Raw genomic sequence first — 57671 nt, 5'->3', positions numbered from 1 at the left:
GTCCGCGTCAAGCACGCCGACGCGTGCGCCAAGCTGCTGCAGCGCTACGGCCAGGTTGACCGCCGTGGTCGATTTGCCGACGCCGCCCTTGCCCGAGCCGACCGCGATCACGTTGCGGATGCGGGCATGCGGCGTCAGTCCCTTCTGGACCTGGCTGGCATGGGGACGGCGGGGAGAACTGTTCACAACGGGCACCGGCGGAGCTGGGGGAAGAACCCAACATCATACAAGCTGGACGTAACCTGACTGAAATTCAGGATTGCTACAGATTCGTGCACAGATTGTTAAGTTCATGTTACGTTCCCAAGGCACTGTTTTGGGCTGCGGGGCTGGTCTCCAGCACGCACGATGGCGCATGCGCAGTGCCGATTTTGTTTTTGCTCTCTATTGGAACTACATGAAATACGTAAGCAACCCCGCACGTCGCAACACGCTCGCCGTCGCCCTGATTTCCGCTCTGATGGCCGCCGCCCCGGCAATGGCCCAGGACAAGGCGACCAACCTGGACAAGATCACCGTCACCGGTTCGCTGATCCCGCAGACCCAGGTTGAAACCCAGACCCCGGTGATGTCCATCACCGCCGAAGACATCCAGACCCGCGGCTTCAGCAGCGTTGCTGAAGTGCTGCAGCAGTCGTCGCTGACCACCGGCGGCCTGCAGGGCGGCCAGACCTCGGGTTCGTTCACCCAGGGCGCCGAAGCCGCCGGCATGTTCGGCCTGAACCCGGGCTACACCAAGTACCTGATCAACGGCCGCCCGATGCTCTCGTATCCGGCGCTGTACAACGGTAGCGACACCTTCAACAACATCAGCGGCATTCCGATCGACATCGTCGAGCGCATCGAAGTGCTGCCGGGTGGCCAGTCCTCGCTGTACGGCTCGGACGCGATCGCCGGTGTGGTCAACATCATCCTGAAGGAGCGCATGGACGGCGGCACGATGACCGTCCGCGGCGGCACCTACACCGAAGGCGGCGGCAGCAACATCCGCTTCAGCGCAGCCAAGGGCTTCAACGCGTTCGACGACCGCTTCCACGCGCTGGTCAACGTGCAGATCGAAAATGGCAGCCCGATCTGGGGCTACCAGCGTGACATCACCAAGCAGAACAACCCGGCCGGCTACACCGCACAGGTGCCGTCGAACGACTTCGCCGTCATCACCAACGCAGACAACAAGCTGCTGATGATGGACCCGAGCCGCTGCGCCAACGTGGCAGGCCTGTACGACGGCACCACCGTCGTCGGCAAGCGCGCGTCGGGCGAGTCCTGCGGTTCGGTGTACAGCGCCGGCTACAAGACCCTGAAGAACGGCAAGAACAGCGGCCAGTTCTACTCGTCGATGACCTTCGACGTGAACGACAACTTCCAGCTGTTCGCCGACGTGCTGTACAGCAAGGAAAAGACCGAGTTCACCTCCGGCTCCAGCGCCCTGTGGTGGGGCACCAAGTCGGTCATGGGTGGCTTCTACGACCAGGGCATCGGCAAGGTCGTGAACCTGCAGCGCGCCTTCGCACCGGAAGAAATCGGCCCGGGCGACTACAACAACATCCTGAACTCCGATGAGAGCCGTGCCTACCAGGTCACCCTGGGCGGCAAGGGCATGGTCGGCGACTGGGACTACAGCGCCAGCTTCACCCGCGGCGAATACCGCCTGGACCAGAACCGCTTCGTGCGCTTCAAGGACAAGATCGAGGACTTCTTCGGCCAGACCGTGCTGGGCCCGCGCCTGGGCACCACCGCTGATGGCTTCGGCATCTACAACCCGAACTACGCTGCCTTCTACTCGCCGATCACCCCGGACCAGTTCGCCAGCTTCACCGGCTACGGCACCCACCGCAGCAAGACCTGGCAGAACCTGGGTCGCGTGCAGGTGACCAACGGTTCGCTGTTCAGCCTGCCGGGCGGTGACGCCGGCCTGGCCGTCGTGCTGGAAGGTGGCAGCGAAGGTTGGGACTACTCGCCGGACCAGGCCTTCATCGATGGCAACGTGTGGGGCACCACCGCCGTCGCCGGCGCCGGTCACCGCAGCAACTACGCGGTCACCAGCGAACTGCGCATGCCGCTGCTCGAGAAGCTGACCGTCAGCGCCTCGGGCCGCTATGACGCGTTCAAGATCGCCGACAAGACCGTCGACAAGGCCACCTACAGCATCGGCCTGGAATTCCGTCCGATCGAGAGCCTGCTGCTGCGCGGCAAGTACGGCACCGCCTTCCGTGCACCGACCCTGTCCGATGCGTTCCAGGGCATGAGCGGCTCGTACTCGTCCGGCCAGAACGATTACTACCGTTGCAGCCAGCTGGGTTACGCGCTGCGTGACGAGGCCTGCTCGTTCTACAAGAACACCTCGGTGTACAGCGAAAAGTCCGGCAACCCGGACCTGAAGCCGATCACTGCCGACGTGTGGAGCGCAGGCGTGGTGTGGGCCCCGGTGAGCAACTTCTCGCTGTCGGCCGACTACTACAACTGGAAGATCAAGAACGAGGTCAAGACCCTGAGCACCGACCAGCTGCTGCTGGCCGAGTACCAGTGCCACAACGGCCTGCCGAACAACACCTCGGCCAGCTGCCAGAACGTCACCGACTGGGTGTCGCGCGATGCCGGCGGCAACCTGACCCGCGTGTACACGCCGAAGCTCAACGTTGCCAGCCAGAACCTGGAAGCGGTGACCGTGGCGGCCAAGTACCAGCAGGATATCGGCCGCTTCGGCTCGCTGATGTTCTCCGGTAACTACACCAACATGCTGAAGCGTGAAGTGCAGCCGATGCCGGGCGCCGCCAAGCTCGACCTGCTGAGCGATCCGTACAACATGTGGTACTACGACAACTTCGCCAAGGTCCGTGGCGATCTGTCGGTGGCCTGGAACATCGCCAAGTTCACCACCACCGTGTACGCCAACTACGTCGGCAGCACCCCGAACTACCTGGCCTACACCGGCCGCAGCTACGGCTACGTCCACTCTTCCGGCGCCAAGGCCGGCAAGTGGGGTTCGTACACCACGTACAACCTGAGCATGAACTACCAGGCACAGGACGATCTGGTCCTGTCGCTGATGGTCAACAACGTGTTCAACAAGCTGCCGGAAGGCCAGCGCTACAACTACCCGGGCAACGAATCGACCCCGTTCAATGACGGCTTCTACAGCGTCTACGGCCGCCAGATCTCGGCCCAGGTCAAGTACAACTTCTGATCCCGTCGTTTTCCGGACTTCGTGTCTGGACCAGGCCCCGCTTCGGCGGGGCCTTTTTTTTGCCATCAATACGGAGCGGTAAAGTCCGTGATGTATCGATTGTTAATGTCAGTTGAATTTATCAAACATTCATCATTTTCATGCCTCCCGATAATCCGGAAACCGGCAGAAACGCCTACGGAGAAGGGGGTTTTCGCCAAGCACGCAACCGCTCGTCACCAAGTGTTACAGAGCCGCGCAAGGCAAGTTAAGCGTGTGTTACGTTGACGCCACGCCGCCAGACCGCACAGGCAGGGCAGCTGAATAGAATCCGAATTCCCAGGAACGGGAAACGCGTCATCACGATCACACGGAGTAATCGCATGTCTCGTCGTCGCTTCGCATTCTCGCGCCACCCGCTTACCCATGCTGTTGTTGCCAGCCTCCTGTTGGCCGGTACCAGCGCCACCGCCGTGGCACAGGACAGCAGCAAGGCCGCCACAAACCTCGACCGGGTCACGGTGACCGGCTCGCTGATCCCGCAGACCCAGATCGAAACCCAGACGCCGGTGCTGACCATCAGCGCCGAAGCGATCCAGGCGCGTGGTTTCTCCAGCGTCGCCGAAGTGCTGCAGCAATCTTCGCTGACCACCGGCGGCCTGCAGGGCGGCCAGACCTCGGCATCATTTACCCAGGGCGCGGAAGCGGCCGGCATGTTCGGCTTGAACCCGGGCTACACCAAGTACCTGATCAATGGCCGGCCGATGCTGTCCTACCCGGCGCTGTACAACGGCAGCGACGCGTTCAACAACATCAGCGGCATCCCGATCGATATCGTCGACCGCATCGAAGTGCTGCCGGGTGGCCAGTCCTCCCTGTATGGCTCAGACGCCATCGCCGGCGTGGTCAACATCATCCTCAAGGAGCGCATGGACGGCGGCACGCTGAACGTGCGCGGCGGTGCGTATTCCGATGGCGGCGGCGCCAGCTTCCGCGTGAGCGGTGCCAATGGCTTCAACAGCAAGGACGATCGCTTCCGCGCACTGGTCAACGTGCAGTATGAAAAGACCACGCCGATCTGGGGCTATCAGCGCGACATCACCAAGCAGAACAATCCGAACGGGTACACCCGCCAGCTGCCTTCGAACGATTTCCTGGTCTTCGACGCGGACAACAACGATTTCCTGATGATGGATCCGAACAACTGCGCCGGTATCGCCGGCCAGTTCGACGGCACCACCATCCTCGGCACACGTCGCGCCGGCCAATCCTGTGGCTCCGCGTTCGGCGCGGGCTACAAGACGATCAAGAACAGCAAGGAAAGCAGCCAGTTCTATTCCTCGCTGACCTACGATGTGAATGACAACCTGCAGCTGTTCGGCGATGTGCTCTACAGCTACGAGACCGTCAAGTACAACACCGGTGCCGGCTACAACTACTGGGGCACGGACATCAGCATGGGCCCGTTCTTCGACGAGGGCAGCGGCCGCTATCTGGGCCTGCAGCGCGTGTTCGCCCCCGAAGACATCGGCGGTGGCGGCTACCGCGACATCATGAACACCGACCGCAGCAAGTCCTACCAGGTCACCCTGGGCGCACGCGGCGCGATCGGCAGCAACTGGGACTACGAGGCCAGCATCACCCGCGGCGAGTACAAGCTCAACGAGCGTGGCTACGCGCGTTGGAACGACCCGATCAACAACTGGTTCGCCGACAACGTGCTGGGCCCGGTGCTGGGCCAGACCGACGACGGCTACAACATCTACAACCCGAACTGGGGTGCCTTCTATTCCAGGCTGCCGGAAGGTGCCTTCCAGAGCTTCACCGGCTTCACCACCAGCCGCAGCCGCACCTGGCAGACCCAGACCCGCGCGCAGATCACCAACAGCTCGCTGTTCAAGCTGCCCGGTGGCGACGCCGGCTTCGCCGCCGTGGTCGAGGGCGGCAGCGAAGGCTGGAACTACACGCCGGATGTGCGCCTGACCGACGGCACGGTGTTCGGTACCACCTCGGTGGCCGGCAATGGCCATCGCAGCAACTACGCCGTCACCAGCGAACTACGCCTGCCGCTGCATGACATGCTGACGGTGACGGCCTCCGGCCGCTACGACAACTTCAAGATCGCCGGCCACACGGTCGACAAGCCCACCTACAGCATCGGCCTGGAGTTCCGTCCGTTTGAAAGCCTGCTGGTCCGCGGCAAGTACGGCACCGCGTTCCGTGCGCCGTCCCTGCCCGATGCCTTCCAGGGCAAGAGCGGCTACTACGCCAACAGCGCGAAGGACTACTACCGCTGCGGCCAGCTCGGTTTCGATCCGTCCAACACGGTCGATTGCCGCTACGGCAGCGTTTCGGTGTTCGGCACGCAGTCGGGCAACCCCGAGCTGAAGCCGATCACCGCCGATGTATGGAATGCGGGCCTGGTCTGGGCGCCGATCAACAACCTGTCGGTGTCGGTGGACTACTACAACTGGAAGATCAAGAACGAGGTCAACACGCTCAGCTCCGACCAGCTGCTGCTGGCCGAGTATTACTGCCGCAACGGCCTGACCAACACCGCCGGCGCCACCTGCGAGGAAGTGGCCAACTGGGTCACACGTGATGCCAGTGGCGCGCTGGATGAGATCTACACCCCGAAGCTGAACGTGGCACGGCAGAACCTGGAGGCAGTCACCGCCAGCTTCAAGTACGTGCAGGACATCGGCCGCTTCGGTTCCCTGCAGTTCGCCAGCAACTACACCAACATGCTCAAGCGTGAACTGCAGCCGCAGCTCAACGACCCGTTCCTGGACCTGCTGGGCAATCCGTACGCGATGTGGGTGTACGACTCCTATGCCAAGGTCCGTGCCGACGGCTCGGTGGGCTGGTCAATCGACAAGTTCACCACCACGCTGTACTTCAACTACATCGGCCGCACGCCGAACTACATGTCCTACATCGGCCGCAGCTATGACTACGTCGACCCGACCTCGGGCTACAAGGCTGGCAAGTGGGGCTCGTACACCACGTACAACCTGAGCGTGAACTACCGCGCGATGGACAACCTGACGTTCTCGCTGATGGTCAACAACCTGTTCAACAAGGTGCCGGACAACCAGCAGCACTCCTACGCCGGCAACATCGACGTGCCGTACAACAACTCCCTGTACAACGCCTACGGGCGTGCGATCTACGTGCAGGCGCAGTACGACTTCGGCAGGAAGTAAGCCCCAGCCCTGCGAAACAGCAAGGCCCCGCTCCGGCGGGGCCTTTTTTTATGCCTGCTCCTCCCACTCCCTGGGCACCGCCGGCCACCAGGGACACCAAGGACACCAAGGACACCAAGCGACCAAGCCCGGCGAGACTGCGCAGCACCATTCATGAATCGTCGCCAAACGTTACACGTCTACCTCATGCGCGAAAAACACTTCATTTCGTGAACGAAATGTTAAATGCACATTGGCGACAGATGCCGACCTATTCGCGGATGATCGGCGCATCGATTAATTCCAGGCTGGAAATTGCAAATTTTTCGTTCAGGAACCATTGCAATTTTATTCACGAGGCATTTATAAATGAGTCACGCCGTTTGTGACCCCGTTCCTATTTCGTCACAAGGCGCACCCACTACACATCGGAGAGAGTCCTGATGCAAACGAAGTTCTGGCGCCGTGCGGCGCTGGCTACCGCCCTGTCTGGCTGCCTGTTCTCGGTTGCCCACGCCCAGTCCGTGACGGGCTATATCTACGGCCAGGCCCCGGCCGGCTCGGGTTCAACCGTGGTTGTCCGCAACATGGGCACCGGTGCCACGCGCACCCTGCCGGTCGATGCCAACGGCCGTTACCGCGCGTCCGACCTGCCCAACGGCCGCTACTCGGTGGAACTGCGCCGTGACGGCGCCACGGTCACCACCCAGGATGACGTGGCGGTCAACATCGCCTCCGGCACCGAGGTCTCCTTCGCCGGCGGCAAGGCGACCGATCTGGACGGCATCGTGGTCCGCGCCGCCTCGATCGCCTCGATCGACGTCTCGCAGGTCGATACCCGCACGGTCTTCAACTACGAAGACCTGCGCAGCCTTCCGTTGCCGCGCGACATCACCGCCGTTGCCCTGCTGGCCCCCGGCGCGATTGCCAGCAACAGCTACAGCGGCGTGCCCAGCTTCGGTGGCTCGGCTGCCTCGGAGAACGCGTACTACATCAACGGCTTCGCGGTGACCAACCCGCTGACCAGCATCGGCTCGACCACCCTGCCGTTCGAGGCCATTGCCCAGGAGCAGGTGCTCACCGGTGGCTTCGGTGCGGATTTCGGCCGCTCCACCGGCGGCGTGGTCAACATCGTGACGCGCCGTGGTACCAATGAATGGAAGGCCGGCGCCTACGAAATCTGGACCCCGGAATCGCTGCGTGCGTCGCCGCGCAACATGAATTACGCCAACACCGGCCACTTCACCGCCAACGATCCCCGCGGCGCGGCTTACCAGACCGATGGCAAGCTGTACCAGTACCGAGCCAAGAACAGCTCCTGGCAGAACACCACCGGCGCCTACGTCGGCGGCCCGATCGTCAAGGACAAGCTGTTCTTCTTCGTCAACGGTGAGTTCACCAAGACCGACGGCTCCAGCGCCCGCTACGCGACCAACACCAGCCCAGCCAACCTGACCCGCGGTTGGAACGAGTACACCTACGAGTACCCGCGCTGGACCGCGAAGATCGACTGGAACATTACCGACAACCATGTCGTCGAGCTGACCGGCGTGTCCGACGTCACCAAGTACGACGCCGTGTACTCCGCGTTCAACTACAACGATTTCAGCCACGACAGCAAGCAGACCGGCGGCATCAGCACCAAGGAAGACGCCAAGCTCTACATCGGCAAGTACACCGGCTACCTGAGCGACAACCTGACCCTGTCGGCGTTGTACGGCCGCCAGAAGATCGAACACTCGCAGGGCCTGTATAACTACGATGCAAGCTGCCCGTACATCAGCGCCGCCACCACCGCACGCGTGCCGGGCCTGAACTACAACGGCTGCCAGAGCACCACCTCGCTGGTCAACGCACCCGGCGCCTTCGACGAGACCAAGGGCGGCCGCATCGACCTGACCTGGCGCCTGGGCAACCATGAAGTCCGCTTCGGCTTCGATCGCCAGGATGCCGAATCCCTGACCGGCACCGAGTACCCGGGCAGCTACGGCTGGATCTACCGCCGCTCCACCAACCCGAACACCCCGATCGATGCATCGCACGGCGTGGGCTCGGCGGCGAGCGGTGGCGGCCTGGGCGCCCAGGGCTACTACGTCTATCGCCTGTACAGCACCAAGCTGGCACAGCCGAAGACCGAGCAGGCCTCCCAGTACATCGAAGACCGCTGGCAGGTGTCGAACAACGTGCTGCTGTCGCTGGGCCTGCGCAACGAGCAGTTCACCAACTACACCGGTACCGGCGAGAAGTACGCCAGCCAGAAGACGCAGATTGCGCCGCGACTGGGCGTGGCCTGGGACGTGAATGGCGATTCCTCGCTGAAGGTGTTCGCCAATGCCGGCCGCTACCACCTGGCGATGCCGAACAACGTGGCCGTGCGCGCCGCCTCCGGCTCGCTCAACACCAATGAGTACTTCACCTACACCGGCGTCGATCCGACCACCGGCGCGCCGACGGGCCTGAACTCGATCCCGGTCGATGCCTCGAAGGGCTACCTGTGCCCGGGCACCAACGCTGTCGCCAGCAACCTGGAATGTGGCAATGCGCCGAATCCGCGCACCCTGGCCGCGGTTGACCTGAAGTCGCACTACCAGGACGAGTTCATCGTCGGCATGGAGCAGCAGTTGGCCGCCGATACCGTCTGGGGCGCGAAGTTCACCTACCGTGAGCTCAAGAGCGCGATCGACGATACCTGCACCCCGGCGCTGGGCGGCGCCTGCTTCCTGTTCAACCCTGGCGTGGGCAATACGTTCTGGGAAGAGCAGGCCGATGGCAGCTACGAGAAGGTGCACTATTCGGCGGCCGACCTGCGCCTGCCCAAGCTCAAGCGCAAGTACTACGCCCTGGACCTGTTCCTGGAAAAGCGCACTGACAACTGGTACGGCAAGGTCATGTATACCTTCAGCCGCAACTACGGCAACACCGAGGGCCAGCTGAATTCGGACCTGGATACCGGCACCGGTGGCCAGGAAGACGTCTCGGTGACCCAGGATTGGGATCTGCCGCAGCTGATGGAAGGCGCCAACGGCCTGCTGCCGAACCACCGTGGCCACGTGTTGAAGGCCTTCGGCTACATGAAGCTGACGCCGGAATGGCGCGTCGGCGGCAGCCTGACCGTTGCCGAAGGCCGCCCGAACAACTGCACCAGCATGTACCCGACCCCGGACAAGGGCCTCTACGACGGTTCCTACTACTGGTACTGCGGGCTGCCGGGCAGCGGCACCACGCCGGGCACCCCGGGTTACGTGGCACCGTCGTCGGACTACGGCTCCTCGCCGCGCGGTTCGCATGGCAAGGCACCGTGGCAGTTCAACCTGGGCCTGAACATCGCCTACACGCCGGACTGGGCCAAGGGCCTGACCCTGCAGGCTGATGTGATCAACCTGCTGAACCGCCAGGTCGCCGGCAGCTACTACTCCCGTTATGCCGCCTCGCCGTACCGCGGTGCTGCGGACTACAACCCGGAGTACGGTCGTGAGCTGAACTACTCGACCCCGCGCTACTTCCGCTTCACTGCCCGATACGATTTCTGATCATCCGGCAGCAACGTTGACCTGGAAGGCCCGTGCAATTGCACGGGCCTTCTTTTTTCCGTTCGTGGCGCCTTGAGCGCGGCCCCTTGCGCCCGGCCATGACCTTCGACACCCTTGCAGGTCAGGCCAGCGGCGTATCGTTCGGCCCACGGCCGTTCTGCGGCCTTTCCCTGACTCACTCGGCCTGGAGGCCATTCAAGTGACCCGTACTCCCAAGATCGTGCTGCTGACTCTGGCCGTTTCGGCCGCGCTGGTTGGCTGCGGCAAAACTGAAACCCCGGCCAAGGACGCCACCGCCTCCACGCCGGCCCCCGCCCAGGCCACCCAGTACACCTTGGACGAGAGCAAGCTGCCGGCCTACAACGCCTTCCAGCCCAGCGACCTGGACACCAGCAAGGACGCCTGCGGCGCCTTCGGTGACTACGTCAACAGCAAGTGGCTGGCTGCCAATGAGATTCCGGGCGACCGCACCAGCTGGGGCGCCTTCACCATCCTCGACGAACGTTCGGTCGCCGTGCAGCACCAGCTGGCCGAGCAGGTCGCACAGGTCAAGACCCCGAACCACATCGAGAAGATCGTCGGCGACCTGTGGGCGACCGGCATGGACGAGGCCAAGATCAACGCGCAGGGCATCGAGCCGCTGAAGGCCGACCTGACCGCGATCGACGGCCTGCAGGACAAGGCAGCCATCGCCAACTACCTGCGTACCAGCGCCGCCAAGGGCGACAACATCCTGTTCGGCTTCGGCGCCGAAGCCGACTTCAAGAACTCGGCCGTGAACCTGGCCTACGCCAGCCAGGGCGGCCTGGGCCTGCCGGACAGCACCTACTACACCGACGCCAAGAACGCCGACAAGCTGAAGGCCTACCAGGCGCACGTCGCCAAGGTGCTGGAACTGTCCGGCGTCGCCGCGGCCGATGCTGCCAAGCAGGCCGAAGACGTGGTCAAGTTCGAGACCCGCCTGGCCAAGGCATCGAAGTCGCGCGTCGAACTGTCGCGCAACGTCGAGCTGTACTACAACCCGGTCACCCTGGCCGACGCCGACAAGCTGACCCCGAACTTCAGCTGGACCGAGTTCTTCAAGTCCCAGGGCGTGGCCGCGCCGGAGAAGTTCTCGCTGGCGATGCCGGCCTTCCATGAGGAAGTAAGCGAGGCGCTGGGCGACACCGATCCGTCGGTGTGGCGCGCCTACCTGCGCTTCCACACCGTGGACAGCGCCTCGCCGTACCTGGCCGATGCCTTCGTGCAGGAGAACTACGAGTTCTACGGCAAGACCCTCAATGGCCAGAAGGAACAGAAGCCGCGCTGGAAGCGCGTGCTGGGCACCATCGAGAACGATGCCGGTGAAGCCTTCGGCCAGCTGTACGTGAAGGTGGCCTTCTCGCCGGAAGCCAAGGCGAAGATGGAAGAGCTGGTGAAGAACCTGGCCGCTTCCCTGAAGGAACGCATCCAGGGCCTGAGCTGGATGAGCGATGAGACCAAGGCCAAGGCCATCGCCAAGTGGGAAACCTTCACCCCGAAGATCGGCTACCCGGACAAGTGGCGTGACTGGTCGGGCCTGCAGACCCAGCGCGACAGCTACCTGGGCAACGTGCGCGCGGCCAACGAGTTCAACTACAAGTTCAACCTGTCCAAGATCGGCAAGCCGGTGGACAAGACCGAGTGGGGCATGACCCCGCAGACGGTCAATGCCTACTACAACCCGCTGCAGAACGAGATCGTGTTCCCGGCCGCCATTCTGCAGCCGCCGTTCTTCGACCCGAAGGCCGACGACGCACTGAACTACGGCGGCATCGGCGCGGTGATCGGCCACGAAATGACCCACGGTTACGACGACCAGGGCGCGCGCTTCGGGCCGACCGGCAACATGGAAGACTGGTGGACCGCCGCTGACAAGAAGAACTTCGAAGGCCTGACCGGCAAGCTGGTCAAGCAGTTCGACCAGTACAAGGTCGACGGCCAGGCCGTGAACGGCCACCTGACCCTGGGCGAGAACATCGCCGACCTGGGTGGCCTGGCCACCGCCTACGACGCCCTGCAGAAGGCCAGCGCCGGCAAGGAAGATCCGAAGGTCGACGGCTTCACCCGCGACCAGCGCTTCTTCTTCAACTGGGCCACCGTGTGGCGCACCAAGTACACCCCGGAAAACGCCAAGGTCCGCCTGGCGACCGACCCGCACGCGCCGGCGCAGTTCCGCGCCATGGGTGCGCCGTCGAACCTGCCGACCTTCGCCGCTGCATTCCAGTGCAAGGCCGGCTCGCCGATGGCCCGCTCCGGTGACCAGCAGGTGGTGATCTGGTAAGCCACGGCTGACGCTGCGGCAGACCTGCAAAGGCCCGGGATTTCCCGGGCCTTTGTTTTTGGCGGCGCCCTGCGAACGCAGCGTGATGCGTGCATGCCGCGTCGATGCGCGGCTTGCTATAGTGCGCGCGCCCTCAATCCATCACGGATTCGTTCCACATGCCCAACTTCCGTCCGCTTGCCATCGCCCTGGGCATCAGCCTGGCGACTCTGGTCCCGACCCACGATGCGTTCGCCGCCGCCAAGAAGAAGGCCGCCCGCGCCCCGGCTGTCAGTACCCAGTGCAGCGACTTCTACGACGCCACCAATGCAGGCTGGCTGAAGGCCAACCCGGTGCCGCAGACCGGTGCCACCACCGCGCTGGGCCAGCTGGTCGATCGCAGCCGCCAGCAGCAGCGCGAGCTGCTCGACGCCGCGATGAAGTCGCCGCAGGGCAACGTGCAGAAGCTGTTGGGTGACTTCTGGGCCAGCGGCCTGGACGAAGCTGCCGTGGAAGCCGACGGCTCCAATCCGATTGCCCCGTTGCTGACCCGCATCAACGCCATCAAGAAGGCCAAGGACGTGCCGGCCTCGATCGCCGCGCTGCACCAGGTCGGCATCCCGGTGGCCTTCAACTTCGGCCCCGACGTCGACCTGAAGGCGCTGGATCGCCACATCGGCTACTTCATGCAGGGCGGCATGGGCCTGCCGGACCCGGCGTTCTATACCCGCACCGACGCCGACACCGTGGCGCTGATGGGTCGCTACCGCGCCTACGTCAAGCAGATCCTGGCGCTGACCGGCACCCCGGCCGCCAAGCTGGATGCCGAATCGCAGTCGGTGATCGCGCTGGAAACCGAGCTGGCACGCAATGCGCAGTCGCTGGCCGGCATCAACAACCCGTTCAACAACTACGCGCCGATCTCCACCAAGGAGCTCAACAGCCGCTACCGCAACCTGCAGCTGGATGCCTTCCTGAAGGCGCAGGGCGTGGAGGACGACCTGGTCTCGCTGGCCGACCCGGGCCTGTTCAAGCAGCTCGACGGCATGGTCACCAAGCTCAAGCCGGAGCAGTGGAAGGCCTACCTGCGCTGGCGCGTGGGTGACTCGATGGCGCCGTACCTGTCCAAGGCCTACCGCGACGCCGAGTTCGAGTTCCGCGGCCGCGTGCTGCGTGGCGAGACCCTGCCGCCGCAGCGCTGGGAAGACGTACTGGATGCGATCAACGTGGCCGCCGGCCCGATGGTCGGCCGCGAGTACGCCGCGCGTTACCTGTCGGCCGAAGACCGTCGCCAGGCGGCGTGGATCGTCGACAAGGTGCGTGAAGTGCAGATCGAGGCGGTCAAGAACAGCAGCTGGATGAGCGCCGAAGCCAAGACCGAAGCACAGGCCAAGCTGGCCGCCCTGAAGATCGAGATCGGTACCCCGCTGCGCGACCTGGACTACAGCGTGCAGCCTATGGGCCGCGGCTCGTTCGGCGGCAACATGCTGATCGCTTCGACCTGGCGCCATCGCGAGGAAATGAGGCGCATCGGCAAGGGCAACGCCGACCGTCGCTGGGACGTGCTGCCGCAGCAGCCGTCGCTGGCCTACGACCTGGCGCAGAACCGCCTGATCGTGACCGCCGCGATCCTGCAGGGTCCGGTGTTCAACGCCAAGGCTGACGCCGCCGACAAGTTCGGCAGCTTCGGTGGCCTGGTCGGCCACGAACTGACCCGTGCGATCGATGCCAAGGGTGCGCTGGTCGACGCCAAGGGCGAGCTGCGCAGCTGGTGGACCCCGGCCGACAAGACTGCCTGGACCCTGCTCGGCAACCGTGTGGCCGCGCAGTACAGCGCCTACGATTTCCCGGGCGTGAAGGGGGCCAAGGTCAACGGCACGCTCACCCAGGAAGAGAACCTGGCCGACATCGCCGGCCTGGAACTGGCCTGGGCGGCGTATACCGCACAGGAGCCGAAGGCCAAGCAGGCACAGCAGCAGGGCTTCTTCCGCGCCTGGTCGACGCTGTGGGCACAGCAGCTGTCGCCGAACGAGGCCGTGCGCCGCCTGACCGCCGACATCCGCGCGCCGGGCCTGTGGCGCAGCAACGGCACGCTGGCCAACCTGCCGGCCTTCGGTGCCACCTTCAGCTGCAAGGCCGGCCAGCCGATGCAGCGCAGCGAAGCCGAGCAGATCAAGGTCTGGCGCTGAGCCTGCTGATGAACCGGTAACGCAGAGGGCGCCTTCGGGCGCCCTTTTCTTTTGCGGGTGCAGCACGATCCGGGTTTAACACCGGGCGTGCTATCGCTGCAGCTTCGTCCATCGCGGAGCCCGAACATGGCGCACAAGAACACCATCTGTGTCTGGTACGACACCGGCGCGCTCGAGGCCGCCACCTTCTACGCCAGCATCCTGCCCGACAGCGCGGTGACCGCCGTGCATCACGCTCCGGGTGATTTCCCGGACGGCAAGGAAGGCAACGTGCTGACAGTCGAATTCACCGTCTGCGGCATTCCCTGCGTCGGCCTCAACGGCGGCACCGCGTTCAAGCACAGCGAAGCGTTCTCCTTCCAGATCCAGACCGAGGACCAGGCCGAGACCGACCGCCTGTGGAACGCCATCGTCGGCAACGGCGGCCAGGAGAGCCAATGTGGCTGGTGCAAGGACCGCTGGGGCATCTCCTGGCAGATCAGCCCGCGCATGCTGATCGAAGCGGTGACCAGCAAGGACAAGGCACTGGCCAAGCGCGCTTTCAACGCGATGATGCCGATGAAGAAGATCGACATCGCCACCATCGAAGCGGCGATCCGCAACGCATGACGACATGGGATGCGATCCTGATCGGCGGTGGCCACAACGGCCTGGTCTGCGCGGCCTATCTGGCGCGCGCCGGAAAGAAGGTGCTGGTGCTGGAACGTCGTGGCGTTCTCGGCGGTGCGGCGGTCACCGAGGAATTCCATCCCGGCTTCCGCAACTCGGTGGCGTCGTACACGGTGTCACTGCTGCAGCCGAAGGTGATCGACGACCTGCAACTGCATGCGCACGGGCTGCGCATCGTCGCGCGCCCCGCCAACAACTTCCTGCCATTGCCGGATGGCCGCTATCTGCTTTCGGCACCCGGCCGCACCCAGGCCGAAGTCGCGAAGTTCTCCGAGCGGGATGCGCAGCGCCTGCCCGAATATGAGGCACGCCTGGAGATCTTCGCCGACGTGCTGCGCGCATGGGCCCTGCGCGCACCGCCGGATATTGGCGTTGCAGGTGGTTGGCGCGCGCTGCCCGCACTGTGGCAGATGGGTCGTCTCGGGCGCGAACTGTCGACGCTGGATCCCTCGCTGCGGCAGGAGCTGCTGGACCTGTTCACGCTGTCGGCGGCCGAGTACCTGGACCGCTGGTTCGAGAGCGAGCCGATCAAGGCGCTGTTCGGTTTCGATGGCATCGTCGGCAACTACGCCAGCCCGTATACCCCGGGCAGCGCCTACGTGCTGCTGCACCACGTGTTCGGCCAGTGCAACGGCGTAAAGGGCGCTTGGGGCCACGCAATCGGTGGCATGGGTGCGATCAGCCAGGCCATCGCCGCCTCGGCGCGCGCGGTAGGTGCGGAACTGCGCGTGGAGGCCGGCGTGCAGCGCGTGCTGGTCGAGCAGGGCCGCGCGGTGGGCGTGGCACTGGCCAACGGCGAAACGCTGCGCGCCCGTGCGGTGATCGCCAACGTCAACCCGAAACTGCTCTACGAACATATGATGGAACCGGTGCACGTACCGGCGGCCACACGCGAACGCATGGCGAACTGGCGCTGCGGCTCGGGCACGTTCCGGATGAACGTGGCGCTGTCGCGGCTGCCGGAGTTCCGCGCCCTGCCCGGCCACGGCGATCACCTCAGCGCCGGCATCATCATGGCGCCCAGCCTGGATTACATGGACCGTGCGTGGCTGGATGCACGGCGCGACGGCTGGTCGCGCGAACCGATCGTGGAAATGCTCATTCCCAGCACGCTGGACGACTCGCTGGCACCGCCCGGCCAGCATGTGGCCAGCCTGTTCTGCCAGCACGTGGCACCGGTGCTGCCCGACGGCCGCCACTGGGATGATCATCGGGACACCGTGGCCGACCTGATGATCGCCACCGTCGAACGCTATGCGCCCGGGTTTTCCGGCAGCGTGCTGGGCCGCCAGGTGCTGTCACCGCTGGATCTGGAACGGACCTTCGGCCTGATCGGCGGCGACATCTTCCACGGTGCACTGAGTGCCAACCAGTTGTTCTCGGCGCGGCCGATGATTGGCCAGGCCGGCTACCGCGGCGCCCTGCCCGGCCTGTACCTGTGCGGTTCGGGCACCCATCCCGGTGGCGGCGTCACCGGTGCGCCCGGGCACAATGCCGCGCAGGTGGTGTTGCAGGATCTATGAAGGCGTGCCGACCAACGGTCGGCACCTACAGCGTCAAATGATCCCATTCAAAGCCTGCCAACCAAGGTTGGCACCTACCCGCGTGGGAAGGTGTGCCGACCAACGGTCGGCACCTACAGCGTCAAATGATCCTTCGGATCATTTGACGCTGCGCAGATGGTTCGGGCGATTCGGCGGGCCCGGCGGCCGGCGCTTGTTGAACGGTGGCTGCCCGCGCCAGTAGCGGATCAGCAGCCAGCCGAACAGCATGCCGCCCAGGTGCGCGAAGTGGGCGACACCGGGCTGCCAGCCGGTCATGCCCAGTACCAGTTCACCCACGCCGAACAGGATCACGAAGGTCCGTGCCTTCATCGGGATCGGCGGGAACAGCAGCATCACCCGCTGGTTGGGGAACAACATGCCGTAGGCCAGCAGCAGGCCGAACACGCCGCCGGACGCACCCAGCACGGTGGCCGGGTTTTCCAGCAGGGTTCCTACCAGCAGCTGGCAGACACCGGCGCCGGCCACGCAGACCAGGTAGTACAGCAGGAAGCGCTTCTCGCCCCAGGTCTGCTCCAGCGGCGCACCGAACATGAAGACTGCCAGCATGTTGAAGAACAAGTGGCCGAAGCTGCCATGCAGGAAGCCATAGGTCAGCAGCTGCCACGGCTGGAAGTTGCCACCCGGCGAGAACGCATCAAAGCCCTGCTGCAACGGCTGCAGCATGAACGGCTCGAAGGTCTGCATGCCGAGCAGGAACGGCTGCTGCAGCAGGAACAGGATCGCGTTGGCGATCAACAGGGCCTTGGTGACGGTTGGCAGTCGCGGGAACATGGGAGCACCGGCATGGAACGGCCTCCATCATAGCCGCAGCACCACGTCTTGTTGGCGACCGGCAGGCGTGGCCCGTTCAGTCGCCAGCCGCGCTCAGCCCGGCCCCCACACCGCCGCATCCAGCGCCGCGGCCGGATCGGTGGCCGGCATCCGCACCCGGCCGTTCTCCACCACCACGCCTTCGGCGCGCAGCCGCTGCGATTGCTCGCGCCAGCCGGCCGAGCCTTCTTCCATGGCGATGCGCCCATCCGAGCGCAGCACGCGATGCCAGGGCAGGTCCGGGTCGTCGTTCTGGCCGAGGATGCGCGCGGTCAGGCGCGCCCGGCCGGGCAGGCCGGCGCGCATCGCCACCTGCCCGTAGCCCATCACCTGCCCCGCCGGAATCGCACGGATCACCGCCAGGATGCGCGCGCGCGCCTGCTCCGGCGTCAGCGCCGCAGGCGGGTCACCAGCAGTACGCCGATCAGCACCAGCACGGTGCCGGCGATCTGCGCCGGCCCCATCGGTTCGTCGAGCAGCCATAGGCTCATCACGATGGTGGAAACAGGGCCCAGCATACCGACCTGTGCGGCCAGCGACGAACCCACGCGCTGCACCGCCAGCATGATCGCCAGCACCGGCAGCACCGTGCACACGGTAGCGTTGATCAGCGACAGCCACTGCACCGCCGCAGGCGCCTGCCACAGCAGCGGCAGCGGATGGGTGACCGCGAAATGCAACAGCACCAGCACGCTGGCCACGCAGCTGGCATAGGCGGTCAGCCGTACAGCACCGATGCGTGCGACCACCTGGCCACTGCCGAACAGGTACAGCGCGTAGCTGAGCGCACTGCCCAGCACCAGCAGGCTGCCGACGATGATCTGCCCGCCCTCGCGCTGCAGGTCATGGCCGAACGCCAGCAGCACACCCAAGTAGCTCAGCACCAGCGCGCCGATCTGCCAGCGGCCCGGCCGCTGGCGCGCCAACAGCACGTTGATCAGCAGCACCAGGGTCGGGTTCAAGTACAGGATCAGCCGTTCCAGGGTCACGCTGATGTACTGCAGCCCTTGGAAGTCGAGCAGGCTGGACAGGTAGTAGCCGGTGAAGCCCAGCCACAGCACCCGGGCGCGGTCGGCCCATGACAACGGCTCGGCCCGGCGCGCGGCCCACAGCGCCATCAGCACGAACAAAGGCAACGCCATAAGCATGCGCAGGGCGAGCAAGGTAGTGGCATCGACGCCATGGCGCAGGCCGAGCTTGACGATGATCGCCTTGCCCGACGCGGCGATGGCGCCGATCGCAGCCAGGCCGACACCCCCCAGCGCGATGCGAGGGGAAGCGGTGGCGATACGGGAAGTGGGGCTGGACATCAGGACGACGGCGGGCCGCGTGGAGCGGCTGGAAGGAATTAGATTGCTTCCAATTGTCTCACGGCTCTTCCGGACGGACGATCCAACTTCCGCTCACGCTCACCACCACTTCCGATCCACGCATGGCGTGGATCTACCGTATCGACCAAGGTCGACACCTACCAACAGCTGTGGGAAGCCGTCGAAGGCGGGGCACTGTGGGATTGCGGGGTGTGAGCCGCATGGATGCGGCGACCAAGCCCCCAGGGACGGGTTCACGGCGCCCCCGCAAGCCCACAGTGCCCCGCCATCCCGAGGAATGCCGCTGTTGCTCTCGATGTTGCCTCTGCGGGTGCCGGGCGCAGCCCGGCTCAACGCATCAGCACCACTTCCTCGGCTGAGGTCGGGTGGATCGCCACGGTGTCATCGAACTGGGCCTTGGTCGCGCCCATCTTCACCGCCACCGCGAAGCCCTGCAGGATCTCATCAGCCGCTTCGCCGAGCAGATGGATGCCCACCACCCGTTCCTCCGGGCCGGCGCAGACCATCTTGAACAGGCTGCGCTGGGTGCCGTTGGCCAGCGCCTGCAGCATCGGACGGAAGCGGCTGTGGTACACGCTCACCTGGTCGAAACGCGCGCGCGCGTCTTCCTCGCTCATGCCTACCGCACCCAGTGGCGGGTGCGAGAACACCACGCTGGCCACATTCTCGTAATCCATCTTCGACTGCGGGCGGCCACCGAACAGGCGGTCCATCAGCCGCCGCGATGCCGCCACCGCCACCGGGGTCAGGCCGACCTTGCCGGCGATGTCACCCACGGCGTGCACGCTTGGCACGCGGGTGGTCTGCCACTCATCCACCTGCACCTGCTGGTGTTCGCCGATGCCGATGCCGAGTGCCTCCAGCCCCAGATCACGGCTGTTTCCGCGCCGGCCGGTGGCGAAGAACACCGCATCGAACACGCTGTCGAGCGGACCATCGTGGCCGAATGCGCGCACGCGCTCGCCATCGCGCTGCAGCTCGCGCAGGCGGTAGTCGAAATGGATTCTTACGCCCTGCTGCTTCAGGTTCTCGGCCAGCTGATCGGTCAGCTCGTAATCGAAGCGCTCCAGCAGGCGCTTGCCACGCACCAGCAGGCTGACCCGGCTGCCCAACGCCTGCAGCAGGCCCGCCAGTTCCACCGCGATGTAACCACCGCCGATGATCGCCACCTCGGCCGGTGCCGCACGCAGATCGAAGAAATCATCAGACACCAGGCCCAGTTCGGCGCCCGGAATATCCGGCCGCAACGGATGCGCGCCGGTGGCGATCAGGATGTGTTCGGCGCTGTAACGCACGCCATCACTGCAGGCCACCGTATGCGCGTCGAGCAGATGGCCACGTGCCGGAATGCGCACCACGCCGGTTTCGTCCAGGCGCTTGTGGTAGCTGGTATGGATGTTGCTGATGTAGGCCTGGCGATGGATTACCAGTTCCTTCCACGACAGCGCCGGGCGAGCCTCGACATCGAAGCCCATTGCGCTGGCCAGGCCGATGCGTTCGTGCAGGTCGGCCGCCAGCCACATCGCCTTCTTCGGCACGCAGCCGACATTGACGCAGGTGCCGCCCAGTTCGCCCGGCTCCAGCAGCGCCACGCGCTTGCCGTGCTGTGCGGCGCGGATCGCACCGGCCAGGCCGGCGGAGCCGCCGCCAAGGACGATCAGGTCGTAATCATAGGGTGCAGCGCTCATCGGAATCGCTCGGGTCGGTAAGGGGCAGGATCAATCGCCGGGGTGCGGCCGCAGACCAGATCGGCGACAAGCTGGCCGCTGCCGGCACTCATGCTGATACCGAGCATGCCATGCCCCGCTGCAAGCCAGACGTGAGGATGCGCGGGCGCGCGGCCGATCATCGGCACGTCGTCCACGCTCATGGGCCGCCAGCCACACCACTGCTCCTGCAGCTGCGCACCACGCGGCGTGCGCAGGTAGCGGTCAGCGGCCTGCTGCAGTGCCTGCAGGCGGGTCGCGCGCAGCCGCGGGTCGGCACCGGCGAATTCCATCGTGCCGCCCAGCCGCAATGCCTCGCGCCAGGCGATCACGAACACGGAATGGTCTTTCAGCACCACGGGGCGCTGCGGCACCTGCGACGGTCGTGACCAGGTCAATGAATAGCCCTTGCCTGGCTGGATCGGCACACGCAGATCCAGTTGCCGCGCCCAGTGCCGCGACCATGGCCCGGTGGCCAGTACCAGTTCGCGCGCAGCCAGCCACTGCCCACCTGCCTGCACGCGTACACCCTGGGCATCATCACTGAACCCCTGCACGTCCACCGCTTCGTCGATCACCACGCCCTGCGCGCGCAGCACGCGTGCCAGCTCGGCGGTGTAGCGATCCGGCCGCAGCTGCGCATCGCCAGGGAAATGAATCGCACCGGCCAGGCGATCATGGAAGGCAGGATTCGCGCGCGCATAGTCCGCACCCGGGATGCAGGTCGTGGCAATGCCCTGCGCGCTCAGCGCCTCGCATTCGGCCGCGTAGTGATCGAAGTTGCGCGCGTCGCCGAACACGTAGTCCAGCCCGCGCGCATCGAACTCACAATCAAGCGCGTGTGCCTGCACCCATCCGGCCAGGCGCAGCCGCGAATCATCCAGCAGCGCGCCACGTGCGCGCGTGGACTGCAGCCAGTCGCGTGCATTGCAGCGCGCGCTGAACTGCAGCAGCCAGCGCCACAGCGTGGGATCCAGCCGCGTGCGCACGTACAGCGGCGCACGCGGATCGAGCATCCAGCGCAGCGCACGCAGCGGTACCCCAGGCGCCGCCAGTGGCGGTGCGTGGCTGGGGGTGATGGTGCCGCAGTTGCCATGCGACGTCGCGCCCCCGACGCGCCCCCGGTCGATCACGCGCACCTGCCGGCCGTGCGCGCGCAGTGCAAGCGCAGTGGCCAGGCCGATGGCGCCGGCACCGACCACGATCACATCCTCGCGCGCAGCCGGCATCGATCAGCCCTGCCCGGCTCCGCGCCGCATCGGCGGCCACTGCCGGTAGGTCATCGCACGCCATACCCACTCCATCGGACCGAACCGGAAGTGGCGCAGCCACACGTGCGAGATGCCCACCTGCACGGCAAACAGCAGCAGCGCGAACAGCAGCTGCAGGCTGCGCGGCATCATCTCGAACCGGCCCAGCCCGTAGTGGTAGAAGATCCAGGTGCACAGCAGCGACTGAGCGAGATAGTGGGTCAACGCCATGCGGCCGACCGGCGCCAGCCACGCCAGCCGCGTGCGCCAGTGCACGATCCAGGCCAGGTAGCCCAGGCACATCGGCAGGCCGCCGACCGTCACCAGGGCCATTGCCGCGGTAACCGGCAGATCGTACGCGCCGGGTGCCAGGTAAGGTTTCCAGGCAATCCCCAGCACCGTGACCAGCAGGCCCAGCGGCAGCGCGATCCAGCGCAGCGAGGCGTACAGCCGCGGGAAGCGCTCCGGCGTGGCCAGCGCACCACTGCCGGCAAACCAGCTGCCGATCAGGAACATGCCGAGCACCTCCGGACCGGTGATCAGCATCGCGCCCAGCGACGTGCCGAATTCGTTCAAGCGCTGTGCATTGGCCTGCATCCAGCTGCCATGGCCGTACACCTGGCGCTGCAGCTCGATGCTCTGCTGCGCGTCGGCAAGCATCTTCTGCACGTCGTCGGCCGAGGCCATCGACACCATCGCGCCGACCAGCAGCATCATCGCCGCGCCGCCCAGATACACGATCACGCCCATCCATGGCAGCCAGCTGCGTGGTGCCTCGCGGCAGGCCAGCAGCGGCAGCGAGACCAGCGCATACAGCACCAGGATGTCGCCGGACCAGACCAGCAGCGCGTGGCACAGCCCGATCAACAGCAGGCCGGCACTGCGGCGCAGGTAGAACGGGGTGAACTCGCGCCCGGCCACGGCGGCGCGCTGCGCCATCACCGCGAAGCCGGCGCCGAACAGCAGCGAGAACAGGGTGAAGAACTTGCCCTGCACGAACACGTAGACGAATGCATCGGCCCAGTAATCCAGGCCCTGCCAGTGCACGTCGATGCCGGTGAAGGCCAGGTCCAGCGGACCGCTGAAGGCCTCGATGTTCATCAGCAGGATGCCCAGCAACGCGGCACCGCGCAGCACGTCCAGTACGGCGATGCGTTCGCCGGAAGCCATCGGCTGCAGGGAAGGAGAAGCGGCGTTCACGGGGCGTCCGTCGGGCAGGTCCGCCATTATGCCGCCGGCCCGCGCACCATGGATGCCCGCGTCGTGTTCCAGAAACGCAACGGCCCGCCGAAGCGGGCCGTTGCTGCCATCACGATCGCGCTGCGATCAGTGCTGGTGACCGCCGTCGCCGTGGACGTGGCCGTGGTCGATCTCTTCCTGGACGGCTTCACGCACGTCGACGATTTCCACGTCGAAATGCAGGTCCTTGCCGGCCATCGGGTGGTTCAGGTCAACGTCGACCACGCTCATGCCGACCTTCTGCACGGTCACCGCGCGCGGGCCGAAGTTGGTCTGCAGCACGACCTGCTGGCCCGGGGCCAGCTTGGTGTTGCCGAAGTGCTTCTTCGGAACGCGCTGGGACAGGCCTTCACGACGCTCGCCGTAGGCATCGGCCGCCTTGACGTCAACGTTGAAGGTCGCGCCGGCTTCCTTGTCCATCATGGCGTTTTCCAGGCCCGGAATGATGTTGCCGTGGCCGATCAGGATCGCCAGCGGCTCACCGCGGTCCTTGGACGATTCGATCGGCTCCTGGCCGACTTCGGAAACGGTGTAGTGGAAGCGGACAACGCGGTCTTTTTCGATCTTCATGCGCAACTCTGTCTGGATCTGCCGGAGGCAGGCGGGTTGGGGCGGGTTGTCGCCCGGCGGGGACGCCGCCATCATGACGGCCAATCCAAGGTGGCGCATTATCCGGAGATCATGCACATCACGCCAGTTTCGTCCGGCCTGCGCCGGCTCCTCGCCCCGGCCCTGCTGCTGGCCCTGCCCCTGCTGATGACTGCCTGCGGTGGTGGCAAGGCCACCCGCCCTGCTCCGCCACCGCCAACCGCGCACTGGCCAAAGACCGTGCCGGACAATCCCGAGGCCGCCAACTCGGTGCTGATGCGCGCCATCAGCCTGGTCGGCACGCCCTACCGCTATGGCGGCAACACCCCTGATTCGGGCTTCGACTGCAGCGGCCTGGTCGCTTATGTCTACCGCGAGATGCTGGACCTGCAGCTGCCGCGTACCTCGCGCGACCTGGCCGCCGTCCAGGGCCCGAAGATCGATCCGCAGCGCCTGGCCACCGGTGACCTGGTGTTCTTCGGCAGCCGCGGCAACGTCACCCACGTTGGCATCTACGTGGGCGAAGGACGCTTCGTGCACGCCCCGAGTACCGGCGGCACGGTCCGGCTCGACTCGCTCAGCGGCCCCTACTGGAAGGATCACTACACGGGCGCGAAACGCGTCCTTCGCTAAAATGAACAGGCGACATGTTCAAAACTGTGACGCACATCACCGTGCTGCTAACGAATTACTAACGGAATTTTTAACTTATCCGCGCTTTTACAGGGCATGATGCCCCATCGTTTTTTTCCTGTGACCGACGCGTGACGACTGACGACCTGAAAAGCGAAGGCCAGACTTCCGTATCTTCACGTAGTGCCCGCCCGCTGTTGCTTGGCCTGGCACTGTGTCTGACCAGCCTTCCGGCCTGGTCGCAGACTGTTCCGAACCGTTCCGATGTGACCCCGGCCCCGGTGGCCGATAGCCCCGCCCGACCGGCCGCCAAGGCCGAGGCTGCTGCTCCGCAGCGCAGCCGCGTCGACGCCGCCGCCAGCGCGACCCTGGCCGCCCTGCTGCCTCACCTGGCCGCCAATGACACCATTCCGCTGATGGACCGCTCGGCCGTGGTGGCCGGTGACCTCAGCCGCCTGCTCGCCAACTACGACACCAGCAGCGCCGCAAATGGCAGCGTTGTCGGCACCGCCGCCGACAACGGCAAGGTGCAGTCGCTGCTGCGCCGTGCGATGACCCTGCTGGGCACCCCGTACCGTTGGGGCGGCAGCAACCCGGACAGCGGTTTCGACTGCAGTGGCCTGGTCGGCTACGTGTTCCGTTCGGCGCTGGGTATCGAGCTGCCGCGCGTCTCGCGCGAGATGGCCCACGATGACAATGCCGAACTGATCAACGACCGCACCGCGCTGGCTGCCGGCGACCTGGTGTTCTTCGGCCGCAAGGGCCGCGTCGACCACGTCGGCATCTATGTCGGCGACGGCCGCTTCCTGCACGCCCCGAGCTCGGGCAAGGACGTGCGCGTGGACACCCTGCTCAGTGGCTACTGGGGCAACAAGTTCATGCAGGCGCGCCGGGTCGATCTCTGATCTGACCGGTTGGCGCGACCGCGCCGCCTGATGCGAGAAAGAGCCGCTGCCCTGCAGCGGCTTTTTTGTTGGCCCGCAAATACGGATAGGCGCCGGCCGGCCTTGGTGGGTGCCGACCGACCTTTGGTGGGTGCCGACCGTTGGTCGGCAATGCCGCCATCCACGCATGGCGTGGATCTACTGACCTTTGGTGGGTGCCGACCTTGGTCGGCGCTGCCTTCATCCACGCATGGCGTGGATCTACTGACCTCCTGGTGGGTGCCGACCTTGGTCGGCGCCGCATCAGTCACCCGCCAAGCAAAAGGCCCGCCGGTCAGGGCGGGCCTTTCATCGTTACGCAACCTCAGCTGCGTGGCGGCGTCGGGTCGGGATCATCCACGCCCACATTGCCGGATGGATTGTCATACACCGCCTGATCCAGCAGCCCGGTTTCCTTGGCGACGATCACCGGCACCAGCATCTGCCCCGTCACGTTCGTCATCGTGCGCATCATGTCCAGGATACGATCGATGGCGTACAGGTAACCGATGGTCTCCAGCGGCAGGTTGGCCGCGCTCAACACCACCGTGGCCATGATCACCGCGGTGCCCGGCACGCCTGCGGTACCGAAGCTGCCCAGCACCGAGGCGATCAGCACCACCACGTACTGCTCCGGGGTCAGCGGCACGCCGCTGTACTGCGAAATGAACACTGCGCACAGCGCCGGGTAGATCGCGCCGCAGCCGTCCATCTTGATGCTGGCACCCAGCGGCACCGCGAACGAACCGTAGTCCTTGTTCACGCCCAGGTTGTGGGTGATCGAACGCAGCGCCACCGGCATCGCCGCGAAACTGGACGAGCTGACAAACGCCACCTGCATGCCCGGCGCCGCGCCGCGGAAGAACTTCAGCGGGTTCAGGCCGTGTGCCAGCAGCAGCGCGCTGTAGACCACCACGATGTGCAGCGCGCAGGCCACGTACAGCGCCAGCACGAAGTGGCCCAGCGGCAGCAGCTTCTCGAAGCCGTAGCTGCCGACCAGGCCCGCGATCAGGCCGAAGGTACCGATCGGAGTGACTTCCAGCACGAAGCGGGTCACCTGGATCATGATGTCGCTCATCTGGCCGACCAGCTTGCGCGCCTCGGTCACCTTCTCGCCGAGCTTGACGATGGCAAAGCCGACCAGTCCGGCGAAGAAGATCACCGGCAGGATCGAGCCGCGACCGGCGGCCAGCACGGTTTCACCGGCCGCATTGACCTTGGTGCCGATGCCGGACAGCGCATAGAAGACATTGGCCGGCACCACGTCCAGCAGCACCTGTACCACGCTGGGCACTTCGCGCGGCACATAATTGCTGGCCATCGACAGCTGCAGGCCACCGGCGCCGGGCTGCAGCACGGTACCCACGCCCAGGCCTACGCACACCGCCAGCGCGGCGGTGATCACGAACCACAGGAAGGTGCGGCCACTGAGCGCGGCAACCGACTTCTGGCCGTGCAGTGACGAGATCGCATTGATGACCGCGAAGAACACCAGCGGCACCGCGATCATCTTGATCAGGGTGACGTACAGCTCGCCGAGCGGGCCGAACCACGTTTCCGCGGCCGGGCCCAGCGCCCAGCCGGCCAGCGCGCCGAGCACGAAGCCACCGACCACGCGCTGCCAGAATGGAATCCGCAGCCAGGCAGAGACCAGCTTCATAGGCAATCCAGAGGGAAGGAAGGGATGCTGGAACGATAGCCCAAGGCGGCCGGCGGAACGACCGCCCGGCCGGCAAATCAGTGTGTCATCGGCGTGCCTTGCGGGGGCGGGCATAATGAACGTCCCGTTACAGTTTGTGAGATCCCAGCGTCCATGCGTCGTTCCGTCTCCCTGTTGGCCGCCTGTGCCACCACCCTGCTGCTGGGCGCCTGCGCCAGCACTGCCCCCGCGTCCGCCCCGGCCGGCCTCAAGGTCGCCGTCGATCCCGTCGCCCACCCGGCCGGCGAGACCCCGCAGTGGTGGTACCGCAGCGGCGCCGCCCAGGCGGCCGCCAACGGCGCGATGTCCGGCAAGGCCAAGAACGTCATCCTGTTCCTCGGCGACGGCATGAGCCTGACCACCGTGGCCGCCTCGCGCATCTACGAGGGCCAGCAGAAGGGCGGTTCGGGCGAAGAGAACCTGCTGTCCTGGGAGCGCTTCCCCGCGACGGCGTTCAGCAAGACCTACAACACCGATTCGCAGACCCCGGATTCGGCCGGCACCATGACCGCCATCACCACCGGCGTGAAGACCCACATGGGCGCGATCGGCGTCAGCGCCGGCAGCCGCACCGACTGTGCCGACAGCCTGTCCAAGGGCCTGCTGACCTGGCTGCAGCTGGCCGACAGTGCCGGCCTGGCCACCGGCGTGGTGTCCACCGCCCGCCTGACCCACGCCACCCCGGCCGCCACCTATGCGCACTCGCCCGAGCGCAACTGGGAGAACGACACCGACCTGACCGACGCGGCCAAGGCGGCCGGTTGCAAGGACATCGCCCAGCAGCTGCTGTCGACCTCGCGCTATGGCCGCGGCCCGTTGGTCGCGCTCGGCGGTGGCCGTGGTGAATTCACCACCGTGGAAGAGCGTGACCCCGAGTACGACGACAAGGTCGGCCAGCGCCTGGACGGCCGCAGCCTGGTCCAGGAATGGCAGCAGGCGCATCCGCAGGGTGCCTATGTCTGGAACAGCAAGCAGCTGGCGGCGGCCGCCAACGCGCCGGCCATCCTCGGCCTGTTCGAGCCGGACCACATGCGCTACGAGTACGAGCGCCCGCAGGATCCGGGCGGCGAGCCGAGCCTGGCCGAACTGACCGCCGCGGCGATCAAGAACCTGGCCAAGCACCCGGAAGGCTACGTGCTGATGATCGAGGGCGCGCGCATCGACCATGCCAACCACAGCGGCAACGCCTACCGTGCCCTGACCGAGACCGTGGCCCTGTCCGATGCGGTGCGCGTGGCCAATGAACTGACTTCGGCCGACGACACCCTGATCATCGTCACCGCCGACCACTCGCACACCCTGAACTTCGTCGGCTACCCGGCACGCGGCAACCCGATCCTGGGCAAGGTGAAGGACAAGGGCGGCGAAGACGGTGCCGGCAAGCTGGACTATGCACTGGACGGCAGCGGCCAGCCGTACACCACCCTGACCTATGCCAACGGCCCGGGCCACACCGGCGCCAGCAACCAGCAGCCGGCCGGCGCCAAGCGCTACCCGCACAATCCGAGCAGCTTCGAGCCGGCCAACGGTCGCCCGAACCTGCGTGAGGTCGACACCGAGCATCCGGACTACATGCAGGAAGCGCTGGTGCCGATGAAATCCGAATCGCACGGTGGCGAGGACGTTGGCATCTGGGCCCGTGGCCCGGGCAGCAAGGCGATCCGCGGCACGCTGGAACAGAACGCGATCTACCACATGATCGTGCAGGCCACCCCGGCCCTGCGCGACCGCCTGTGCCAGGCCGGCACCTGCGATGACAAGGGCGTGCCGGTGCAGCTGCCGGCGCCGACCGCCTTCGAGCGCAAGGCCGAGGCCAAGTGATCGCGCGGCAGGCCCGCCCTGCCCGCGCCAGCGGCCGCCTCGCGCGGTCGCTGGCCCTGCTCGGCGTGCTGACCAGTTCCAGCGCGCTGGCGCAGGCACCGGCGTGCAAACTGCTGACCGACGAACATGGGTTGTGGCCGCTGCCCAACTGCGAGGTGGTGGACCACCGGCCGAAGATCCAGCCCGACACACTGAAAGACCTGAACTTTGACGACCACGGCCTGGCCGTGGTGTATGCCGACCAGGGCTTCCACTACGTCGACCGCAAGGGCCGCAGCCTGCCGGTGCTGACCTGGGACAACGGCCCGGAGACGCCGGAGGAAGGCCTGCTGCGCGGGCGCGTCGGCAACCGCGTGGGCTACTTCGATCTGAAGTTCCGCCAGGTGGTGCCGGGCACCTTCGATTTCGGCTGGCCGTTCCGCGATGGCGTGGCCGAGGTCTGCAACGGCTGTCGTCGCGGCACGCCGGATGGCGATGGGCACACGCCGATGGAAGGCGGAGAGCGGTTCCGCATCGACCGTTCCGGTCGTCGAGTGAAGTAGGGGTTTCGGCAGGGCTGCGCCCTGCACCTGCCGAAGCTTCAAGCAACGGCAACAACCAAAGCCAGAGCGGAATTCCGCGGGATGGCGGGGCACTGTGGGTTTGCGGGGACGCCGTAAACCCGTCCATGGGGGCTTGGTCGCCGCATCCATGCGGCTCACACCCCGCAAACCCACAGCGCCCCACCTTCGACAGTTGGCCGGCGGCCAGTAGATCCACGCCATGCGTGGATGAAATCCGTCAGACATCGAAATAAATAGGGGTCAGATCCGTTTTCCTGCGGAAAACGGATCTGACCCCCATCAACATGCCCGACAACTCGCAGGAAACTGTCGAAGGCGGGGTGGGTCCGGTTGCGGGGGCGTGAGCCGCATGGGTGCGGCGACCGAGCTTACATGGACGTACTTGCAGCGCCCCCCGCAACTGGACCCACCCCGCCATCCCGCAGGAAACCTGCTTCTGCTGTTGCTGTTGCTGTTGCTCCGGATCGTAGCGGGTGCAGGGCGCAGCCCTGCCGAGCAACCCTATACTTGCCACGTGACTGCCTTCCCTGCCCTCGTTCCACTGGATGCGCCGCTGCTGGTGGGCTACAGCGGCGGTGTCGACTCGACCGTGCTGCTGCACTGGTTGTGGCGCTGCGCTCAAGCCTCCGGCACCCGGCTGCGCGCAGTGCACGTCCACCACGGCCTGCAGGCTGATGCGGACGACTGGGTGCTGCATTGCCAGCAGCAGTGCGCCGCGCGGGGCATCGAGCTGGCCGTGCACCACGTAAGAATCGACGACACCGCAGGCCTGGGCCTGGAGGGTGCCGCGCGACAGGCGCGACGCGCCGCGTTCGCGGCCGAGCTGCGCGATGGCGAAACGCTGGTGCTGGCCCAACACCAGGACGACCAGGCCGAAACCTTCCTGCTGCGCGCACTCCGCGGTTCAGGCGTCGACGGCCTTGCCGCGATGTCCGCACATGCCCGTCTTGGCGAACACGCCCTGTGGCGACCACTGCTGCCGGCGCCGCGCAGCGCGCTGCTCGATTACGCCCGGCAACACGCACTGCGCTGGATCGAGGACCCCAGCAACGCCGACGACCACGCCGATCGCAACTTCCTGCGCCTGCGGGTGCTGCCGTTGCTGCGCGAGCGCTGGCCGCATGCGGCGGCGGCATTGGCCAGCAGCGCGACACAGTGCCGACAGACCCGCGAACTGCTGGACGAGGAAGACGCCGAACTGATCGCGCATCTGGAAGTGGCGCCTCGCGTGCTGTCACTGCAGCTGCTGCGCCAGGTCTCGCCGGGGCGTGCCGCGCGCGTACTGCGTGGCTGGGTGCTCGGCCACGGTGCAGCCCCGTTGCCGGCCACGGTGTTGCAGCAGGCGCTGGACGAACTGCTGCCGGCCGACAACGATCGCCAGGCGCGCGTGGGTTGGCACGATCACGCGATCCAGCAATGGCGCGACCACGCCTACCTGCTGCCTGCCCGGCTGCCCGTACTGCCTCGCGACTGGCAGGCCGAATGGGATGGCCGCGCGCCCCTGCCCTTGCCCGATGGCGGCCAGCTGAGCCTGCTGGGTGCAGGCGCTTTCGAGCAGCCACTGCAGGTCCGGGCGCGTGTGGGCGGTGAACGCATCCTGCTGCCCGGCCGCGAGCATTCCCATGCGCTGAAGGATTGCCTGCAACGCGAACACCTCGCGCCCTGGCGCCGCGCACAGCTGCCCCTGCTGTTTGCTGGTGAGCAGCTGCTGGCCGCCTCCGACGTGGTCATCGGCGCGCCGCTGCAGGCGTGGCTGCAGGCGAACGAGGCGCAGCTGCAGTGGCGTCCCGGCGGCTGGTGAATTGACCCCCGCGCGCGGCCCGTCCACACTTGCGGTATGGCCAAGAAGTCCCCCGAAAACGCCTCCCCTGTCGCCCAGTTCGAGCAATCGCTCGAATCGCTGGAGCAGCTGGTGGAGCAGATGGAAACCGGCGAGCTGAGCCTGGAAGCTTCGCTCAGTGCATACGAACGTGGCGTCGGCCTGTACCGCCAGTGCCAGCAGGCGCTGGAGCAGGCCGAACTGCGCGTGCGCCTGCTCAGCGATCCGGCGCAGCCGGAAGCATCCGAGCCCTTCGATCCGCCCAGCCATGACGGCTGAAACGCTGTTCGCGCGCTGGCGCGATCGTATCGAAAGCGAGCTTGACGCTGCCCTGCCCTCGCCTGCCGAGGCGCCGCAGCGCCTGCACCAGGCCATGCGCTATTCGGTGCTGGGCGGCGGCAAGCGCATGCGCCCGCTGCTGGTGTACGCCAGCGGCCACCTGTTCGGCGCACAGCTGGAGCACCTGGACGCGGCCGCGATGGCCGTCGAGCTGATCCACGCCTATTCGCTGGTGCATGACGACCTGCCGGCCATGGACGATGACGCCCTGCGCCGCGGCAAGCCGACCACCCACATCGCGTTCGACGAAGCCACCGCGATCCTCGCCGGCGATGCGCTGCAGACCCGCGCCTTCGGCCTGCTGGCCGATGCGCCGCTGCCGGCCACATTGCGCGTGGCCTGCCTGCAGACCCTGGCCCATGCCTCCGGTGCCGCCGGCATGTGCGGCGGCCAGGCGCTGGACATCGATGCCACCGGCCAACAGCAGACGCTGGTGGCGCTCACCCGCATGCATGCCCTGAAGACCGGCGCGTTGATCCGCGCGGCGGTGCGCATGGGCGCGCTGTGCGGCCAGGCCCACGAACCGCAGCTGGCGCAGCTGGACAGCTTTGCCGACGCGCTGGGCCTGGCGTTCCAGGTCCGCGATGACATCCTCGATGTCGAAGCCAGTTCCGAACAGCTGGGCAAGACCGCCGGCAAGGACCAGGCGCAGGACAAGAGCACGTTTCCCGCCCTGCTCGGCATGGACGGTGCGAAGGCACAGCTGCACGAGCTGGCCGCACGCATGCAGTCCCTCCTGGCCGGCTACGGCGAAGAGGCCGATGCGCTGCGTGCGCTGGCGACGCTGGCAGTCGAACGCGATCATTGATTGCTGCGCGCGAGCCGGGCAGCGCCCGTCACTCTCCGCACATGAAAACGCCCGGCAATGCCGGGCGTTTCCAGTTCCGCATGTGGCCGGTCTTACTTGACCAGGCGCAGCGCGAACGGGTAGCGGTAGGCTTCGCCGTTGTTGGCCTTGACTGCGGCAATGATGCAGAACACCAGGTTGAGCAGGCCGACGATCGGGGCCAGGATGCCGCCGATGATCACGATGGTCAGAATGATGCAGATCAGCATCGCGATGGTGATGGTGATCTGGAAGTTCAGCGCTTCCTTGGCCTGGTCGGTCACGAAGGCCTTGCTGGCATCGTCCTTGTTGATCAGCCAGATGATCAGCGGGCCGATGAACCAGGTGAAGATGCCCAGCAGGTGGGCAGCCAGGGCCATGGTGCGCTGGTCGGCCGGCGCGTTGGTGGTGGCCGGCGGCGGCGGGACGTTATCGAATTCGCTCACGACAAAACTCCTTTTCATTGGGTGGTCTTGACCAACCAGCACCCAGCTGGTCGCGTCAGGCGGGCATAGCTTACGCCATCAATGCCATCAATCATTACCGGCGATGGTCATCCGTCCCAGCAGGATCGAACCGGTGCGCACGTGCGAGCGCGGGTCGACGTCGCTGCCCACCGCCTCGATGCTGCTGAACATCTCGCGCAGGTTGCCGGCAATGGTGATGCCATCCACCGGGTACTGGATCTCGCCGTTCTCGACGCGGAAGCCACCGGCACCACGCGAGTAGTCACCGGTCACCCCGTTCACGCCCTGCCCCATCAGCTCGGTCACCAGCAGGCCGTCGCCCATCTGGCGGGCGATCTCCTGCAGCGAGCCTGCGTTGGCCGCCAGCTGCAGGTTGTGCACGCCACCGGCGTTGGCGGTGGTCTGCAGGCCCAGCTTGCGCGCCGAGTAGCTGCCCAGCACGTAGCGCTGCAGCACGCCGTCACGAACCAGCGCCGAGGCCCGGGTGGCCACGCCATCACCGTCGAAGGCGGCCGAGCGCAGGCCACGGCGCAGGTGCGGCAGTTCCTCGATCTGCATCCATTCCGGGAACAGCCGTTGGCCGACGCTGTCCAGCAGGAAGCTCGCCTGGCGGTACAGGGCACCACCGGACACCGCCGACAGCAGATGGCCGACCAGGCTGCGCGCCACTTCCGGGGCAAACAGCACCGGCATGCTGCCGGTGGCCAGTGATCGCGGCTGCAGGCGGGCGACGGTGCGCTCGGCGGCCTGCCGGCCGACCTGGCCCACATCCTCCAGGTCCTCGCGGGCCAGCGCGCTGGTGTACCAGCCGTCGCGCTGCATGCCATCGCCCTGGCCGGCGATCAGCGCACAGCCGACCGAATGGTGGGTGCCGCGCTCGCGGCCGATGAACCCATGCGAATTGGCGTACACCGACAGGCTCTGCATGCTCGACACCGAGGCCCCGTCGGAATTGCGGATCTCGGCATCGGCCTCGCGGCCAGCGTTTTCACAGGCCAGGGCCAGGTCCACCGCCTCGTCGGCCTGCAGCGCCCACGGGTGCCAGCCGTCCAGGTCCGGGAAGTCGGTGGCCATCAGCGCGGCCTCGGCCAGGCCGGCAGCCGGGTCGTCCTCGGTGTGCCGGGCGATCGCGCAGGCCTGCTCGACGGTGGCCGCGAGGCTGGCCTCGTTCAGGTCGCCGGTGCTGGCGCTGCCCTTGCGCTGGCCGAAGTAGACGGTCACGGCGATGCCGCGGTCGCGCGTGGACTGCACCGTCTCGACCTCGCCGAGGCGGACATTGACCTCCAGGCCACGGTCTTCGCTGCAGCTGACCTCGGCCTGGCTGGCGCCCAGCGCGCGGGCGCGGTCGAGCAGCTGCTGGGAGAGGTCGGCCAGCCGTTCCAGCCGGGCTGGGCTGTCGTCGCCAACGGCGACTTCAGGGGCAATCACGTTCAATGCTTTATCCTGTACAGGTTGGGCCCGGCATTACGCCGGGCGACTTTTTTTAGAATCAGGTAGGAACGATGCGCGGACGCGACGAAGAAACCGGTGAATTCCACGACAAGAGCCGCAGCCAGAACCGGCGCGACGCGCTCGACGTCCTGGCTCTGGGCGAGAAGCTGGTGTCGCTGACCCCGGCCCAGCTGGCGCGCCTGCCGATCCCCGAGGATCTGCTGCCGCACATCGCCGAGTGCAAGCGCATCACCGCCCACATCGCCCACAAGCGCCAGCTGGCGTTCCTGGCCAAGCACATGCGCCGCGAGGAAGACGCCACGCTGGACGCGATCCGCGATGCGCTGGATGCCAACAGCGAGACCGGCCGCCGTGAAGTGGCGATGATGCATCGCGCCGAAGACTGGCGCGACCGCCTGCTGGCCGAGGGCGATACCGCGCTGGCCGCACTGCTCAACGATTACCCGCAGGCCGACCGCCAGCAGCTGCGCACGCTGGTACGCAACGCGCAGGCCGAAAAGGCCAAGAACAAGCCGCCGCGCGCCTACCGTGAGATCTTCCAGGTGCTGCGCACGCTGATGCTGCCGGCAGCGCTGGGCCTGAAGGGCGTCGCCGAAGAATCCGACGCCGACGAGGCCGACGAGGACTGAGTCCCCGCCGGTCCGGGCGCTGGCGTTGGCCATCGCCCGGCTCAGGCCTGGGTACCGCCGACGGTGATGCCCTCGATCAACAGCGAGGGTTGGCCGACACCCACCGGCACGCTCTGCCCGTCCTTGCCGCAGATGCCCACGCCCTCGTCCAGGGCAAGGTCGTTGCCGACCATGCGCACCTTCTGCATGGTTTCCGGGCCATTGCCGATCAGGGTCGCGCCCTTCACCGGCGTGGTGATGCGGCCATCTTCGATCAGGTAGGCCTCGGTGGCCGAGAACACATACTTGCCGCTGGTGATGTCGACCTGGCCGCCGCCGAAGTTGACCGCGTACAGGCCCTTCTTCACCGAGCGGATCATTTCCTGCGGGTCGTGCTGGCCGGCGCGCATGTAGGTGTTGGTCATGCGCGGCATGGTCAGGTGCGCGAACGATTCGCGCCGGCCGTTGCCGGTCGGTGCCATCCCCATCAACCGCGCGTTGAGGCTGTCCTGCATGTAGCCGACCAGGATGCCGTCCTCGATCAGCGTGGTGCACTGGCTGGGATGGCCTTCGTCGTCGATGTTCAACGAGCCACGACGCCCGTCCAGGGTGCCATCGTCGACGATGGTCACCCCCGGCGACGCCACGCGCTCACCGATGCGGCCAGCATAGACGCTGGTGCCCTTGCGGTTGAAATCGCCTTCCAGGCCGTGGCCGACCGCCTCATGCAGCAGCACACCCGGCCAGCCGGGGCCGAGCACCACCGGCATCACGCCGGCCGGCGCAGGGACCGCCTCAAGATTCACCAGTGCCTGGCGCAGCGCCTCGCGCGCAAACGCTTCAGGCCGGCCGTCGGCGAACAGTTCCTCGTAGCCATAGCGGCCACCGCCGCCGGCATAGCCGGACTCGCGGCGGCCATTGTGTTCGACGATCACCTGCACGTTCAGGCGCACCAGCGGGCGCACGTCGGCGCCCAGCACGCCGTCGCTGCGGGCGATCAGCACCGTGTCGACGCCACCGGACAGGCTGACCATCACCTGCTTCACGCGCGGGTCGGCGGCGCGCAGGTAGCCATCCAGGCGCTTGAGCACCTCCACCTTGGCTTCGTTGCCGATGCCGTCGATCGGGTCCAGCGCCGGGTACAGCGCGCGCGCATTGCCGCGCAGCAGTGAACGCCCGGACTGGGCGCCGCCTTCGCGCGAGATCGCGCGCGCCGACTGCGCCGCGGCGAGCAGCGCGTCGGCATGGATGTCATCGGAGTAGGCGAAGCCGGTCTTCTCACCGGAAATCGCGCGCACGCCCACGCCCTGCTCGATGGAATGGGCGCCGTCCTTGACGATGCCATCCTCCACGCTCCAGCTCTCGCGGCGGGCGTGCTGGAAATAAAGGTCACCGAAGTCCACACCGGGGCCGAGCAACTGGCCGAAGGTGCGCTCCAGGCCGGCGGTATCCAGGCCGCCGGGGCGCAGCAGGCGGTCTTGGGCAAGCATCAGGGCGATATCAGTCATGGTCTCGATCTGGGGGTGCGGGGGCGCTCAGGCAAGCCCCGTGAACAGGAAAGCCACGCTCAGCGCGAACGCGAGCGCGGCAGGTCGGTCACCGTCGGTGGAACCGCCGGTGCCGGTGTGGGTGCGGGCGGCGCCTTGTCGCGGCTGCGTTCGATCACTTCCACCTTCGGCTCCTTCCAGGGGCCGGTCACCTTGTAGGTGCGGGCGCCAATCTCGCCGAGCGGCTTGGACAGCACCGCATTGGTGGCCGCGCCGAGCGCCGCCCCGACCGGGCCACCCGCCACTGCGCCGACCACGGTCAGCAGGTTGCCAGCGCGCGGGTTGACGTCGATGGTCTGGTCGAACTGCTGGTTGCGCAGGTCGGCCTGGCCGCGGATGGTGATGTTCGCCGCCGGGCCCTCAATCAAGACCTTGTCGGTACGCGCCATGCCCTGGCCGAACTGCACGCTGCCGTCCACCTGGTTGAACGCGAAGCCCTTGGAGAAGAAGTCGCGGAAATCGAACATCAGGCGCCGCGGCAGCTGGGTGACGCTGAGCAGGCCGAGCACGCGACCGGCACCAGGCTCCAGTTCCAGCAGCTGGCCGTTGCGTGCGTGCAGTTCGAGGCGCCCCTGCAGGTTGGCCAGCTGGAAGTCCGAAGGACCGCCGCTCCACGAGGCCTGCAGCTGCGCCTGGCCGGAGCCGCCGCGCAGCTGGCCACCGTAGTCGAGGTTCTGCATCAGGCCGCCGAGGTCTTCGCTGCGCACCTGTGCGGTCAGCTCGGTACGGGCGCCACCGGTGCGGCCCAGCCAGCGGCCACTGATGTCGATCTCCTGGTCGGGCGCACGGAAGCGCAGCTCGTCCACGTTCAGGCCATTGGCCAGCGGTCGCGTGCGCAGCACCGCCTGGCCGAGCACGACCTTGCCGAACTGCAGGTCGGCGATGTCCAGCGCGAACGGCGGCAGCTTGGCCGGGTCCATGTCATTGGCACCGGCCTGCACCCGTGCCGGAGCGGGCGCACCCGGTGCCGACGGCAGCGACTGCCAGTGCACGCGATCGAGCCGGCCACTGATGGTGCCCCCCTCGGCATTGGGTACGGTCAGGCTGCCGGCCAGGGAAGGTCCGTCCAGCCGTACGTCCAGCGCCTGCGCGCCCGGTTGCAGCTGCAGGCGGGTCTGCTCGAAGACGCCGCCGATCAGCATCAGCTTGCCGACCTGCACATCCACCGCACGCAGCGGCATGCCGTCATCGTCGCCACCGCCGCGGGCCAGGCTGATCCATTCCAGCGCATCCAGGGTCGGGCTATGGCCGTTGACGGCCAGTCCGCTCGGCGGCGGCTCTCGATCAACGTGATCACTGCCCAGCGTGACCTGCACGCCGGTGCGGTTGTTGTGGCTGCGCGCGGCCAGGGCCAGGCGCTGGCCGAAGGCCACGTCGATGCGGCCGGCGCCCATCGGCAGCTGCGCGGCGACCGTGGTCGCCAGCGGCTCGGGGGCGGGCTTGTCCAGCGGTGCCGGAAGGTCCAGGCGCGTGCCGACCAGGTCCGAACTCAATCGCAGCTCGCTTGGCGGCGCAGGGGCGCCCGGCGCCACCTTCGGCAGGTTGACCGCGATGGTCCAGGCCGAGGTCCCGCTGATGTAGGGCTTGAGCCAGGCCATCTCCGGTGCGCGGTCGATCAGCACGCCGGCATCAAGGTGGGCCGTCAGCTGCGATTCGAAGGCGCGCGTGCTGTCGTGCACATAGCCGCCGGCGCGCAGGCTCAGGCGGCCATCCTGGCCGAGGTGGCGCACCGCCAGGTCTTCGGCGCCGAAACCACCGTTGCTGTAGCGCGCCTGCCCGTGCATGTTGTCGAAGGCCAGCTGGAAACGCTTGTCGACCAGCTTGGCGCCGTTGAGGTCGACCGTTCCCTGCAGGTGGCCTCCGCCTTCGTCCTGGTGCAGGGGCTGCAGCAGATCGAAGGTGACGTGCGCCGGGCCGCTGGCAACCAGGTTGTCCAGGGTGTCGCCATAGTCCTTGTGCAGCGGGCTCTGCCGCAACATCGCCAGCAGCTTGGCCGCGTCGCTCGGCGCATCGGCGCGCACGTACAGCGGCTGGTGGCCGAAATCCGGAATGCCCGCCTCGAACGTCTGTACCGCCACGCCGGCCAGGTCGCCGCGCCCGTGCATGTCGAAGCCGGGGCCGATGAAGGCGATGTCGGCGTCGACCTGGCTCATCAGCGGCCAGTCGTGCTGGAAGCGGATTTCGCCGTTGGTGATGTGGCCGGTGGCCTCGAAGCGGCCATCGTTGTTGTCGAAGGGCCAGTCGTCCAGGTCGCCACTGACCAGGCCGATGCCATTGCGCACCTGGCCACCGGCCAGCGCCATGTCCAGCCAATCGGTGGCGCCCTTGCTCATCCTGGAGTGGATCCAGAAGCGCTTGGCCGCGGTCATCGGAACATCGTCCAGCTTGGCCGCCAGCTGCAGCCACGGCCGCGTGCCGTCGCCCTGGAACCAGACACCGCCGCGCACATCGGCCGCATAGTCGGTGCCTTCCACCCGCATCGCCGCGGTACCGATGCGCCAGCCACCGCCTTCATCGCGCCAGCCCACCACCTGGCCCGCCAGGTGCAGATCGTGGCGCACGCCGAAGCCGGTTGGCCAATCGAACTGCAGCTGCCGTTGGGGCTGCAGCTGCAGGCTGAAGCCGTTGGCGTCGCCCTCGAAGCGCCCGCCGAGGCCGCGCAGGCCCGGGGAATTGCCTACGCTGGAAAACCCCAGCGATTGCAGCTCGCCCTGCGCCCACAACGGGCCATTGCGTTCACCGGCCAGCTGCAGCTCAGCCACCTCCAGCTGCGGCCGGGACAGGAACAGCCAATGCCGCAGGCCCGGCTCCAGGCGATCACTCAGCGCCAGCGCGCGTAGCGCGGTGCCCGCCTGCAATTCGCCGGCACTTACCCGCAGCTGCTTGCCGACCTGCACCTGCAGGCCGTCGAGCTGTTGTTCATCCTGCTCGGTCTTCAGGCGCAGCTGCGGGATCTGCAGCGACCAGCCATCGGCCTGGCGCTGCCAGCGCAGGCGCGCCTGCAGGCGCTGCAGCTGCAACTGCGGCGCCGCAACGCCGGGCATCGGTGCACCCTCAATGCGTACGTCGCGCAGGTCTGAATCGGTGGTCAACGCCACCGGCACGAAATCGCGCAGGGTCAGCCACAGGTTCAGTTCGCCCTTGCCCTCGCGCAGGCGCACGCCGCCGGCCGCCAGCAGCGGCGACCAGGCATGGAAATCAACTGGATCGCCGCCGAGCCAGGCCTGGCCGTTGCCGCGCGCGCGGTCCACGTCCAGCACTGCGGTCAACGGCAACGCATCGGTCTGCGCCCAGGCACGCGCGCCCACCCGCAGGCGGTCGCCATTGACGCGCAGGCGCAGGTCGATGCGCGGCAGCGTGGTGTCGATGCCCAGGCCCGGCGCATGCACGCCCAGGCGGCCACCGATCACCTGCAGTTCGCCCAGCCGGCGCAATGCGTCCAGTGGGTCGCCGCCAGCGTCGGACTGCGGCAGGCCACGCACCGACCAGCGGCCGTCCTCGCCCTGCTGCAGGTCCAGTGCCAGCCCGCGCAGGCGCAACTCGGTCAGTGAACGGCCGGGCAGCAGGCCGCTGTACATCGAGACCAGCACTTCGGCTTCGCCGATCGCCAGGCCCTGTCCGGCACCGATGCGCAGGCCCTTCAACTGCAGCAGCGGACCACGACGTGTCCAGGCGGTCTGCAGCTGGTCGAAACGCACCGGCTGCCCGGCACGATCACTCAGCCAGGCGGCAATCTTCTCGGGATGGCGCTCGGCCAGCGGCAGCAGCTGGCTGAGCGTGCCCACCAGCAGTGCAAGCCCGACCAGGCCCACCGCACAGGCGGCAATGAAATGACGGCGGATCCTTCGCAGTCGCAGGCGCGGCGGCGCGCTCATCGGCCACCGCCGGCCTGCGGCCGGCGAGGATCAGAGCAGCACGACATCGAATTGCTCCTGCAGGTACTGCTCGTCCGCCTGGAAGCGGATGCTCTTGCCGAGGAACTCTTCCAGCTCGGCCACCGCCGAGGATTCCTCATCGGTGATGCGCGCGACCACCTTGGTCGAGGCGATCACCAGCAGGCGCGCCGCATCGAACTGGCGCACCGCGCGGGTGATCTCGCGGAAGATCTCGTACGTCACCGTCTCGGTGGTCTTGATGCTGCCACGGCCACTGCACTGCGGGCAGGTTTCCGACAGCTGGCGCTCCAGGCTCTCGACCGTGCGCTTGCGGGTCATCTCCACCAGGCCCAGCGGCGAGAAGTCGTAGACGGTGGTCTTGGCATGGTCGCGGGCCAACGCCTTTTCCAGCGTGCGCAGCACCTGGCGGCGATGTTCGGCATCGTCCATGTCGATGAAGTCGATGATGATGATGCCGCCCAGGTTGCGCAGCCGCAGTTGCCGCGCCACGGCCTGCGCCGCTTCCAGGTTGGTGCGGAACACCGTCTCTTCCAGGTTGCGCTGGCCGAGGAACGAACCGGTGTTGACGTCGATGGTGGTCATCGCCTCGGTCTGGTCGATCACCAGGTAACCGCCGGACTTCAGCGGCACCTGCTTGTCCAGCGCGCGGCCGATCTCGTCCTCCACCCCGAACATGTCGAAGATCGGGCGGTCACCGCTGTACAACTCGATCTTCTCGGCCAGCACCGGCATGTACTTGGCGACGAACGCCTGCAGCTGGGCGAAGGTTTCCTTCGAATCGACCTTCACCTTGTCCACGTCCTTGCGGATCAGGTCACGCACCGAGCGCAGCGGCAGGCTCAGGTCTTCATAGATGATGCTGCACGAGGGCGCATCGCGGCCGCGGCGCTCGACCACGTTCCACACGCGCGACAGGTACGCGACGTCCTCGGCGATGGCCTCGGCCGGCTGCCCCTCGGCATTGGTGCGCACGATGTACCCGTAGCCGCCGTGCTGTGCCGACAGCTCGGTCACCAGCGCCTTCAACCGCGCCCGCTCGCCTTCGTCCTCGATGCGGGCCGACACGCCCACCACCTTGGACTGCGGCAGCAGCACCATGTAGCGCGAAGGAATGCTGATCTGCGTGGTCAGGCGCGCGCCCTTGGTGCCGATCGGGTCCTTCACCACCTGCACCACGATGTCCTGGCCGTCGCGCAGCAGCTCCACGATCGGTACGCTCGAGGGCGGCGGCAGGGTGGTGTTCTCGGTATCGGCGCTGGCCACCGGCGCCGGGCGCACCACGTCGTTGGCATGCAGGAACGCGGCGCGCTCCAGGCCCACTTCGACGAACGCGGCCTGCATGCCGGGCATGACCCGCTGCACCTTGCCCTTGTAGATGTTGCCGACCACACCCCGGCGCCAGCCGCGCTCGATGTGCAGTTCCTGCAGCATGCCGTTTTCGATCACCGCGACCCGGGTTTCGCGCGGGGTCACATTGACCAGGATTTCCTCAGACATCGGCAGCCTCCCTGGCGGCATCGGCAATGGGGGCCGGCACGCCGCAGCGCGCCAGCAGACGATCGGTATGGAACAGCGGCAACCCCATCACACCGGAGTAGCTGCCGGAAAGATGTTCGATCCAGCGCTCGGCCCCGCCCTGGATGGCGTAGGCACCGGCCTTGTCCAGCGGCTCGCCGGTGGCCACGTAGGCGGCGATGTCGGCGTGCTTGATCGGCGCGAAGGTCACTTCGGAAATGACCAGCTCGCTGTCCAGGCCGTCGGCACCGACCACCACCACCGCGGTCATCACCTGGTGGGTGCGCCCGGCCAGGCGCGCCAGCATCGCCCGCGCATCGGCGGCGTCGGCCGGTTTGCCGAACACCTCCCCGTCCAGCACCACCTCGGTGTCCGAGCCCAGCACCCGCGCCTGCGGGTCATCGGCCAGCACCCGGGCCAGCCCGGCGCGCGCCTTGTCGGCGGCGACCCGGCAAACGTACTGTTCGGCACTTTCAGCCGCAGCGCGCTGCTCGACGACCTCCAGGTCAAGGGCCTGGAAGGGGCGTCCGAGTCGGGCCAGCAACTGGTTGCGTCGGGGGGAGCGGGAAGCAAGATAGAGCATCGGCACAGCATAACCTGAGGCCGCCACCTGAATCGTCGGCAACCTGTTACAGAAGGCCCCCAACCCCGAACAGGCTCACAGCGCGTTCATCGCTACGACACCACCCTCACCCGCACAACAAGGAGATCCCATGCGCCTGACCGCCACCCCGCTGCTGCTCGCCCTGTCCCTCGCCCTTGGAACTTCGATGACCGCTCATGCTGCCCCTTCGTCGCCGTCGATCGCCGCCGCGGCCGAAGGCACCCTGCTGAACATCTCGTCCAATGCCGAAGCCACCCGCGTGCCGGACGTGGCCACCCTGTCGGCCGGCGTGGTCACCCAGGCCGCCGATGGCAACAGCGCCATGCGCCAGAACGCCCAGCAGATGGACAAGGTACTGGCCGCGATCAAGGCCGCCGGCATCGCCGAGCGCGACGTGCAGACCAGTGGCGTCAGCCTCAACCCGCAGTACCGCTATGCCGACAACGAAGCGCCGAAGATCACCGGCTACCAGGCCAGCAACACGGTCAGCCTGAAGGTGCGCGACATCGCCAAGCTCGGCAAGGTGCTCGACGCACTGGCGGCGCAGGGCGCCAACCAGATCAACGGCCCCAGCTTCGAGATCGACCAGCCGGAACCGGTGTATGACGAAGCCCGCCTGGCCGCGCTGAAGAAGGCACAGGCGCGTGCCCAGACCTATGCGAAGTCACTGGGCCTGCAGGTGCGCCGCATCGTCAGCATCTCCGAGAACGCCGGTGGCGGTTACCGCCCGATGCCGATGATGCGTGCGATGGCGGCCGGCGCGGCGATGGACAAGGCCACGCCGGTTGCGCCGGGTGAGTCCACCGTGTCGGTCAATCTGGACGTGGTGTTCGAACTGGGTCGCTGATCGCGCTCCGGTCCTTGGACAGAGGCGGGTCCCGCGGGGGCCCGCCTTTTTCATGTGTGCCGCCGGCGCTGGCTGAAGGCCAGCTCAACGATCCCCACCCTGCCTCTAGGCAGTGGCCGTCCCGCCGCGCTACTGATGCACTGCCAGCCGCGTGCGGCAACCCCGCCACGGGCCCTGGTGCGTTGAGGACTTCGTCACTGGCATGGAGGTGGACCATGGTTCGTACGTATCCCGTTGCATCCCCGCACTTCGACCCCGCCCGCGTTGCCGCCTGGAGCGCGGCCATCGCCCTGCATCTGCTCGCGTTCCTGTTGTTGCTGATTCCGGCCACCTATCAGGCCATCACCACGTTGCCGCGCGACACCACCACGGTGCGGCTGATTCCGAAGGAACTGCCCAAGCCGCTGCCGCCGCCGCCCAAGTACGTGGAGCCGCAGCACGTGGACGTCGTGCCGAAGCAGCAGAGCGTGCCGAAGGAAACAACGCCGTTGCCAACGCCGACCGCCACGCTGGAGGAGGCACAGGGCATCATCACGCCTGCCGCCGAATCGACACCGGTGCAGTCGGCCCCGAGCATCGACCGTTCGACGCCGTTGGCCGGTGCCCAGCTGCAATACCGCAGCGCCCCGCCGCCGTCCTATCCGGTGCCGGCACTGCGCAACCACGAGCAGGGCACGGTGCTGCTGCGGGTGGAGGTCGACAGCAGCGGCCAACCGGTTGCGGTCAGCATCGAGCGCAGCAGCGGCTCACGCAGCCTCGACCAGGCCGCGCGCCAGCAGGTGCTGAAGCGCTGGCGCTTTGAACCGGCCCAGCGTGACGGCGTGGCCGTGCCGGCCATCGGCCTGGTGCCGGTGCAGTTCTCGCTGCCGGAATGACCGTTCAGGGCCGGCCCGGCAGCCTGCCGGGCCGGCCCGCACTCCCGAAATGCCAAACTCGGCAAAGTTTGCGGTCAAACGTTACGGATTAAGCAAAATTTCACTACTTCGTCACCCGTCGGAAACCTAGATTGGCCCGTCCCGGATCTTCCGGAGACAGCCCTCAACGCTACGGTTTTCCAGTTAGGAGAGAAGCTGTGAAACACCTGATCCAACGGCCCGCCAGCCGCCGCCGCTGCACCCTGGCATCGTCCATCACCCATATCCTTACCGGCGGCACCCTGCTGCTGGTTGGCGCCGTGGCTTCCACCTCCGCCTTCGCGCAGGAAAAGGCCACCAACCTTGACCGCATCACGGTCACCGGTTCGAACATTCCGCGCACCAACACCGAAACACCGTCCCCGGTGCAGGTGGTGACCCGCCAGGAAATCGACCGCACCGGCAAGACCACGGTTGCCGAATACCTGCAGACCCTGACCGCCGACGGTTCCGGCTCGATCCCGAAGACCTTCGGCAACGGCTTCGCCGGCGGTGGCGCCGGCATCTCGCTGCGCGGCCTGGGCGCGGGCTCGACCCTGGTGCTGTTGAACGGCCGCCGCATGGCCACCTACGGCCTGGCCGATGACGGCCAGAAGGTCTTCACCGACCTGAGCACCATCCCGCTCGACGCGGTTGAACGCGTGGAAGTGCTGAAGGATGGCGCCTCGGCGATCTATGGCTCCGATGCCATCGCCGGCGTGGTCAACATCATCCTGCGCAGCGACTTCCAGGGCGGCATCCTGCGTGCCTCGTACGGCACCTCCGGCGACGGCGACGGCAACGCGAAGAAGGCCACCCTGACCGCCGGTACCGGCGACCTGGCCACCGACGGCTGGAACGCCTTCTTCAGCCTCGACGTCGGCAAGACCGACGCGATCAAGATCAGTGACCGCAAGAACCGCAAGTGGATCGGCACCGGCGACATCCGTCCGTGGGGTTACGGCAACAACGCCCAGTTCCTCGGTGGCGCCTACCTCAATGGCCGCACCAGCGGTGGCGTGGGTCCGAACGGCTCGGTATATGACGACCGCGTCCCGCCGGGCACCTCGGCCCAGCTCGTGCCGCTGCCCGGCTGCCAGGGCCTGACCACCATTCCGGGCCAGACCGACGCCTCGGTGGCCGCACAGGGCTGCCTGTGGGATCCGAACCAGCTGTACCGTGACCTGACTCCGGAAGAGAAGTACGTCAACGTGTTCGGCCGCGCCAGCTTCGCCTTCGGCGAAGGCGGCGAGATCTACACCGAGATCGGCTACTCGAAGAAGGAAACCATCTTCAGCAACACGCCGTCCGGCGTGTCCGGCAGCTGGGGCTATCCGCTCGGCCCGCGCAACGCCAGCAGCGGCCCGGGCGCCGTGGTGCTGTCGCCGACCCATCCGGACAACCCGATTCCGGGCCAGGCCTCGCGCCTGCGCTACTCGGCCTGGGATGTCGGCCCGCGCGTGACCGACAACACCAACGAGTTCAACCGCTTCCTGGTGGGCGTCAAGGGCAACTGGGGTGACTGGAGCTACGACACCGCGTACCTGCACTCCGGTACCGATCTGGTCAACAAGCGCACCGGCTTCCTGCGCTACAGCGCCGTGCAGTGCGCGCTGGGCAATCCGAACTGTGCCGGCGGCGTGTGGCGTATTGGCGACAATGCCAACCTCAACTCGCAGGCGCTGTACGACTACATCTCGCCGACCATCAGCGCACGCGCCAAGTCCAGCCTGGACATGTTCGACTTCACCGTGTCGCGCAGCCTGATGGACCTGAAGGGCGGTCCGCTGGGCCTGGCGATCGGTACCGAATGGCGCAAGACCAGCAACAGCCTGACGCCGCAGACCTACACCGACCAGGGTGACATCATCGGCCTGGGCTATTCGGCCTACGACGGTACCCAGAATGTCTACGCTGGCTACGTCGAACTGTCGGCACCGGTGCTGGAGCAGCTGGAACTGTCCGGCGCGCTGCGCTACGACAAGTACGAAAGCGGCGAAGGCAAGGCGACGCCGAAGCTCGGCATCAAGTGGACCCCGGCCGACTGGATCGCACTGCGTGCCAGCTACGCCGAGGGCTTCCGCGCGCCCAACCCGGCCGAGAACGGCGACGGTGGCCTGGCCGCCTTCTCCAACGCCCGCGATCCGGTGCGCTGCGCCGCCAGCCCGCCGGCCGATGTCGGCACCAACTGCAGCTCGCGTCCGGTCGCGATCATCACCCGCCCCAACAAGGACCTGAAGCCGGAAGAGTCCAAGAGCTACTCGGTCGGTATCGTGCTGCAGCCGACCTCCACCACCTCGATGACCGTCGATGCCTGGCAGATCAAGCGCACCAACGAGATCGCCCAGGGCTCCACGGCCGATGCCATCGCCGCCGGCAATGTGCTGCGTGACATCGACCTGATCAACGGCATCGCCGGCACCGGCAGCATCCTGGCGGTCAACACCGCGTACATCAATGCGGCATCCACGCGCGTGCGCGGTATCGATACCGATATCCGCCAGACCTTCGACATCGGCCCGGGCCAGCTGGAAATGGACCTGCAGTGGAGCCATGTGCTGAAGTACGAGCGCACCGACTCCGACCAGACCTTCGACTATGCAGGCACCCACGGCAACTGTGACGTGACCAACTGCATCGGTACGCCGAAGGATCGCATCAACTTCGGCACCACATGGCGCCAGGGTCCGTGGAGTGTCAGCGGCGTGGCCAACTACATCTCCAAGATGGACAACAAGGATTTCCGTGGCCCGGAGGGTTCGTACCAGTTCTCGTACGCCGATGGTACCGACGTCACCAAGATCTCCTCGTTCACCACCTTCGACCTGTCCGGCCGCTGGAACATCACCGAAGCGTTCGAGCTGAATGCCTCGGTGCAGAACGTGTTCGATCGCATCGCTCCGCTCGATCCGACCACCTACGGTGGCGTGAACTACAACCCGCTGCACTTCAGCGGTGCCATCGGCCGCTACTTCACCGTCGGCGCCAAGTACACCTTCAAGTAATACCGCTCAACGCAGTACCCTCGAAGGCCCGGGCACCTGCCCGGGCCTTCGTCGTTGCAGGCCCCTTGCGCACCTGTTCACGGGCACACCGCTACCGTGTGGGCGCGGTATCACCGCCGCAGGGGACAACATGGCCGCGACCTCACAACGCCTCGGGCTGCCCGCGTTGACCGCACTGGTGGTCGGCTCGATGGTCGGCGCCGGCATCTTTTCACTGCCGCAGAACGTAGCGCGCAGCGCCGGACCGGCGGCGGCACTGCTCGGCTGGGCGGTCAGTGGCGCCGGCATGCTGATGCTCGCCTTCGTGTTCCAGGCCCTGGCCAACCGCCGGCCCGATCTCGATACCGGCATCTACGCGTATGCGCGCGAGGGCTTCGGCAACTACATCGGTTTCTCCGCGGCGTGGGGCTACTGGGTTGCCTCGGTACTGGGCAACGCCAGTTTCTTCGTGCTGATCTTCAGTGGCCTCGGCCACTTCATGCCGGTTTTTGGTGAAGGCAACACGCCTGCAGCGGTCGCCGCCTCGTCCCTGCTGTTGTGGACCGTGCACCTGCTGGTGCTGCGGGGCCTGCGCACCGCTGCCATCGTCAACGGGCTGGTGACGGTGGCCAAGCTGCTGCCGATCGCGCTGTTCCTGGTGCTGGCGGCCGGCGCGTTCCGCCTGGACGTGTTCCGTGCAGATTTCCTTGGTACGCCCGCGCTGGGTGATCTGGGCCAGCAGCTGCGCGGCATGATGCTGGTGACCGTGTGGGTATTCATCGGCATCGAAGGCGCCAGCATCTACTCGCGGCGCGCCGCCCGCCGTGCCGACGTCGGACGCGCCACGGTGATCGGTTTCGTCGGCGTCTGGTTGCTGCTGGTGCTGGTCAGCGTGCTGTCGATGGGCGTGCTGTCGCAGGCCGAACTGGCCGGGCTGCCCAATCCGTCGATGGCCTATGTGCTGCGCGCGATCGTGGGCGAATGGGGCGCGACGGTGATCATCGTCGGATCGATCATCTCCGTGCTGGGCGCACTGCTGGCCTGGGTGCTGCTGTGCGCCGAAGTGCTGTACGCCGCGGCAGGCGATGGCACCATGCCCGCCTTCCTCGGCCGCGAGAACGCGCGCGGCGTGCCGGCCAATGCGCTGTGGTTGAGCAACGGGTTGATCCAGGTATTCCTGCTGCTGGTGCTGGTCAATTCCGGCAGCTACACCGGGCTGGTGCTGCTGGCCGCCTCGATGAGCCTGGTGCCGTACCTCCTGTCCACTGCGTTCGGCGTGCAGCTGGCCTGGCGTGGCCAGGCCTACGCAGGTGAGCCGGGCGTGCGCTGGCGCGATTTCGTCGTTGCCCTGCTGGCCAGTGCCTATGCACTGTGGCTGGTGTATGCCGGCGGCCTCGACAACCTGCTGCTGTCGGTCCTGCTGTACGTGCCCGGCGTGGTGCTGTTTGCGTTCACCCGGCACCAGCGCGGCGAAACGGTATTCACGCGCTGGGAGTGGGTGCTGTTCGGCGCCATCCTGGTTGTGGCGATCGCTACGTTGGTGGCGTATGCCAAAGGCATCCTGACCCCGTAGCGCCGAGCGTATGGCGGTCGCCTGCGAATCGTAGCGTCGAGCTTGCTCGACGGATGGATCGTGGCAGCACAGCCGTCGAGCAAGCTCGACGCTACGGTCCCGGCTTCGGCAGCATGCCGATGTCCTGCATCCAGCGCTGGGCCAGGTGCGGCCATGCCGCCACCGGCGCATCCTTCAAGCGCAGCCCGAAGGCGTGGCCGCCGCGTGCGAACAAGTGCATTTCCACCGGCACCCCGGCATCGATCAACGCCTGGTAATAGGCCAGTGATTCGCGCACGTCATCGGTGCGATCGTCGGTGGCCTGTGCGATGAACGTCGGCGGCACCGTGTCATCCACAACGATGTCCTTGACCAGCGACAGTCCCTTTCCGTGCCCCGCCCACAGGTGCCCGGAATACATCACCATCGCGAAATCCGGCCGGCTGGGTTGTGCATCGGCGGCGTCGACCGGTGAATAGCTGCGGCGCGCGTGCGTGCTCAGGCCAGCCACTACATGGCCACCGGCCGAAAAACCGATCACCCCCACCCGTTGCGGGTCGATTCCCCACCGTGCTGCCTGCGCGCGCAGCAGGCCCATCGCACGCTGTGCATCCTGCAGCGCCATCGGCACCGATGGGATGTCGCGGCAATTGCAGTCATGGTTCCAGTTCGGGCCGGATGCCGGCACGCGGTACTTCAGCAGTGCGCAGGTGATGCCCTGCGCGGTCAGCCAATCGCAGATCTCGCTGCCTTCCAGGTCCATCGCCAGCACGTTGTAGCCACCGCCCGGCACCACCATCACCGCGGTTCCATTGGCGGCGCCCTGCGCGGGAAACAGCGTGAGGGTGGGCACGGCCACGTTCTGCAGCATCAGCCAGTGCTCGCCGCTGGCTTTGGAGATCGTCTCACTGATCTGCTCGGGGCCTTTCAGTTTCGGCGGTGCCTTTACCTTGCCATCCGGCCACAACGGCAGTTCCGTGGCGCCCTGCGGCGGGTGCCAGGTCGGTGGTGCCGCCGTTGCTGTGGCGAACGGCAGCATGGCAAGCACGAGAGAGCCCAGCAACAGGAGTGCGCGCACGATCAACATCCTTGGTCGATGACGCTGCATTGTAGAGTCGAGCTTGCTCGACTGTCGTGGCCCGATCAGTCGAGCAGTCGAGCAAGCTCGACTCTACTTGGCACAAAAAAAAAGACCTGCATCTTGCGATGCAGGTCTCTTCAAGGTGGCGCCCGAAGTTGGACTCGAACCAACGACCCCCTGATTAACAGTCAAGTGCTCTAACCGGCTGAGCTATTCGGGCAGACGACTAGTATAACCACTCTTCACGCGCGATGGTAGGGGTGATTGGCAATCATTGCGGCGGCCCGATACAACTGCTCGGCCACCACCAATCGCACCAGCATGTGCGGCAGCGTCAGCGGTCCGATCGACCATTTTTCATCGGCCAGCGCGGAGACTTCCGCCGAATGCCCTTCCGGGCCGCCGATCAGGAAGGCAAGGTCCCTGCCCTGCCCGCGCCAATGCTCCAGGCGCTGCGCCAGCTGTTCGGAACTGAGCTGGCGGCCCGGCACGTCGAGCGCCACCACGTAGGCATTCTTCGGCAACGCAGCGATCACCCGCTTGCCTTCGTCTTCGGTGGCGCGGCGCGCATCGCGTCCCTTGCCACGCAGGCCGGGTTCGATTTCCACCAGTTCGAACGGCAGCCAGTGCGACAGCCGCTTCTGGTACTCGGCAAAGCCCTGCGCGACCCAGCTGGGGGCGCGTTCACCGGTGGCGATCAGGCGGGCTTTCATCTACGCATTCTCCAAAACGTCGACGGCGCCATCGGCGCCGTCGAAGGGATGCATCAACGTGCGGCTCAGGCCACTTCGTCGTCGCTGGACGGCGGCTGGTCGCCCACGGTCCACAGGCGCTCAAGTGCGTAGAACTCACGCACGCGCGGCAGCATCACGTGCACGATCACGTCGCCCAGGTCGACCAGCACCCACTCGGCTTCGCGCTCGCCTTCAACACCCAGCGGCATCACGTCGATGTTCTTGGCGAAGCGCACGACTTCATCGGCGATCGACTTGACGTGGCGGGTCGAGGTGCCCGACACGACGATCATGTAATCGGCAACGCTGGACCGGCCGCGCACATCGATCTCGACCAGGTCCTTGGCCTTCAGGTCTTCGGTGGCTTGGCGGACGCTGGCCAGCAGTTCCGGCACGGACGGCGGCGGGCTGGGCAGATCGACCTTGATGGTCTGGGGCTGGGTCTGGTTGCTCAAAGTGGATCGACTCGATAAACGTGGGGGCGATTATACGGGCAAGCCGGGGCGGCGGCATTCACGGCGTAGCGGAGCGGTACAGGCCGTGCGCGGCGACGTAGTCGGCCACGGCCGGTGGCAGCAGCGCCCGCCAGGGGCCGCCGGCGCCGATCTGTGCACGCACGGCGCTCGCCGACTCCGCGCGCAGCGGATGGTGCAGGCGCAGGATTCGGCCGGCGGGGCTGGCAAACAGGGCCTGCTCGTTATCGGCCCACCGGCCTTCCAGCGCGCGCCCCAGTTCGCCATCGACCGATGCCTGCAGCGGGCTGCCGGGGCGTTCGGCCACGACGAAATGGGCCAGCCCGAACAGGCACTCCCATTCGTGCCAGCTGGGCAGGCCGAGCAGGCTGTCAGCCCCCACCAGCCAGGCCAGGGGCCGGCTGGGACCCAGTTCGCCACGCAGTTCACGCAGGGTGTCGACCGTGTAGGACGGACGGCCCGGAAAGCGTACGGCGCGATCCAGTTCACGGTGGTCCAGCAGCAACCCCGGCTCGTCGCCGATGGCCAGCGACAGCATGGCGAAACGCTGCTCGGCGGTCGCCCCGGGCACCGCCCGGTGCGGCGGGTCGGCGGCAGGCAGCAAGCGCACCGCCACCTGCAGTTCGTCGCGGGCGGCGCGCGCGATCGCCAGGTGCCCGAGGTGCACCGGATCGAAGGTGCCCCCGTAGTAGATCCGCAGGCTCATCGCTCAGGCCCGCGCCAGCAGGCGCACGGCACGCGGTTCGGCGACGGCCACCAGCAGGCGCTCCAGCGCCAGCCAGGCATCACCGTCGGCGCGCCCCTTGGCGATGCGGTCGACCAGCCCGGCTTCGGCCACGAAGCGCTCCCAGCGCTTGCCTTCCGGGTGCCGCTGCAGCGCGCGTTTGTAAGGCGCCTGCCGCGACTCCCAGATGCCACGCGATTTCATCTCGGCAGCCAGATTGCCGCCCCGTGCCTGCACGCGGGCCAGGCCGGCCCCGGCCAGCAGCTCACGGATCACCATCGGCATCAGCGCGGCCACGGCTTCGCCTTCGCCGCGCAGGCCGGCCAGCATGCGCAGCACCGCCGGCGGTTGGCCCGAGAATGTGGCTTCCAGCAGCCGGAACACGTCGTAGCGGGCGGCATCAGCGACCAGTGATTCCATCCGCTCCACGTCCAGCGGCTGGCCATCGGCCAGCAATGCCAGCTTGTCGATCTCCTGCGCAGCGGCCAACAGATTGCCCTCGACCCGCTCGGCCAGGCGCTGCACCGCAGCCGGGTCGGCACGCAGGCCCTTGCCGCGCAGGCGGCGCTCGATCCAGTCCGGCAGCTCGTGCGGCTTGATCGCCCAGGCCACCGACAGCACGCCGATGCGGTTGACCGCCTCGGCCCACTTGCCCTGGTGGGCCTTGCTCCATTCGTTGGCGGTGATCATCAGCACCACGTCCGGCGCCGGGTTGGCGCAGAACTGGCTGATCACCTCGGCCCCGTCCTTGCCTGGCTTGCCGCTGGGCAGGCGTACCTCGACCAGGCGGCGGGCACTGAACAGGCTGGGCGCGTTGAAGCTGGCGTCGAGCTGGTTCCAGTCGAAATCCCGGCCATCGGCGTCGAATACCTCGCGCTCGCCGATGCCGGCGCCGCGCGCGCGCGCGCGGATGGCGTCGGCCGCCTCCAGCACGCGCAGGGTTTCCGGGCCGGCAATCAGGTAGACCGGCGCCAGCGGGGTATCAGCGCCCTGGCTGGCCAGCTGCTCCGGACGCAGTTCCATCGCCGCGGCTCAGTGCTTGGCTGCGGGAACCGGCTCGGCCGGCACCGCGCCGTCAACCGGCTTGGCCTTCGGTGCCGACAGGCTGCCGCCCTTCTCCAGCTCGGCGCGGACCACGCTGTCGATGCGGCGGATGATCGAGGCGGACATTTCCCGGCGCAGTTCATCGGCCAGGATCTCGCGTTCGGTGGTGGTACCGGTGGCGTCGGTCGGCGGCGACACGTAGTCGCGCGACAGTTCGATCACCTGCTGCGGCACCAGTTCGCTGCCGTCCTCGCGACGGAAGATGAAGATCACCGCGTAGCGCAGGCTGTATTCCTGGGCACGGCCCTGCGAGTCGATGGCGATCGGCAGGTCACCCCAGCGCTCGGACAGCACCTGCAGCTGGGTACTGGGTCCGGTGCTGTCCTCGTCGGCCAGCCTGGCGCCGGACGCCAGCAGGCTGCGGTTGAGCAGCTTGACCAGTTCACTGTAGGGCGCGGTGGACACCACCTTCACCGGTGCCGTGTCGGTCGGCAGCATCAGCTTGTTGCGCAGATGGAAACCGCAGCCGGCAAGGCCGAGGACAAGAACGAGGGCAAGCAGGATTCGGGTCATGTAGACAGTCTGGCGGAGCCGGGCGATCACGGCAACACACAGCGTGCCCGAAGCCGCGTGAATGCAGGGCCATCAAGCGCAGGGCCCGGCACCGGAAAAGCACCGGCCATCAGCTGGATGGCCGGTGCGGGTACATCAGGCAACGACGATGTTCACGATCTTGCCCGGCACGATGATGATCTTGCGCACCGTCAGGCCTTCCATGAACTTGGCCGCGTTCGGCTCGGCCAGGGCCAGCGCCTCGACCTGCTCGCGTGCGGCATCGGCGCCCACCTCGATGGTGCCACGCAGCTTGCCGTTGACCTGCACGGCCAGGGTCAGCGCGTCGCGCACCAGTGCGCTGGGGTCGGCCTGCGGGAACGGCTGGTCTTCCAGCAGCGTCTCGCCATGGCCCAGCACCTGCCACAGCGCGTGGCTGGCATGCGGGGTGATCGGGTTCAGCAGCAGCACGACCGCCTGCAGCGCTTCCTGGCGCACGGCACGCCCCTGTGCACTGCCGTCCTCGAACTTGGCCAGCGCGTTCATCAACTCCATCACCGCGGCAATCGCGGTATTGAAGCTGTGGCGGCGGCCGTAGTCGTCACCGACCTTGCCGATGGTCTCGTGGGTCTTGCGGCGCAGCGCCTTCTGGTTGGCATCCAGCGCGGCCACGTCCAGCGCCGGGGCGGCACCGTCGGCGGCATGCTTCTGCACCTGCACCCACAGGCGGCGCAGGAAGCGCGCCATGCCGTCCACACCGGCCTCGTTCCACTCCAGCGACTGCTCCGGCGGCGCGGCGAACATCGAGAACAGGCGTACGGTATCGGCGCCGTACTTGTCGACCATCGCCTGCGGGTCCACGCCGTTGTTCTTCGACTTGGACATCTTCTCGGTGCCGCCGACCACCACCGGCTGGCCGTCGGCGATCAGGGTGGCACCGGTGATGCGGCCGCGCTCGTCGCGCTGCACTTCCACATCGGCCGGATTGATCCAGTCCTTGGAGCCGTCCGGATTCGGGCGGTAATAGGTTTCGGCGATCACCATGCCCTGGCATAGCAGGTTGCGTGCCGGTTCGTTGCTGTCCACCATCCGCGCGTCGCGCAGCAGCTTGTGGTAGAAGCGGAAATACATCAGGTGCAGGATCGCGTGCTCGATGCCGCCGATGTACTGGTCGACCGGCAGCCAGTAGTTGCCGCGCTTGTCGACCGCGTCGCGGGCGCCCGGCGAGGTGTAGCGCGCGTAGTACCAGCTCGATTCCATGAAGGTATCGAAGGTGTCGGTCTCGCGCTCGGCAGCGCCGCCGCAGTCCGGGCAGGTGGTCTTGCGCCATTCCGGATCGGTCTTGATCGGCGAACCGGTACCGGCGAACGCCACGTCCTCCGGCAGCACCACCGGCAGCTGTTCTTCCGGCACCGGCACCGCACCGCACTTGGCGCAGTAGATCACCGGGATCGGGCAGCCCCAGTAGCGCTGGCGGCTCACGCCCCAGTCGCGCAGGCGGTAATTGACGCGGCGCTGGCCCTGCGCCTTGCGCTCGAAACGTTCGGCCAACGCTTCGAAGGCGCCCTGGAAGTCCAGGCCATCGAATTCGGCCGAGTTGACCAGTTCGGTCTGGCGGCTCTTGTCGCTGTACCAGTCCTGCCAGCGCGTGCCATCCCAGTTGCGCTCGTCGTCGTTGCGCGGGTCCTTCAGGGCGATGACCTGCACGATCGGCAATCCGTACTTGTTGGCCACTTCGTTGTCGCGCTGGTCATGGCCGGGCACGGCCATCACCGCACCGGTGCCATAGCCCATCAGCACGAAGTTGGCGACCCACACCGGCACCTTCTCGCCGGTGACCGGATGGATGGCGCGCAGACCGGTATCCATGCCGCGCTTTTCCTGGGTCTCCAGCTCGGCCTCGGACACACCGCCCTGCTTCATTTCCGACAGCAGCGCAGCCAGTTCCGGGTTGTTCTTCGCCGCGTGCAGCGCCAGCGGATGTTCGGCGGCGATCGACACGAAGGTCACGCCCATCACGGTGTCCGGGCGGGTGGTGAAGACGCGCAGCGGGTCCAGCACGGCGCCGTCGACATCACGCACGTCGAACTGGATTTCCAGGCCTTCGGAACGACCGATCCAGTTGCGCTGCATGGTCTTGACCGATTCCGGCCAGCCTTCCAGCTCATCCAGGCCATCCAGCAGTTCCTGGGCGTAATCGGTGATGCGCAGGAACCACTGCGGGATCTCGCGCTTCTCGACCAGGGCGCCGGAGCGCCAGCCGCGACCGTCGATGACCTGCTCGTTGGCCAGCACGGTCTGGTCGACCGGGTCCCAGTTCACCACCGCGTTGCGGCGGTAGGCCAGGCCCTTGCGCATCAGGCGGGTGAACATGCGCTGCTCATGGACATAGTAGTCCGGGCGGCAGGTGGCGAATTCGCGCGACCAGTCGACCGCATAGCCCATGGCCTTGAACTGGCCACGCATGTGCTCGATGTTCTTGTAGGTCCACGCCGCCGGCGCGGTCTTGTTCTTGATCGCGGCGTTTTCCGCCGGCAGACCGAACGCGTCCCAGCCCATCGGCTGCAGCACGTTGTGGCCGGTCATGCGCTTGAAGCGGCTGATCACGTCGCCGATCGTGTAGTTGCGCACGTGGCCCATGTGCAGCGCACCGGACGGGTACGGAAGCATCGACAGGCAGTAGTACTTCGGCTTGTCCGAAGCCTCGTCGACTTCGAAGGCACGAGTGGCGTCCCAATACTGCTGGGCGGCGGATTCAACCTGCTGCGGGTCGTAGGCGTTGGTTTCAGCGCTGGTCATGGAACACGCGGATGCGGCGGCAAAGCGGTACAGCGTACCGCAGTGCGGCATATGGCTCCAATCCTGCCCGTCGACCGCAGGCGCCCGGCCTACCCCGGGGCAGTCTCAGCGCGGGCGCGACAGCGGCACGGCCAGCACCAGCCAGGCCGCCCAGCAGGCAAAGGCCAGCCGTTGTGCCAGCGGCGCCGCCAACACGCCCTGCAAGGCAAAAGCCGCCAGCGCGGCCAGCACGCCCAAGGCGACAGCCGCCACGCCCAATGCACGGCCGTGGGCCTGGCGCAACCCGGAGATACCCAGCAACAGGGTGCCGGCGACGAAGCCCAGCACCCAGATCATCCAGGCGCTGGCGTGCAGCTGGCTGGCCGGCCCATGCAGGTCGTCCACATCCAGCGGCAGCAGGCCCATCGCGGCAAACGCCAGCCCGGCCAGCAGCAGCATCTGGCTGCCGACCCGCGGCGCCCAGCCCGCGGTGGCCGGCAGGCGTCGGCGCAGGCCCTCGGCCACCACCACCGCCAGCACGCCCGGCAGTACGAAGCCCAACAGGTTGAACGCCAGCGCATGCGGCACCCCCTGTGCCCCCAGCAGCGCCACCGGATGACGGGCCTGCGCGTAGCCGTCCAGCGCCGCGCCGAAACCCAGCACCGCCAGCACGAACAGCAGCCCGGCAAACAGGCCGGACAGGCGCAACAACGGGGACAGGGGCGACATGCAGGCTCCGGAAACAACGGCGACGGGAAGGCCGCATTGTCAGGCATTTGCCGCAACCCGGGTTGAGACCGACATCGATCGTCACCATAGAATCGGTCTCCAGATGCCAAACGATGCCTCCCCATGACCGAGACGACCTACGTATTCGACGCCACCACTGCGACCTTCGAGGCCGAAGTCCTGCAGAAGTCGCTGCAGACGCCGGTGCTGGTCGATTTCTGGGCCACCTGGTGCGGCCCGTGCAAGACCCTGGGGCCGATGCTGGAAAAGCTGGCCGCCGAGTACAACGGCGCCTTCGAACTGGCCAAGGTCGACGTGGACAAGGAACAGCAGATCGCGGCGGCGTTCCAGATCCGCTCGGTGCCGACCGTGTTCCTGGTCAAGGGTGGGCAGCTGGTGGACGGTTTCCCCGGCGCCATCCCGGAAGGCCAGCTGCGTGAATTCCTGGCCCAGCACGGCGTGGTGCCTGCCGATATCGGCGATGCCGGGGCCGAAGACGAGGCACCGCTCGACCCGCAGGCCCAGGTGGACGTGCTGCGCGCGCAGATCGCCGCCGAACCGGACAAGGACGAGCTGAAGCTCGACCTGGCGCTGGCCCTGCTGCAGATCGGCGGCGTGGATGAAGCCGGCACGCTGATCGACGGCCTGCCCGCCAACCTCGCCACCGACGACCGCGCCGTGCGCGCCCGCGCCCGCCTGTCCTTCGCCGCCGCGCTGAAGGATGCGCCCGCTGCCGAAGTACTGGATGCACGCATCGCCGCCGACGGCAGCGACCTCAGGGCCCGCCACCTGCGCGGCGTGCAGCTGCTGCTTGGCGGCCACGACGAGGCCGCGCTGGCGCAGTTCCTGGAAATGCTGCGGATCGATCGCAGTTTCGAGGAAGGCCTGCCGCGCAAGGCGCTGATCGACGCCTTCAATGTGATCTCCGACGAGGACCTGGTGGGCCAATACCGCCGCAGGATGGCATCGCTGCTGTTCTGAACGGGAGCCGGCTTCGTTCAGAATCCCTGCATTGCAGGCGGGCAATAATGCGCTCGATGGCGGCCCTACCGCCGCCAC

At 66.9% G+C, this 57671-nt stretch carries 43 protein-coding genes and 1 tRNA gene (1 of these 44 cut by a window edge); 20 read left to right on the top strand and 24 right to left on the bottom strand.

What is annotated here, in order from left to right; translation table 11 throughout:
* Nucleotides 1–186, bottom strand: partial view of an iron-sulfur cluster carrier protein ApbC gene (gene apbC, locus ACMZPQ_RS15400; RefSeq protein ID WP_005414099.1) — the 5' end (the start) only. 669 nt of this gene lie to the left of the window's left edge; the window shows 186 of its 855 coding nt (coding positions 1–186); its start codon is at nt 184–186; its stop codon lies beyond the left edge, outside the window.
* A gap of 211 nt (nt 187–397) precedes the next feature.
* Between apbC and ACMZPQ_RS15395 the strand changes: the two genes are divergently transcribed.
* The 7 genes from ACMZPQ_RS15395 (at nt 398) to ACMZPQ_RS15365 (ending at nt 16543) form a co-directional block, all read left to right on the top strand.
* Nucleotides 398–3187 carry a TonB-dependent receptor plug domain-containing protein gene (locus ACMZPQ_RS15395; RefSeq protein ID WP_414485995.1) on the top strand — a complete coding sequence of 930 codons (2790 nt, stop codon included), beginning with the start codon at nt 398–400 and terminating at the stop codon, nt 3185–3187.
* A 362-nt stretch (nt 3188–3549) separates the two neighbouring features.
* Nucleotides 3550–6372: a TonB-dependent receptor domain-containing protein gene (locus ACMZPQ_RS15390; protein ID WP_197582963.1), complete on the top strand. Its 2823-nt coding sequence runs from the start codon at nt 3550–3552 to the stop codon at nt 6370–6372.
* Nucleotides 6373–6794: 422 nt separating this feature from the next.
* Nucleotides 6795–9881, top strand: a complete 3087-nt coding sequence (locus tag ACMZPQ_RS15385) for an outer membrane beta-barrel protein (protein WP_197582962.1) — start codon at nt 6795–6797, stop codon at nt 9879–9881.
* 199 nt (nt 9882–10080) lie between these two features.
* Nucleotides 10081–12183, top strand: coding sequence for a M13 family metallopeptidase (locus ACMZPQ_RS15380; RefSeq protein ID WP_312645901.1), 2103 nt, complete (start codon nt 10081–10083; stop codon nt 12181–12183).
* 158 nt (nt 12184–12341) lie between these two features.
* The gene (locus ACMZPQ_RS15375; protein ID WP_197584193.1) at nt 12342–14351 is read left to right on the top strand and encodes a M13 family metallopeptidase; all 2010 of its coding nucleotides are present in this window, start codon (nt 12342–12344) and stop codon (nt 14349–14351) included.
* A gap of 126 nt (nt 14352–14477) precedes the next feature.
* Nucleotides 14478–14960 (top strand): VOC family protein, encoded by a 483-nt coding sequence (locus ACMZPQ_RS15370; RefSeq protein ID WP_197584195.1) that lies wholly within the window; start codon nt 14478–14480, stop codon nt 14958–14960.
* Nucleotides 14957–16543 (top strand): FAD-dependent oxidoreductase, encoded by a 1587-nt coding sequence (locus tag ACMZPQ_RS15365; protein ID WP_197584197.1) that lies wholly within the window; start codon nt 14957–14959, stop codon nt 16541–16543. Before ACMZPQ_RS15370 ends, ACMZPQ_RS15365 begins: the two co-directional genes overlap by 4 nt.
* Nucleotides 16544–16681: 138 nt before the next feature.
* On the opposite strand, the gene ACMZPQ_RS15360 is transcribed toward ACMZPQ_RS15365, so the two are convergent.
* From ACMZPQ_RS15360 to ACMZPQ_RS15330, 7 genes are all read right to left on the bottom strand, one after another.
* Nucleotides 16682–17356: a rhomboid family intramembrane serine protease gene (locus ACMZPQ_RS15360; protein ID WP_008267505.1), complete on the bottom strand. Its 675-nt coding sequence runs from the start codon at nt 17354–17356 to the stop codon at nt 16682–16684.
* Nucleotides 17357–17449: 93 nt separating this feature from the next.
* Nucleotides 17450–17788 (bottom strand): MGMT family protein, encoded by a 339-nt coding sequence (locus ACMZPQ_RS15355; RefSeq protein WP_224329410.1) that lies wholly within the window; start codon nt 17786–17788, stop codon nt 17450–17452.
* A complete protein-coding gene (locus tag ACMZPQ_RS15350; protein ID WP_197583582.1) occupies nt 17785–18705 on the bottom strand; it encodes a DMT family transporter in 921 nt (306 codons plus the stop codon). Before ACMZPQ_RS15350 ends, ACMZPQ_RS15355 begins: the two co-directional genes overlap by 4 nt.
* A 350-nt stretch (nt 18706–19055) precedes the next feature.
* Complete coding sequence (gorA, locus tag ACMZPQ_RS15345) at nt 19056–20414, bottom strand: glutathione-disulfide reductase (protein ID WP_197583581.1); 1359 nt, start codon at nt 20412–20414, stop codon at nt 19056–19058.
* Entirely contained in the window at nt 20411–21661 is a 1251-nt protein-coding gene (locus ACMZPQ_RS15340; protein ID WP_197583580.1) for an NAD(P)/FAD-dependent oxidoreductase, read from the bottom strand. The genes gorA and ACMZPQ_RS15340 overlap by 4 nt, the downstream gene beginning before the upstream one ends.
* 3 nt (nt 21662–21664) lie before the next feature.
* On the bottom strand, nt 21665–22909 hold the full coding sequence (locus ACMZPQ_RS15335) for a DUF418 domain-containing protein (RefSeq protein WP_197583579.1): 1245 nt from the start codon (nt 22907–22909) through the stop codon (nt 21665–21667).
* Nucleotides 22910–23008: 99 nt separating this feature from the next.
* Complete coding sequence (locus tag ACMZPQ_RS15330; RefSeq protein ID WP_197583578.1) at nt 23009–23491, bottom strand: FKBP-type peptidyl-prolyl cis-trans isomerase; 483 nt, start codon at nt 23489–23491, stop codon at nt 23009–23011.
* 111 nt (nt 23492–23602) lie between these two features.
* Here ACMZPQ_RS15330 and ACMZPQ_RS15325 point away from each other — a divergent pair, with 111 nt between their 5' ends.
* Nucleotides 23603–24142 (top strand): NlpC/P60 family protein, encoded by a 540-nt coding sequence (locus ACMZPQ_RS15325; RefSeq protein WP_197583577.1) that lies wholly within the window; start codon nt 23603–23605, stop codon nt 24140–24142.
* Nucleotides 24143–24273: 131 nt separating this feature from the next.
* The gene (locus ACMZPQ_RS15320; RefSeq protein ID WP_197583576.1) at nt 24274–25047 is read left to right on the top strand and encodes a C40 family peptidase; all 774 of its coding nucleotides are present in this window, start codon (nt 24274–24276) and stop codon (nt 25045–25047) included.
* A 343-nt stretch (nt 25048–25390) separates the two neighbouring features.
* Here ACMZPQ_RS15320 and ACMZPQ_RS15315 read toward each other — a convergent pair whose 3' ends face one another.
* The gene (locus tag ACMZPQ_RS15315; RefSeq protein ID WP_197583575.1) at nt 25391–26725 is read right to left on the bottom strand and encodes a cation:dicarboxylate symporter family transporter; all 1335 of its coding nucleotides are present in this window, start codon (nt 26723–26725) and stop codon (nt 25391–25393) included.
* A gap of 153 nt (nt 26726–26878) precedes the next feature.
* Here ACMZPQ_RS15315 and ACMZPQ_RS15310 point away from each other — a divergent pair, with 153 nt between their 5' ends.
* From ACMZPQ_RS15310 to ACMZPQ_RS15290, 5 genes are all read left to right on the top strand, one after another.
* Nucleotides 26879–28585 (top strand): alkaline phosphatase, encoded by a 1707-nt coding sequence (locus ACMZPQ_RS15310; RefSeq protein WP_197583574.1) that lies wholly within the window; start codon nt 26879–26881, stop codon nt 28583–28585.
* Nucleotides 28582–29127, top strand: coding sequence for a WG repeat-containing protein (locus ACMZPQ_RS15305; protein ID WP_197583572.1), 546 nt, complete (start codon nt 28582–28584; stop codon nt 29125–29127). The genes ACMZPQ_RS15310 and ACMZPQ_RS15305 overlap by 4 nt, the downstream gene beginning before the upstream one ends.
* Before the next feature lie 535 nt (nt 29128–29662).
* Nucleotides 29663–30949, top strand: coding sequence for a tRNA lysidine(34) synthetase TilS (tilS, locus tag ACMZPQ_RS15300; protein WP_197583203.1), 1287 nt, complete (start codon nt 29663–29665; stop codon nt 30947–30949).
* 36 nt (nt 30950–30985) lie between these two features.
* Complete coding sequence (locus tag ACMZPQ_RS15295; RefSeq protein ID WP_005410522.1) at nt 30986–31246, top strand: exodeoxyribonuclease VII small subunit; 261 nt, start codon at nt 30986–30988, stop codon at nt 31244–31246.
* Nucleotides 31236–32114: a polyprenyl synthetase family protein gene (locus tag ACMZPQ_RS15290; RefSeq protein WP_197583200.1), complete on the top strand. Its 879-nt coding sequence runs from the start codon at nt 31236–31238 to the stop codon at nt 32112–32114. The genes ACMZPQ_RS15295 and ACMZPQ_RS15290 overlap by 11 nt, the downstream gene beginning before the upstream one ends.
* Before the next feature lie 92 nt (nt 32115–32206).
* Here the strand turns inward: ACMZPQ_RS15290 and ACMZPQ_RS15285 are convergent, their stop codons facing one another.
* Together ACMZPQ_RS15285 and pmbA are read right to left on the bottom strand one after the other, a co-directional pair.
* Complete coding sequence (locus tag ACMZPQ_RS15285; protein ID WP_197583199.1) at nt 32207–32578, bottom strand: DUF4870 domain-containing protein; 372 nt, start codon at nt 32576–32578, stop codon at nt 32207–32209.
* Nucleotides 32579–32665: 87 nt separating this feature from the next.
* Nucleotides 32666–34033 carry a metalloprotease PmbA gene (gene pmbA, locus ACMZPQ_RS15280; RefSeq protein WP_197583198.1) on the bottom strand — a complete coding sequence of 456 codons (1368 nt, stop codon included), beginning with the start codon at nt 34031–34033 and terminating at the stop codon, nt 32666–32668.
* Nucleotides 34034–34101: 68 nt separating this feature from the next.
* Here pmbA and yjgA point away from each other — a divergent pair, with 68 nt between their 5' ends.
* Complete coding sequence (gene yjgA / locus ACMZPQ_RS15275; RefSeq protein WP_197583196.1) at nt 34102–34680, top strand: ribosome biogenesis factor YjgA; 579 nt, start codon at nt 34102–34104, stop codon at nt 34678–34680.
* A gap of 41 nt (nt 34681–34721) precedes the next feature.
* On the opposite strand, the gene tldD is transcribed toward yjgA, so the two are convergent.
* The 4 genes from tldD to ACMZPQ_RS15255 are packed head-to-tail and all read right to left on the bottom strand — an operon-like array spanning nt 34722 to nt 42200.
* The gene (gene tldD, locus ACMZPQ_RS15270; protein WP_197583195.1) at nt 34722–36167 is read right to left on the bottom strand and encodes a metalloprotease TldD; all 1446 of its coding nucleotides are present in this window, start codon (nt 36165–36167) and stop codon (nt 34722–34724) included.
* Between the two features lie 59 nt (nt 36168–36226).
* Complete coding sequence (locus ACMZPQ_RS15265; RefSeq protein ID WP_197583193.1) at nt 36227–40081, bottom strand: YhdP family protein; 3855 nt, start codon at nt 40079–40081, stop codon at nt 36227–36229.
* A gap of 30 nt (nt 40082–40111) precedes the next feature.
* The gene (gene rng, locus ACMZPQ_RS15260) at nt 40112–41599 is read right to left on the bottom strand and encodes a ribonuclease G (RefSeq protein ID WP_197583192.1); all 1488 of its coding nucleotides are present in this window, start codon (nt 41597–41599) and stop codon (nt 40112–40114) included.
* Nucleotides 41592–42200: a Maf family nucleotide pyrophosphatase gene (locus tag ACMZPQ_RS15255; protein ID WP_197583191.1), complete on the bottom strand. Its 609-nt coding sequence runs from the start codon at nt 42198–42200 to the stop codon at nt 41592–41594. The genes rng and ACMZPQ_RS15255 overlap by 8 nt, the downstream gene beginning before the upstream one ends.
* 130 nt (nt 42201–42330) lie before the next feature.
* Between ACMZPQ_RS15255 and ACMZPQ_RS15250 the strand changes: the two genes are divergently transcribed.
* The 4 genes from ACMZPQ_RS15250 to ACMZPQ_RS15235 all read left to right on the top strand — a co-directional run bounded on the left by ACMZPQ_RS15250 (nt 42331) and on the right by ACMZPQ_RS15235 (nt 48518).
* Nucleotides 42331–43068, top strand: coding sequence for an SIMPL domain-containing protein (locus ACMZPQ_RS15250; protein ID WP_197583189.1), 738 nt, complete (start codon nt 42331–42333; stop codon nt 43066–43068).
* A gap of 215 nt (nt 43069–43283) precedes the next feature.
* Nucleotides 43284–43943, top strand: a complete 660-nt coding sequence (locus ACMZPQ_RS15245; RefSeq protein WP_197583188.1) for an energy transducer TonB — start codon at nt 43284–43286, stop codon at nt 43941–43943.
* A 197-nt stretch (nt 43944–44140) separates the two neighbouring features.
* A complete protein-coding gene (locus ACMZPQ_RS15240; protein ID WP_197583187.1) occupies nt 44141–46966 on the top strand; it encodes a TonB-dependent receptor domain-containing protein in 2826 nt (941 codons plus the stop codon).
* 130 nt (nt 46967–47096) lie between these two features.
* Nucleotides 47097–48518, top strand: coding sequence for a basic amino acid/polyamine antiporter (locus ACMZPQ_RS15235; protein ID WP_197584410.1), 1422 nt, complete (start codon nt 47097–47099; stop codon nt 48516–48518).
* Between the two features lie 91 nt (nt 48519–48609).
* Here the strand turns inward: ACMZPQ_RS15235 and ACMZPQ_RS15230 are convergent, their stop codons facing one another.
* The 9 genes from ACMZPQ_RS15230 to ACMZPQ_RS15190 form a co-directional block, all read right to left on the bottom strand.
* Complete coding sequence (locus tag ACMZPQ_RS15230) at nt 48610–49578, bottom strand: alpha/beta hydrolase (protein WP_414485996.1); 969 nt, start codon at nt 49576–49578, stop codon at nt 48610–48612.
* A gap of 143 nt (nt 49579–49721) precedes the next feature.
* Nucleotides 49722–49798 (bottom strand) — tRNA-Asn (locus tag ACMZPQ_RS15225).
* A gap of 22 nt (nt 49799–49820) precedes the next feature.
* Nucleotides 49821–50291: a 23S rRNA (pseudouridine(1915)-N(3))-methyltransferase RlmH gene (gene rlmH / locus ACMZPQ_RS15220; RefSeq protein WP_197584414.1), complete on the bottom strand. Its 471-nt coding sequence runs from the start codon at nt 50289–50291 to the stop codon at nt 49821–49823.
* Nucleotides 50292–50356: 65 nt separating this feature from the next.
* Nucleotides 50357–50767, bottom strand: coding sequence for a ribosome silencing factor (gene rsfS, locus ACMZPQ_RS15215; RefSeq protein ID WP_005418109.1), 411 nt, complete (start codon nt 50765–50767; stop codon nt 50357–50359).
* Between the two features lie 58 nt (nt 50768–50825).
* The gene (gene nadD, locus ACMZPQ_RS15210; RefSeq protein WP_197583897.1) at nt 50826–51491 is read right to left on the bottom strand and encodes a nicotinate-nucleotide adenylyltransferase; all 666 of its coding nucleotides are present in this window, start codon (nt 51489–51491) and stop codon (nt 50826–50828) included.
* Nucleotides 51492–51494: 3 nt separating this feature from the next.
* Complete coding sequence (holA, locus tag ACMZPQ_RS15205) at nt 51495–52532, bottom strand: DNA polymerase III subunit delta (RefSeq protein ID WP_197583898.1); 1038 nt, start codon at nt 52530–52532, stop codon at nt 51495–51497.
* A 9-nt stretch (nt 52533–52541) separates the two neighbouring features.
* Nucleotides 52542–53126: an LPS-assembly lipoprotein LptE gene (locus ACMZPQ_RS15200; RefSeq protein ID WP_197583899.1), complete on the bottom strand. Its 585-nt coding sequence runs from the start codon at nt 53124–53126 to the stop codon at nt 52542–52544.
* A gap of 135 nt (nt 53127–53261) precedes the next feature.
* Entirely contained in the window at nt 53262–55904 is a 2643-nt protein-coding gene (gene leuS / locus ACMZPQ_RS15195) for a leucine--tRNA ligase (RefSeq protein WP_197583900.1), read from the bottom strand.
* A 105-nt stretch (nt 55905–56009) separates the two neighbouring features.
* The gene (locus ACMZPQ_RS15190; RefSeq protein ID WP_197583902.1) at nt 56010–56612 is read right to left on the bottom strand and encodes a DUF998 domain-containing protein; all 603 of its coding nucleotides are present in this window, start codon (nt 56610–56612) and stop codon (nt 56010–56012) included.
* 123 nt (nt 56613–56735) lie between these two features.
* Here ACMZPQ_RS15190 and trxA point away from each other — a divergent pair, with 123 nt between their 5' ends.
* A complete protein-coding gene (gene trxA / locus ACMZPQ_RS15185) occupies nt 56736–57593 on the top strand; it encodes a thioredoxin (protein WP_197583903.1) in 858 nt (285 codons plus the stop codon).
* Nucleotides 57594–57671: the final 78 nt, after the last annotated feature.

Origin of the sequence: Stenotrophomonas maltophilia, assembly GCF_047497515.2 — a bacterium.
Lineage (GTDB): Bacteria > Pseudomonadota > Gammaproteobacteria > Xanthomonadales > Xanthomonadaceae > Stenotrophomonas.
The sequence above is the reverse complement of the archived record's forward strand: the minus strand, read 5'-3'. Positions and strand labels throughout refer to the sequence as shown.

Coding starts and splice junctions, on each gene's coding strand:
- ACMZPQ_RS15395 (WP_414485995.1), top strand. CDS start 398: ATGAAATACGTAAGCAACCCCGCACGTCGCAACACGCTCGCCGTCGCC.
- ACMZPQ_RS15390 (WP_197582963.1), top strand. CDS start 3,550: ATGTCTCGTCGTCGCTTCGCATTCTCGCGCCACCCGCTTACCCATGCT.
- ACMZPQ_RS15385 (WP_197582962.1), top strand. CDS start 6,795: ATGCAAACGAAGTTCTGGCGCCGTGCGGCGCTGGCTACCGCCCTGTCT.
- ACMZPQ_RS15375 (WP_197584193.1), top strand. CDS start 12,342: ATGCCCAACTTCCGTCCGCTTGCCATCGCCCTGGGCATCAGCCTGGCG.
- ACMZPQ_RS15370 (WP_197584195.1), top strand. CDS start 14,478: ATGGCGCACAAGAACACCATCTGTGTCTGGTACGACACCGGCGCGCTC.
- ACMZPQ_RS15365 (WP_197584197.1), top strand. CDS start 14,957: ATGACGACATGGGATGCGATCCTGATCGGCGGTGGCCACAACGGCCTG.
- ACMZPQ_RS15360 (WP_008267505.1), bottom strand. CDS start 17,356: ATGTTCCCGCGACTGCCAACCGTCACCAAGGCCCTGTTGATCGCCAAC.
- ACMZPQ_RS15350 (WP_197583582.1), bottom strand. CDS start 18,705: ATGTCCAGCCCCACTTCCCGTATCGCCACCGCTTCCCCTCGCATCGCG.
- gorA (WP_197583581.1), bottom strand. CDS start 20,414: ATGAGCGCTGCACCCTATGATTACGACCTGATCGTCCTTGGCGGCGGC.
- ACMZPQ_RS15340 (WP_197583580.1), bottom strand. CDS start 21,661: ATGCCGGCTGCGCGCGAGGATGTGATCGTGGTCGGTGCCGGCGCCATC.
- ACMZPQ_RS15335 (WP_197583579.1), bottom strand. CDS start 22,909: ATGGCGGACCTGCCCGACGGACGCCCCGTGAACGCCGCTTCTCCTTCC.
- ACMZPQ_RS15330 (WP_197583578.1), bottom strand. CDS start 23,491: ATGAAGATCGAAAAAGACCGCGTTGTCCGCTTCCACTACACCGTTTCC.
- ACMZPQ_RS15325 (WP_197583577.1), top strand. CDS start 23,603: ATGCACATCACGCCAGTTTCGTCCGGCCTGCGCCGGCTCCTCGCCCCG.
- ACMZPQ_RS15315 (WP_197583575.1), bottom strand. CDS start 26,725: ATGAAGCTGGTCTCTGCCTGGCTGCGGATTCCATTCTGGCAGCGCGTG.
- ACMZPQ_RS15310 (WP_197583574.1), top strand. CDS start 26,879: ATGCGTCGTTCCGTCTCCCTGTTGGCCGCCTGTGCCACCACCCTGCTG.
- ACMZPQ_RS15295 (WP_005410522.1), top strand. CDS start 30,986: ATGGCCAAGAAGTCCCCCGAAAACGCCTCCCCTGTCGCCCAGTTCGAG.
- ACMZPQ_RS15290 (WP_197583200.1), top strand. CDS start 31,236: ATGACGGCTGAAACGCTGTTCGCGCGCTGGCGCGATCGTATCGAAAGC.
- yjgA (WP_197583196.1), top strand. CDS start 34,102: ATGCGCGGACGCGACGAAGAAACCGGTGAATTCCACGACAAGAGCCGC.
- tldD (WP_197583195.1), bottom strand. CDS start 36,167: ATGACTGATATCGCCCTGATGCTTGCCCAAGACCGCCTGCTGCGCCCC.
- ACMZPQ_RS15265 (WP_197583193.1), bottom strand. CDS start 40,081: ATGAGCGCGCCGCCGCGCCTGCGACTGCGAAGGATCCGCCGTCATTTC.
- rng (WP_197583192.1), bottom strand. CDS start 41,599: ATGTCTGAGGAAATCCTGGTCAATGTGACCCCGCGCGAAACCCGGGTC.
- ACMZPQ_RS15255 (WP_197583191.1), bottom strand. CDS start 42,200: ATGCTCTATCTTGCTTCCCGCTCCCCCCGACGCAACCAGTTGCTGGCC.
- ACMZPQ_RS15250 (WP_197583189.1), top strand. CDS start 42,331: ATGCGCCTGACCGCCACCCCGCTGCTGCTCGCCCTGTCCCTCGCCCTT.
- ACMZPQ_RS15245 (WP_197583188.1), top strand. CDS start 43,284: ATGGTTCGTACGTATCCCGTTGCATCCCCGCACTTCGACCCCGCCCGC.
- ACMZPQ_RS15235 (WP_197584410.1), top strand. CDS start 47,097: ATGGCCGCGACCTCACAACGCCTCGGGCTGCCCGCGTTGACCGCACTG.
- rlmH (WP_197584414.1), bottom strand. CDS start 50,291: ATGAAAGCCCGCCTGATCGCCACCGGTGAACGCGCCCCCAGCTGGGTC.
- nadD (WP_197583897.1), bottom strand. CDS start 51,491: ATGAGCCTGCGGATCTACTACGGGGGCACCTTCGATCCGGTGCACCTC.
- holA (WP_197583898.1), bottom strand. CDS start 52,532: ATGGAACTGCGTCCGGAGCAGCTGGCCAGCCAGGGCGCTGATACCCCG.
- ACMZPQ_RS15200 (WP_197583899.1), bottom strand. CDS start 53,126: ATGACCCGAATCCTGCTTGCCCTCGTTCTTGTCCTCGGCCTTGCCGGC.
- leuS (WP_197583900.1), bottom strand. CDS start 55,904: ATGACCAGCGCTGAAACCAACGCCTACGACCCGCAGCAGGTTGAATCC.
- ACMZPQ_RS15190 (WP_197583902.1), bottom strand. CDS start 56,612: ATGTCGCCCCTGTCCCCGTTGTTGCGCCTGTCCGGCCTGTTTGCCGGG.
- trxA (WP_197583903.1), top strand. CDS start 56,736: ATGACCGAGACGACCTACGTATTCGACGCCACCACTGCGACCTTCGAG.